The 57,671-nt window shown below is 40.3% G+C and carries 42 protein-coding genes and 1 pseudogene (1 of these 43 running past the window's edge); 22 read left to right on the top strand and 21 right to left on the bottom strand.

From position 1 onward, the window contains the following. The 4 genes from BV375_RS32480 to lepB form a co-directional block, all read right to left on the bottom strand. A protein-coding gene (locus tag BV375_RS32480) for a GGDEF domain-containing response regulator (protein WP_086768225.1) crosses the window boundary here: on the bottom strand, positions 1–1,240 show its 5' portion. Its footprint begins 596 nt before the window's first position; the window shows 1,240 of its 1,836 coding nt (coding positions 1–1,240); it begins with the start codon at positions 1,238–1,240; its stop codon lies beyond the left edge, outside the window. Continuing rightward, entirely contained in the window at positions 1,237–4,473 is a 3,237-nt protein-coding gene (locus BV375_RS32475; protein WP_086768223.1) for a hybrid sensor histidine kinase/response regulator, read from the bottom strand. Before BV375_RS32475 ends, BV375_RS32480 begins: the two co-directional genes overlap by 4 nt. Before the next feature lie 558 nt (positions 4,474–5,031). Next, the gene (locus tag BV375_RS32470) at positions 5,032–5,817 is read right to left on the bottom strand and encodes an MOSC N-terminal beta barrel domain-containing protein (RefSeq protein ID WP_086768221.1); all 786 of its coding nucleotides are present in this window, start codon (positions 5,815–5,817) and stop codon (positions 5,032–5,034) included. A gap of 166 nt (positions 5,818–5,983) precedes the next feature. Continuing rightward, entirely contained in the window at positions 5,984–6,625 is a 642-nt protein-coding gene (gene lepB / locus BV375_RS32465) for a signal peptidase I (protein WP_086768219.1), read from the bottom strand. A 245-nt stretch (positions 6,626–6,870) separates the two neighbouring features. On the opposite strand from lepB, the gene BV375_RS32460 reads away from it, so the two are divergent. Next, a complete protein-coding gene (locus tag BV375_RS32460) occupies positions 6,871–8,190 on the top strand; it encodes a dihydroorotase (RefSeq protein WP_086768217.1) in 1,320 nt (439 codons plus the stop codon). A gap of 293 nt (positions 8,191–8,483) precedes the next feature. Beyond that, entirely contained in the window at positions 8,484–9,665 is a 1,182-nt protein-coding gene (locus BV375_RS32455) for a patatin-like phospholipase family protein (protein WP_086768215.1), read from the top strand. A 1,358-nt stretch (positions 9,666–11,023) separates the two neighbouring features. On the opposite strand, the gene tsaE is transcribed toward BV375_RS32455, so the two are convergent. Together tsaE and yvcK are read right to left on the bottom strand one after the other, a co-directional pair. After that, a complete protein-coding gene (tsaE, locus tag BV375_RS32450) occupies positions 11,024–11,476 on the bottom strand; it encodes a tRNA (adenosine(37)-N6)-threonylcarbamoyltransferase complex ATPase subunit type 1 TsaE (RefSeq protein WP_086768383.1) in 453 nt (150 codons plus the stop codon). A gap of 40 nt (positions 11,477–11,516) precedes the next feature. Continuing rightward, positions 11,517–12,887, bottom strand: coding sequence for a gluconeogenesis factor YvcK family protein (gene yvcK, locus BV375_RS32445; RefSeq protein WP_086768213.1), 1,371 nt, complete (start codon positions 12,885–12,887; stop codon positions 11,517–11,519). A gap of 171 nt (positions 12,888–13,058) precedes the next feature. Here yvcK and ruvC point away from each other — a divergent pair, with 171 nt between their 5' ends. The 7 genes from ruvC to BV375_RS32410 all read left to right on the top strand — a co-directional run bounded on the left by ruvC (position 13,059) and on the right by BV375_RS32410 (position 23,836). Continuing rightward, on the top strand, positions 13,059–13,550 hold the full coding sequence (gene ruvC, locus BV375_RS32440; RefSeq protein ID WP_086768211.1) for a crossover junction endodeoxyribonuclease RuvC: 492 nt from the start codon (positions 13,059–13,061) through the stop codon (positions 13,548–13,550). A 460-nt stretch (positions 13,551–14,010) separates the two neighbouring features. Beyond that, positions 14,011–15,474: a DUF3131 domain-containing protein gene (locus tag BV375_RS32435; protein WP_208099223.1), complete on the top strand. Its 1,464-nt coding sequence runs from the start codon at positions 14,011–14,013 to the stop codon at positions 15,472–15,474. Positions 15,475–15,677: 203 nt separating this feature from the next. Next, positions 15,678–18,491, top strand: a complete 2,814-nt coding sequence (locus tag BV375_RS32430; RefSeq protein ID WP_243714121.1) for a DUF3131 domain-containing protein — start codon at positions 15,678–15,680, stop codon at positions 18,489–18,491. A 344-nt stretch (positions 18,492–18,835) separates the two neighbouring features. Further along, positions 18,836–20,248 carry a DUF3131 domain-containing protein gene (locus BV375_RS32425; protein ID WP_208099222.1) on the top strand — a complete coding sequence of 471 codons (1,413 nt, stop codon included), beginning with the start codon at positions 18,836–18,838 and terminating at the stop codon, positions 20,246–20,248. 20 nt (positions 20,249–20,268) lie between these two features. Then, complete coding sequence (locus BV375_RS32420) at positions 20,269–22,284, top strand: glycosyltransferase (RefSeq protein ID WP_086768204.1); 2,016 nt, start codon at positions 20,269–20,271, stop codon at positions 22,282–22,284. Between the two features lie 399 nt (positions 22,285–22,683). Beyond that, the gene (locus tag BV375_RS32415; protein ID WP_086768202.1) at positions 22,684–23,391 is read left to right on the top strand and encodes a PIG-L deacetylase family protein; all 708 of its coding nucleotides are present in this window, start codon (positions 22,684–22,686) and stop codon (positions 23,389–23,391) included. A 112-nt stretch (positions 23,392–23,503) separates the two neighbouring features. After that, the gene (locus BV375_RS32410; RefSeq protein ID WP_086768380.1) at positions 23,504–23,836 is read left to right on the top strand and encodes an STAS domain-containing protein; all 333 of its coding nucleotides are present in this window, start codon (positions 23,504–23,506) and stop codon (positions 23,834–23,836) included. Positions 23,837–23,879: 43 nt separating this feature from the next. Here the strand turns inward: BV375_RS32410 and BV375_RS32405 are convergent, their stop codons facing one another. Beyond that, positions 23,880–25,070, bottom strand: a complete 1,191-nt coding sequence (locus BV375_RS32405; RefSeq protein ID WP_086768199.1) for a SpoIIE family protein phosphatase — start codon at positions 25,068–25,070, stop codon at positions 23,880–23,882. A 149-nt stretch (positions 25,071–25,219) separates the two neighbouring features. Here BV375_RS32405 and BV375_RS32400 point away from each other — a divergent pair, with 149 nt between their 5' ends. Then, a complete protein-coding gene (locus tag BV375_RS32400) occupies positions 25,220–25,636 on the top strand; it encodes an anti-sigma regulatory factor (RefSeq protein WP_086768197.1) in 417 nt (138 codons plus the stop codon). Here BV375_RS32400 and BV375_RS32395 read toward each other — a convergent pair. Further along, the gene (locus BV375_RS32395) at positions 25,630–30,252 is read right to left on the bottom strand and encodes a GAF domain-containing protein (protein ID WP_086768195.1); all 4,623 of its coding nucleotides are present in this window, start codon (positions 30,250–30,252) and stop codon (positions 25,630–25,632) included. The genes BV375_RS32400 and BV375_RS32395 overlap by 7 nt on opposite strands. Positions 30,253–30,739: 487 nt before the next feature. On the opposite strand from BV375_RS32395, the gene BV375_RS32390 reads away from it, so the two are divergent. From BV375_RS32390 to BV375_RS32375, 4 genes are all read left to right on the top strand, one after another. After that, the gene (locus tag BV375_RS32390) at positions 30,740–31,339 is read left to right on the top strand and encodes a cytochrome b/b6 domain-containing protein (protein WP_086768193.1); all 600 of its coding nucleotides are present in this window, start codon (positions 30,740–30,742) and stop codon (positions 31,337–31,339) included. Positions 31,340–31,380: 41 nt separating this feature from the next. Beyond that, entirely contained in the window at positions 31,381–32,103 is a 723-nt protein-coding gene (locus BV375_RS32385; protein ID WP_086768191.1) for a molybdopterin-dependent oxidoreductase, read from the top strand. Between the two features lie 52 nt (positions 32,104–32,155). Continuing rightward, positions 32,156–33,589 carry a bifunctional orotidine-5'-phosphate decarboxylase/orotate phosphoribosyltransferase gene (locus BV375_RS32380; protein ID WP_086768189.1) on the top strand — a complete coding sequence of 478 codons (1,434 nt, stop codon included), beginning with the start codon at positions 32,156–32,158 and terminating at the stop codon, positions 33,587–33,589. A 164-nt stretch (positions 33,590–33,753) separates the two neighbouring features. Next, positions 33,754–34,854, top strand: a complete 1,101-nt coding sequence (locus BV375_RS32375) for an AI-2E family transporter (protein WP_086768187.1) — start codon at positions 33,754–33,756, stop codon at positions 34,852–34,854. Here BV375_RS32375 and BV375_RS32370 read toward each other — a convergent pair. The 11 genes from BV375_RS32370 to BV375_RS32320 form a co-directional block, all read right to left on the bottom strand. Beyond that, a complete protein-coding gene (locus tag BV375_RS32370) occupies positions 34,843–35,532 on the bottom strand; it encodes an SAM-dependent methyltransferase (protein WP_086768185.1) in 690 nt (229 codons plus the stop codon). The two genes, BV375_RS32375 and BV375_RS32370, sit on opposite strands and share 12 nt — an antisense overlap. Before the next feature lie 162 nt (positions 35,533–35,694). After that, positions 35,695–36,252, bottom strand: a complete 558-nt coding sequence (locus BV375_RS32365) for a dual specificity protein phosphatase family protein (protein WP_086768183.1) — start codon at positions 36,250–36,252, stop codon at positions 35,695–35,697. 48 nt (positions 36,253–36,300) lie between these two features. Continuing rightward, positions 36,301–38,940: an EAL domain-containing protein gene (locus tag BV375_RS32360; RefSeq protein ID WP_086768181.1), complete on the bottom strand. Its 2,640-nt coding sequence runs from the start codon at positions 38,938–38,940 to the stop codon at positions 36,301–36,303. A gap of 1,437 nt (positions 38,941–40,377) precedes the next feature. Further along, on the bottom strand, positions 40,378–41,325 hold the full coding sequence (locus tag BV375_RS32355; protein WP_086768179.1) for a manganese catalase family protein: 948 nt from the start codon (positions 41,323–41,325) through the stop codon (positions 40,378–40,380). Positions 41,326–41,659: 334 nt separating this feature from the next. Beyond that, complete coding sequence (locus BV375_RS32350) at positions 41,660–42,001, bottom strand: cupin domain-containing protein (RefSeq protein WP_086768177.1); 342 nt, start codon at positions 41,999–42,001, stop codon at positions 41,660–41,662. 15 nt (positions 42,002–42,016) lie between these two features. After that, a complete protein-coding gene (locus tag BV375_RS32345; RefSeq protein ID WP_086688810.1) occupies positions 42,017–43,186 on the bottom strand; it encodes a zinc-dependent alcohol dehydrogenase in 1,170 nt (389 codons plus the stop codon). Between the two features lie 176 nt (positions 43,187–43,362). Continuing rightward, on the bottom strand, positions 43,363–43,929 hold the full coding sequence (locus BV375_RS32340) for a hypothetical protein (protein WP_086768175.1): 567 nt from the start codon (positions 43,927–43,929) through the stop codon (positions 43,363–43,365). Between the two features lie 53 nt (positions 43,930–43,982). Next, entirely contained in the window at positions 43,983–45,152 is a 1,170-nt protein-coding gene (locus BV375_RS32335; RefSeq protein WP_086768378.1) for a zinc-dependent alcohol dehydrogenase, read from the bottom strand. 122 nt (positions 45,153–45,274) lie between these two features. Then, positions 45,275–45,973, bottom strand: coding sequence for an SRPBCC family protein (locus BV375_RS32330; protein ID WP_086768174.1), 699 nt, complete (start codon positions 45,971–45,973; stop codon positions 45,275–45,277). A 137-nt stretch (positions 45,974–46,110) separates the two neighbouring features. Continuing rightward, positions 46,111–47,208 carry a DJ-1/PfpI/YhbO family deglycase/protease gene (locus BV375_RS32325; RefSeq protein ID WP_086768172.1) on the bottom strand — a complete coding sequence of 366 codons (1,098 nt, stop codon included), beginning with the start codon at positions 47,206–47,208 and terminating at the stop codon, positions 46,111–46,113. Between the two features lie 100 nt (positions 47,209–47,308). Then, a complete protein-coding gene (locus BV375_RS32320; protein WP_086768170.1) occupies positions 47,309–47,710 on the bottom strand; it encodes a DUF2267 domain-containing protein in 402 nt (133 codons plus the stop codon). Between the two features lie 355 nt (positions 47,711–48,065). Between BV375_RS32320 and BV375_RS32315 the strand changes: the two genes are divergently transcribed. The 3 genes from BV375_RS32315 (at position 48,066) to BV375_RS32305 (ending at position 49,681) form a co-directional block, all read left to right on the top strand. Continuing rightward, the gene (locus BV375_RS32315) at positions 48,066–48,479 is read left to right on the top strand and encodes a DUF6335 family protein (protein ID WP_086768168.1); all 414 of its coding nucleotides are present in this window, start codon (positions 48,066–48,068) and stop codon (positions 48,477–48,479) included. A gap of 167 nt (positions 48,480–48,646) precedes the next feature. Then, positions 48,647–49,324 carry a DUF1345 domain-containing protein gene (locus BV375_RS32310; RefSeq protein WP_243714120.1) on the top strand — a complete coding sequence of 226 codons (678 nt, stop codon included), beginning with the start codon at positions 48,647–48,649 and terminating at the stop codon, positions 49,322–49,324. A gap of 111 nt (positions 49,325–49,435) precedes the next feature. Further along, positions 49,436–49,681 carry a ChaB family protein gene (locus BV375_RS32305; RefSeq protein ID WP_086768166.1) on the top strand — a complete coding sequence of 82 codons (246 nt, stop codon included), beginning with the start codon at positions 49,436–49,438 and terminating at the stop codon, positions 49,679–49,681. A 236-nt stretch (positions 49,682–49,917) separates the two neighbouring features. Here the strand turns inward: BV375_RS32305 and BV375_RS32300 are convergent, their stop codons facing one another. Both BV375_RS32300 and BV375_RS32295 read right to left on the bottom strand, forming a co-directional pair. Beyond that, positions 49,918–50,310 carry a response regulator gene (locus BV375_RS32300; RefSeq protein ID WP_086768165.1) on the bottom strand — a complete coding sequence of 131 codons (393 nt, stop codon included), beginning with the start codon at positions 50,308–50,310 and terminating at the stop codon, positions 49,918–49,920. Positions 50,311–50,662: 352 nt separating this feature from the next. Next, complete coding sequence (locus tag BV375_RS32295; protein WP_086768163.1) at positions 50,663–52,381, bottom strand: GAF domain-containing sensor histidine kinase; 1,719 nt, start codon at positions 52,379–52,381, stop codon at positions 50,663–50,665. A 452-nt stretch (positions 52,382–52,833) separates the two neighbouring features. On the opposite strand from BV375_RS32295, the gene BV375_RS32290 reads away from it, so the two are divergent. The 5 genes and pseudogenes from BV375_RS32290 to BV375_RS32270 all read left to right on the top strand — a co-directional run. After that, complete coding sequence (locus BV375_RS32290) at positions 52,834–54,027, top strand: NAD(P)/FAD-dependent oxidoreductase (RefSeq protein WP_086768162.1); 1,194 nt, start codon at positions 52,834–52,836, stop codon at positions 54,025–54,027. A gap of 83 nt (positions 54,028–54,110) precedes the next feature. Next, on the top strand, positions 54,111–54,785 hold the full coding sequence (locus BV375_RS32285; protein ID WP_086768160.1) for an HAD family hydrolase: 675 nt from the start codon (positions 54,111–54,113) through the stop codon (positions 54,783–54,785). 225 nt (positions 54,786–55,010) lie between these two features. Further along, positions 55,011–55,787, top strand: a complete 777-nt coding sequence (locus BV375_RS32280; protein WP_243714119.1) for an alpha/beta hydrolase — start codon at positions 55,011–55,013, stop codon at positions 55,785–55,787. An 8-nt stretch (positions 55,788–55,795) separates the two neighbouring features. Next, entirely contained in the window at positions 55,796–56,401 is a 606-nt protein-coding gene (locus BV375_RS32275) for a TetR/AcrR family transcriptional regulator (RefSeq protein ID WP_086768158.1), read from the top strand. 496 nt (positions 56,402–56,897) lie between these two features. Then, positions 56,898–57,671 (top strand): annotated as a pseudogene (locus BV375_RS32270) (endonuclease); the annotation flags it as partial.

Below are 57,671 nucleotides of genomic sequence, written 5' to 3'. Positions count from 1 at the left end.
CTGTTTCTTCGGCTACAGGAATAAATTCTGCTGGTAAAATTAAACCACGAATTGGATGTTGCCAGCGCACTAGCGCTTCAAAACCGGCTATTTTACCTGTAAGTAGAGAAACAATTGGCTGATAGTAAACAAGAAATTCTTGCCGAGCTACAGCTCTTCGCAGATCGTTTTCTAGCTCTAAAAGCTGGATTGCTTCTTGATACATTATCGGATCAAAAACGTGGTACCTAGCTCTTCCTAAAGCTTTAGCACGATACATTGCTGTGTCAGCATCGCGGAGCAAATACTCTGGCCGCTCGTAGTCTCTATTGCCCCAAGAAATGCCGATACTGGCATTCATAAATACTTCATACCGAGTTAGTTTAAAGGGCAGTGATAGTTGCTGGAGAATACGTTCAGCAACCTCAATTACCATATTGATATCCGTTGGGTTTTCTAGCAAAATTCCAAATTCATCGCCGCCTAATCTTGCTATAGTATCCATCGGCATTAAAGATGTTTGTAGGCGATGAGAGATGGCTAATAGTAATTCATCTCCTACCAAATGCCCCAAAGAATCATTCACAACTTTAAAGCGATCGCAGTCTAAATAAAGTAGGGCAAATTGATAATTAAATTGTTGTTTAGCACGATTGAGGGCCTTTTCTATCCGCCTGATAAACAAAACTCTATTTGGTAAACCAGTTAGTGAATCATGCAATGCTATATCTAACAATTTACTTTGCAGTTGTTGACGAGATGTGATTTCTCCCTGGAGTTTTTGCAGAGCTTTTTCTAGTTCCCAAGTTCGCTGTTTCACTCTTTGTTCGAGTTCGACGTTGAGCTTGATAACTTCTAATTGTGCTGCTCTCAGCGCCAATTGATTTTGCACCCGTACTAATACTTCTTGCAATTCAAAAGGTTTGCTAATGTAATCTACACCCCCGACCTTAAAAGCTTTTATCTTGTCAAAAACATCATCTAAGGCGCTAATAAAAATTACTGGAATATTAGCAGTCAGATCCCAAGCCTTAAAACGCTGACAAACCTCATAGCCATCAACCTCCGGCATCATAATGTCAAGTAAAATCAAATCTGGTAATACTGTTTGACAAGCAGTCAAAGCCATTTGCCAGTTTAAAGCTTTGCGAACGTTATATCCTTCTCTGGTCAAGAGTGAGGATAAAACTCGCAGGTTATCTGCCATATCATCAATAAGCAAAATATCTTTTTTATCAGGATCTAACCGCTCGTAGTTCATTCTGCGTTTGTTCTAGTCAATTCCATAATTTTTTCAAACTGATAGTTGTTTGCTAAATCCCGAAAAAGCCGTAAAAGTTGACTTCTTTCTGGAGGAATTTGCTCAAGCAACTCTAAAATCATGTCATCGCTACAGCTAGCTGCGGCATGACGTATATTCCTTAACCACTGTAGAGGCATCTGGGACAAATGCCACATGAGTTCAGCTTCGCTAGGAAATATCTCTGTTTCTTGACTAGCTGCTGTGTTTACAGTCTCTACTGGGCTGATATATTTTACACCCAGATGTTCGCTGACTTTTTCTAGTAATACTTCTTTAGTAAATGGCTTGCGAATAAAATCGTCGCAACCTATTGACAAAATTTTCTGTCGTTCTTCTTCAAAAGCACTGGCAGTTAAGGCAATAATAATCGGAACGTGCCTAGTTTCCCTACTGGTACATACTGGGACTGTTAACTGTTGACTAGCAAGGTGCATGGAGGAGTTTGCCAATCTACGTGTTGGAAGATGATGTGGTAGGATTTCTTCTCTATACCCCATTTGTTTTTTAATCACTCTTGTAGCTTCGTAGCCGTCCATAACTGGCATACGCATATCCATAAAAATCAGGTGTGGTTGCCATTCCAGACATTGGGCGATCGCTTCTTGACCATTACTAGCTTCCTGCACAGTAAAGCCGATAGATGTCAGCATTTTAACTAACACCAGCCGACTATCTCTGATATCGTCAACGACTAAGATACGGTATTCGCCTTGATCGGGTGCTAAGCCAATGACTTGGTGTTTATATTGCTGAATCCGAATTTCGCTGGCTGAAGCCAGGCTAATTTGAATATCGAAGGTAAATTTACTTCCTTCACCCAGACTACTAGTAACAGTAATATCTCCACCCATCATTTGTACGTATTTGCGGCTAATGGTTAAGCCTAGTCCTGTTCCCTGTTGCGATTTTCTACCAGTTTCGGTTTGCCCAAAAGCTTCAAACAAAAGGTCAATTTCTTGAGGAGCAATACCAGGCCCAGTATCTTGTATTTCAAAAAAGATCCGGAGATCATCTTGCTCTCCTGCTTCCCAGCGCACCCGCAGTACCACGGTACCTTTATTAGTAAACTTGATAGCATTGCCTAAAAGATTCAGCAAAACTTGGCGCAGCTTGCTTTCATCAGTTTGCACATATCGAGGCAGATCGGGTGCATATAAAAAGACTAGTTGTAAATCTTTAGAAGCAGCACGGAGGCAAAACATCTCTTCTAAGCTTGTCAACAGGCGAATTAAGTCGAAACTGTTGACATTGAAGGTAGTTTTGCCTGCCTCGATTTTAGACATCTCCAGAATGTCATTGATTAAATTGAGGAGATGCTCACCAGCGCGATTGATAATTGCCAAATTCTCTTTATGTTCAGAAGATAAAGAATTGTCATGGCTCATAACCTGGGTAAAACCGAGAATGGCATTCAGTGGCGTACGCAATTCATGGCTCATATTGGCCAGAAATTTGCTCTTGGCACGGTTTGCCCGCTCGGCAGCTAATCTTCCTCTAGCTGCAATTTTTTGAGATTGAATCAGTTGTTTTTGGGTAGTTTGTAGTTGCTGGATAACTTTTAAGAGTTCTTGAGTACGTTTTTTTACTTGTAATTCTAAAAGGCGATTGTATTGTGTTAATAATTTGTCTGCTTGTTGAGGTTGACTAACGTCAGAAAAGTTAGGGAGCGCAGCAGCAATATTGCCCAATTCGTCATATATTGGCATTCCCAAAGTTTCCATAGGAACCATTTTTTCAGGATGGCGTTCTAGCTCTTTAACTCTGAAGCATTGCCCTGGCAAGGCTTTTAATACAGGCAGGCGATATCTGACCACAAGCTGCTTTCCACCTACGCTCGTACCGCTTATCGGTATAGATGTTACGAATTTATTCGGCTGATTCTGACTTGCAGATAAGACTTTAGTTAGGACTGAATGTTTTGCTTTTAAATCAGCAACAGGCTTTTGAAAGTGTTTTTCAATATTATTGGCTGGCTGAGCTTCTGCTGTCTGTTCCCAATTACCTGTAGCGATTTTCTTAGCTGATTTATAGAATTGCATAATTAGTTTAATTAACCAATGAGCAGTCAGAATACCAAATTGTGCAACTATTAAAAAGGCGACTAGACATAAAAAGCTAGTATTGTTGTTAGGTTGAATTTGTTTCATAAAGTCGGCTTCGGAAATCACCACCACAATCAACAAGTCAAGACCAAACTCGTCCTGCCAATTTTTTACCTTCACAAAATAACGCGTTCCTTTGGCGGTAAAGCTAATCTGTTGTTGGCCAACTAGGAACCCCAAGCTGCCAAACCGTTGGCGCAAATATTGAGTTGTGAGTTTAATCAAGGAATCTTGACTTTCTGGTGTCAGTAAATGTTTTTCCTGCCTCCGAATGACAGTGTTTGGTAGTTGGCGTGTGGAGGAAGCTACGATTAGTCCAGAACGATCTAAAATAAAGGTCCTGCCACCGTGACCGACGTTTAATTTAGCTAAAAAATGACTAATTTTTGATAAGAGCAGATTGATATTAATTACTCCCACTAGTTTGTGAGTGCGATCGTAAAGTGGGTAGCTGGAAGATAAGGATATAATTTCTGGTTTATTCTCCCATTGATAAATTTGACTGCTGACGGGCTTGCCAAGATTAACTGCATTTATATACCAAGCCTCTAAGCGGGGATCGTAATTTTTAACTTCCTTAAGATAGCTGCGATTCCCTTGTTTATCTGTAGTGTAAAGATAAAGTTTACCAATACCCTTCTTTTGAGAAACCTCTTTCATCAATAAGGTGCCGTCATTTTGACGTTCAATACCGATAAATTCACCTTTGGGGTTGGCAAATTTACTGTAGCCAATATCTAAAACCCGCATTTGTTTCCAAAGGTAGTATCCGGTTGTTTCCAAGCTAGAAAAATTGAGCAAACCTAGCTGCATCACATCCCCGTTAACTTGATTAATTTGCTGAGGAGTCGTTAAGTATTTATCGAGGTGTTGTTCGATGCGATCGCAGATTTCGCTTGTTAACTGAGTTGCCAGTTCTGTTACCGCTTTTTGTCCGTTTTGAAATGCAAGATAGCCTACAAGTCCCACCGCTCCACAAAATTGCAACACAATCGGCACAATCAAAGCAGATCTGAAGGGCATTATATTGATAGAAGCTTTCTCAACTAAGCGGTTGAGAGGTTGGACTGTCTGAAGTTTAGATAACATTGTTGTTTGATGTTGTCCCCATTGCTGCGCTAGGGGATTCCTTGCTATATAAGCTACAAGTATTATCAGGATTACTACTACTTTTTTTAGAAAAATGCCATGATGCACTTTGCCTAAGTCTGTATAAAAAATAGCAGTAATGGATTTAATATAATTGATTGGCTAACTTAGTTCCTCCCATCTTCAATCTTCAATTTGTGTGATTACAGCTTAATTTGCTGAGTTTTTTCTGGTAATGCATTAGCATATTTTCTCTGATGAAGTGCAAAATTATGTTTACACCCGTTCGTATTCGCATCTATATTGGTTGAAATTTAACCAATTAACTACAGTATGCAGTTCTAGATTGGCTGTCACAATTGACACCAGGCTCTAAAGGGATTTGGAATTGTTTACCTCTTAAGTACCAAGTCTCTAAAACTCTGGTTTTTGGCAAACAATCATACATATTCAATTACAAAACTGTGAAAATTACTAGATAATATAGACCATTAAAAAGTAAAGAAATTTTGGATATTTTTACTTTTTAATTTTCTCTTTTAAGAAAAATTAATTATATTAAGAAAATATTGCGATTTCGTCACCAATTTGTAACATTCTTTCAGATGACGAGGTAGATAACCTTGTATTGACACTCAATCTGTAAAAATGATTAAACCGGGATGAAGCTACCCAATCAGGTAAAGTTACTTGCCGCTGTTTGACAAATATTTTTTGAAAGTTGGCGTCAGCTTTTCCCGAGTCAGGATCGCGTGTTGGCACTATGCACCGCTGACAAGGCTGAATCCCAGAAAAGCAGACCTTTCCTATGCGAAAGGAGACTGTAGTATCGCTTTGTGTACTAAATAGCCGATCTTCCCAAAACGCTGGGACCCCGCCGATTTCAATATTGGCACGCATCCGTCGGCGCATTTGTTCAACACTCATATCGGGAAACCAGGAAGCCACTTCTGTCAAAGTTGCTGTACTAATTACTGTCGGTCCCAGACAGTTGCGATCGTCGGGGAAGCCAGAGAGTGAATTTTGCTGTAATGTCACAGCAAACCCAAAAAAATCACTCAAAGTTGCTTCTAACGTCTGCCGTTCCCCATCCAGATGAAAGACTTGTGGTAAGTTACTGCCTGGGATTTGCAGAGATATGGTTCTATTTAAGAGTGCAAATTTTGCTCGCAATAAATGAATTTTGACATGGCCTTTGCCATTGACAACGTCACCGCGTTCATCAAAAATGGCAAATTCACGGTCATATTCTAGTACACCACTAGGGAGAACTTTTGCGTTCTCAACTTCTACGCCATCAAACGACTTAATCGGATAGAGTAAAATTTTGGCTAAGTACGGCATTAAAAAAGATGAATTTGGGGTTAGCTAATCGAGGGATTGGGATTTTAGCCGCAAATATCAACACTAAAACCCCAATTAAGAACTTTGCTGTTACTTAATCTAATTTAGCAAGATTATTCAATTGCCCATCAAAAGCCAAGCTTCTCGATCAATAGATCATCGTTAATTATGGATATAACGGTGACTTATCGATGCCGCCAACATGATTGAGAGGCCAGAAACGCAGCACAGCACGACCAATAATATTCTGCTGCGGGACAACACCCCAGCAACGGCTGTCATAGCTACTATTACGGTTATCACCCAGGACTAAGTATGAGTGTGCGGGTATGGTCTGAGGTTTTGCTAAGAAGGGCGGCTGCTGCCCAGATGTACAAACGTCAATTAATGTGCGTTGTTGGGTGCTGAGGTACTTGTCTTCTGGGAGAGGTTTGTTGTTGATATAGACTTTGCCATTTCTGAGTTCTACTTTTTCTCCGGGTAAGCCAATTACACGTTTAATGAAGGCATCCTGGTATTGTTCTTTTTTTAGCTCATCTGTGGGCGAAAAGACCACAATGTCTCCCCGTTGCGGTTCCGAAAACTTGTACTTCAATTTATCTACAATTATCTTGTCTGCCTCCCACTGGTTTGGAGTCCCATGCAAAGTGGGTTCCATTGAGCCAGAAGGAATCCAGCGAGCTTCGGCAACAAAAGTACGAATTCCTAGGGCTAGAACTATGCTTAATATAACTGTTCTACCTAGCTCTGCAATCCAAGAATGATCAGGTTGTTGACTAGAATTATTATCAGACACTTGATTTTGCATGAAATTACTGAAGTAATGAAAAGATGCTGTGATTAACTCGCCAAGGGGAAATACATCTGTTGAGACTTAAATAGGAGAACTATGATTTTATAGTTATGTTGCCATTTTTACAGGAATATACATAGATAAAAATAAACTTTTTTCTAACCTGCGACAAAAATTGACTACTAAGAGTGCAACCAAGTTTAACCTAAAAAGATAGTTCTCTGTAATGCATAGTCCTCTACCTGAATATTGTTAACTCCATGTCATCTTCAAAAAGTTTACTGATTCGTCGCGCCCGTATAATTCTACCTAATGGTGAATTCATGGTTGGGGATGTGCTGACGCGCGATCGCCAAATAGTCGAAGTTGCACCAGAAGTCTCAACACAAACGCCTACGACAGAAATTGACGCAGCTGGGTTAACTTTGTTGCCGGGAGTAATCGATCCGCAGGTGCATTTCCGCGAACCTGGACTAGAACACAAGGAAGATTTGTTCACTGCCAGTTGTGCTTGCGCCAAAGGAGGAGTAACTTCCTTTCTAGAGATGCCCAACACGCGTCCTTTGACCACTAACCAACAAACTTTAGACGATAAGTTACAACGTGCCTCCACTAAGTGCTTAGTTAATTATGGCTTTTTTATCGGTGCAACAGCAGAGAATCTGCCAGATTTACTGACTGTTAAGCCGACACCAGGAATTAAAATTTTTATGGGGTCAATGCATGGTCAGTTATTAGTTGACCAAGAAGCGGCCCTAGAGGCGATATTTGCTCAAGGAAATCGCTTAATTGCCGTTCATGCTGAAGATCAAGCTAGAATTAACCAACGTCGCCAAAAATTTGCTAGCATACACGATCCGGCAATTCACTCCCAGATTCAAGATAATCAAGCGGCACTATTGGCAACAAAGCTGGCATTAAAGCTATCTAAAAAATACCAGCGTCGGCTGCATATTCTGCATATGTCAACCGCCGAAGAAGCGGATTTGCTGCGTCAAGATAAACCCAGTTGGGTCACCGCAGAGGTAACACCACAGCATCTATTATTAAATACCAGTGCTTATGAAAAGATTGGCACCTTAGCACAGATGAATCCACCTTTGCGATCGCCGCATGATAATCAAGTCCTGTGGCAAGCTTTGCGAGATGGTGTAATTGACTTTATCGCTACAGACCACGCACCCCATACCTTAGCAGAAAAAGCTCAAGAATATCCTAATAGTCCCTCTGGGATGCCTGGGGTGGAAACTTCTCTGGCTTTGATGTTAACCGCAGCTATAGAAGGGCAGTGTACTATTGCCCAAGTTGCGCATTGGATGTCCAAAGCTGTGGCTGTAGCTTATGGTATTCCTAACAAGGGTGCGATCGCTCCTGGTTATGATGCTGATTTAGTGCTTGTAGATTTAAATACTTACCGTCCAGTCCGGCGTGAAGAACTGTTAACTAAATCTGGTTGGAGTCCTTTTGAAGGTTGGAACCTTACTGGATGGGCTGTCACAACTATTGTCGGTGGTGAAATTGTCTATGACAAAGGCAAGTTAAATACCCAAGTCCGCGGTCAAGTTTTAACTTTCTTGTAGCCAATTCTTATTTAAAACTTACGTACTGTACAACTGTAAATCATTACACATCAAGGTTATGGTATGACTGGCAAGGTTTAGATGTGCCAGAGCCATTGCTAGATATTATTTGAGCGTATAAACTTGTCGCTTGAAGATAATTTATCATTTGCAGCCCTAAATTATTGGGTTTTCAACTGATAAATAAATTCTGGTAGCGGCAAATTTTCTGATGCTCAAATTTTTTAGCGATCATCAATTGCCTAAAGCACTATATTCAAAAATCACTATATAGAAAAATAAGGAGAATAAATATGTCTTTCAAAATCCTGAGTTTAGATGGTGGCGGTATGCGTGGTGTCATCTCAGCACGCATACTCCAAGAAGTTGAGCAACAAGTTAGAAAGCAGAAAGGTCAGAATTTAAATGAATACTTCGACCTAATTACTGGTACTTCTACTGGGTCAATTCTAGCAGCCGGCATTGCTTTAGGTAAGACGAGTGCAGAACTGATCGATCTATATATCAACGAGGGTAGGCGGATATTTCCACTTAAACAAAAAAACCGCTACCAAAAGTTTCCAAATTTTGTAAAACCCATTCTCGAAGCATTGTCACCAACCAAATATTCTCATGAAGGGCTGATTAAAGTCTTAATTGATAAGTTGGGATACACCAGAATTCAAGATATAGATAGCCCCATTATTTTGATTCTGGCTTACGATACCCTTTATCGCAACACAACATTTTTTACAAATTGTCATCCAGATCTAGGATACCGTTGGTACGATGAATGCTATTTATGGGAGTTATGTGTCGCCTCTGCATCAGCTCCTTCGTTTTTTCCACCATATAAATTAGAGCCAGTCAATCAACAGAAATTTGGTAACTGGGTGTTCCCTCATATCGATGGTGGAGTATCGGCGAATAATCCTGCTTTAGCAGCACTGAGTTTGGTGATGAGGATCAGTCAATCTTCAGATCGGCTTGTCCCTCCAGAAACAAAGCGTAAATATAAACTAGAAAATCTCCAAATGAAGGATATCGCCATCCTTTCTATTGGGACGGGACAAACTGGTGAACCATATCAATTTAATCAAGTACACAAATGGAAGCCCTTGGACTGGGCACAACATATTACTGATATCTTTATGGAACCTACATCTGAGATTAATAGCACCATTTGTCGGCAACTTATGGGTGGATATGAATCTCAACGTTATTTACGGCTTCAGTTTGATTTAAATGAGAGATTTAAGGTGCACCCAGGAGAGACATACAAGGATACTCGCATTGTATTGCGACCGGAAGAGCGAAAAAACAAGTATACAGGTAAAAAAGTCAGCGAAGAAATAGATGACGCTAGCCAAGAGGTTATTCAAGAATTGATAGACGCTACATCTGCATTTATTCATGAAGGACATACTTACTATACAAGAGATGATTTAGGTCCAAATGTCAAAGAAGCGATCGCCTCTTTTATTGCTATTAACTAGTGTATCCACTTAGAAATATATTGATATATCTAAACAACGTGTTTAACCTGAGAAAAATCTCGGTCTTTCCGAGATTTTCGCGTATTTATACGAGGCAAAACAATTAGTTTAATTGTTATTACAGTAATGATTCTATATTATTTTTATTAGCACTAAATTGTAATAAAAAACAATCAATAGATTAATCTAAAATATTAATAAACTAATATTTTATTTTCTGTATAAATATTGAATGCTTGTGTAAAAAATAAACATAAATCTACGTTAGACTGCTTAAAAAAAATTGATATATTTTCTCATTTTTCACTTATGTTCGGTATTTAAGTATATTAATCCTCTTTTAAAAAAATAAACAGAAATTATCTAGATAAAATAATTTGAATTTATTCTGTAAAAACTCTGTTCTCAAAAAATCATCTGTCTATATATGCTTAAATAACACAGTATTAAACTCTGTGTTTAGCAAAACATACTATTGCTTGTATCTGGCTATTTTTGTCAGATAGATTATTACTATTTGGCAAATGACAGCAGAGACTCTCTAACAATCATTGCAACAAAATCAAACATTCAAATTATTAAGGTAATCTCAAAATGAAAAGCATAATGCCAGCAGATTAAAAACTTTTAGGCTTATTTTGAGCCATGAGATAAATCCTTAACTAAGTTTTTTCTTGAGTGCAAGCGTTGATTACTTGTAGACACACAGTTTCTTGATATAGGGTGGCTACAAGTAATTACTTCAGCCAAAACATAGTAGATGCCAATAAGGCGTCAATTTTCTGTTGTTTACTTGTTCTATTAATTTTGAGAGAAATTAAGACAACTATGTTAATTAATTCTTCTGATGAGCGTGGTAGTGGCAGATAACACAAGCATAGATTATCCCTTGACTATTTGCCAAAATTTAATTAGATAAAGATTTCGCAGTTGTGATACCTATACTTTCTTACAAACAAAAATAGTAGTTGAGGTAGAGAACAAAATGGTTCAGTTAACCATAGTCTTCACCCATTTAAGAGTATGGCTAATTGAAATCTATTACCAGTTTAATACCAAATTTAGATGAAGATGCGCCTATAAATTGACGCTTTCAAGCTACACTACGTCTTGTTTGTAAAACAAAGTTTAGCACAGCCTGATCAAGAAACGGTATAACGCGAAATACCTCAGACTTCTTTTGTGGGATGAGTTAACCGTTTGTCTTTTACATAGCTTGTCTATTAAGACAATACTTTCTCCAAGACAATGGCAGAAGGGACAATTAACAATTATCCCTTTTGTCTAATTTACAAAAAATTACGAGATTGTAAAATGCCAAAATTCACTATCACTTAAAATAGGAGTAATAGTGGCGATTACTTCAGTAATAAATTAGTAATAGGGTAGTTGTAGGAAGTTATTTGAGCTTGGCGATCGCCTTCATTGCCATAAGTTAAATAGACAATAATATAATTATCTGGCTTGTAGGGCATTCTTTCTGCCCATTCGATTGCCACAATTCCTGGTGTCACTTCAAACCCCTCCCAGTATGTCTCTAAGTTTAAAGCAGCAACCTCTTGTGATTCTAAGCGATATAAATCCAAGTGGTAAAGAGGAATTCGTCCTTCTGTGTACTCATTAATAATCGTAAAAGTAGGACTTACAATTGATTCAGATATCTCCAAACCTTTGCCAATGCCTTGGACTAAAGTAGTTTTGCCAGCACCTAAATCACCTTCAAGCAAAATTACACAGCCAGCATTTAGGGATTGACCAAAACTGATACCCAAATTGAGGGTGGCTTCTGCATCTGCAAGCACAATCTTCATAGCTGAGTCAAGATGAGACAGTTCTCCTGCTATTTTGAATTTATCTGCCATGATGAGCTCCACTGTACCACCGGAATAACACTCTTGCTAGTTTTTGGGGATTGTGACGAACGTAACCTGTTTCATCTTCATACAAAATATTAGCTGGGACAATTCTACGCCCTAAACGAGTTACATCCTCTCGATCGAGGAAGACGGGGTGGGAATTTTGTTGAGCATAGCGAATTAGTGACTTAGCAGAGGGAGATTTTTTGTGTACCAGTACAGCATCAAATAGCCGCCTATTCCCAGTAGCCGCATCAATTGCTCTGATATGGTCGGCAACAGTATATCCTTCAGTTTCCCCAGGTTGAGTCATAATATTGCAGACATAAATGCGGAGAGCGTCTGTTTGAGCGATCGCGTCAGCAATTTCTGGTACTAATAAATTGGGAATCAAGCTAGTATAAAGGCTACCGGGTCCAATGATAATGTAATCAGCTTCTTTAATTGCCTTGAGAGCTGCGGGTAAGGCTGGGGGATTAGCAGGAATGCAACCAATTTTGACAATTCTACCACCAGCCTTGGGAATGCTAGATTCCCCTTCAATCCGGCGACCATCGGCTAATTCTGCCCAGAGACGAACATCACTGAGGGTAGCTGGTAAAACTTGCCCTCTGACTGCTAGCACTTTGGAACTAGCAGCAACAGCTCGTTCCAAATCCCCAGTAATATCACTCATTGCCGTTAAAAATAAATTGCCAAAGCTATGGCCACTTAAACCATCTCCAGCCCGAAAGCGGTATTGAAACAATTCTGTGAGTAACTTTTCTTCATCTGCTAGTGCTGCCAAACAATTGCGAATATCTCCTGGTGGTAGCACTCCAAATTCTTGGCGCAAACGCCCAGAAGATCCACCATCATCAGCTACGGTGACAATGGCACTAATATTGGCGCTGTAGGTTTTCAATCCCCGCAGCAAAGTAGAAAGACCTGTACCACCACCAATAACCACTATTTTTGGTCCTCGGTATAATCGGTGATGTGCCAACAGGACATCAATAAGTTCTTCTTCGCCTTCTGGCCTTAGTACTTTAGTAATTGAGCCTACAGTACGAGTTTGCCCCCAAAGTAGCAATAATAAGCCGCACAGCAGTACCAAAGGTCCACTGATATAGTTGGGTAAGATGTCAGTAATGAATCCCAGAAACCCCCTAAGCAGTTCTATTGCCCAAAAAATTGGGGTCAGCTTAATCCAAATAGCTAACCCCAAACTCGCCAGCAGTACACCCCCAACACTGATTAGTAACCAACGTTTGACTGATAACCCAGGGGATAACCACTTGAACCACTGGTTCACCCGATGGGAAGTGCGGCTACGCGACTGCTGTTGCAGGGCGTGGAGGGCTTGTCTGAGAAAACCGATTGACATACCTGATTCGGAGCAGTGGGACAAATAATAATTAACAGAAAATGTACACTACCTGGTTGAAACACCAAGCATAGACTTATTACAATTTTTTATTCCAATAGACTTTGAGTAACTAGCCAAAGTTGCCAGCATTCTCAGTCAAAAAAACCTTGTGTGGTAAAAGTAAATTGAATGGAAAAACGCATTTTAGGATTAGATCCAGGGCTGGCGATTTTAGGCTTCGGATTAATTACCTGCAAACAAAATCAAACTCAGACCCAAGACACAACCGTTAAGATGCTAGATTTTGGCGTCATCACTACGCCTGCGGATGCAGAAATGGGACAACGATTATGTACCCTATTTGACGATTTGCACACCCTGATGGAAGAGTTGCAACCTAACTTGGTTGCGATTGAGAAGTTATTCTTCTATCGTATGTCAAGTACTATTCTGGTTGCACAAGCTCGGGGTGTACTCATGTTGGTGTTAGCACAGCGTCGTCTCCCTTATGTGGAGTTTACTCCTGCCCAAATCAAACAAGCGTTAACGGGATATGGTAATGCCGAAAAGTACGAAGTGCAAGAGGCTGTGGCCCGGGAGTTAGATTTAGATGATATCCCCAAGCCAGATGATGCTGCGGATGCTTTGGCTGTAGCTTTAACGGCATGGTTTCAAGTTTAATTTTGTTAAATGAGAATAATTAATTGAACTAGAAAATAGTTAACTGAACTGAAGAATAATTAAGTGAACTGAGAAGTCAGCGTTCATTATATCTATCTTTTGTATATAGTTAGGGCGATCGCCCCAAGCGTTCAACTTTGCTTGAAGGTTAATTTGTCAGCTACAGGGATAGCCTTACTGTTACACCCAGCACGACTAACAGTAGAGATGCAAGTCATGCGATCTCCCCTTTGAGTAACTGAAAAACTCGATGTTCTGCTAACCATCTGTGTGCAATAATGGCACGTTTAAAGTCCTCTTGAGTTGGACGCGATCGCAACTGCGGCGAATAGGCTTTTGTCTTGGGGTAGTTACAGTAGAAGTTTTAGCTGTTAATCTGTATTAATTTCTCTAAGAACCTAAGAAAAATTTCTTATCTTAGCAAAACAGTAATAATTAACACGTAAAGGTTATTCACAGAATGACATCTGATTTTAACCCTCCGCCTAAAAGCTTATCTATATTAGCTTCCGTAGGAGGGGTAGTTACAGCTATAATCGCTATCGCTGGTCTCAATTATTGGTCTAAGCAGCTTTATAGTACTGGTACTGTGCTAAAAACGGAAATCTCAACATCTCACTCTGATACACCTGGCAATGCGGTACAGGCAATTGCCACACTTGACGCCCAATCGTTGGTTTTACCTGGTACGCCTATTACTCCTAGTCAGGCGATAATCAGTAAAACTCCTTATATCGCTCCTGGAGTAGGAACATTAACTCCAGAAGAAACTGCGATCGCTCATCAGGCTTGGTTATACTTCCGGCGTAACTGGAACGACAGCACAGGTTTGGTGAACTCGGTTGATGGATTTACTTCTGTGACAATGTGGGATCAAGCAGCTGCGATCGCTGCTTTGGTCAGTGCTAGAGAACTCAATATTGTATCTGCATCTGAATTTGAAGCCAAAATGGGCAAAATGTTGCAGACTCTAGCATCTATGCCTTTGTACAAAAGGGAACTACCCAACAAAGTCTATAATTCTCAAACTCTAGTACCCTTAAATTACGGTCAACTAGAGAAAAAAGAAGAAATTGGCTGGTCAGCTATTGATTTGGGACGGATGGCAATCTGGCTCAAGATTGTTGGGGCAAAATATCCGCAGTTCCAATCCAAAATAGAAGCTGTCTGGCAGCATTGGCAAGTTCAACGTCTCACAAAAAACGGACAAATGTATGGTACTGCTGTCATCAACGGCAAAGAACAGTATAACCAAGAAGGACGTTTAGGCTATGAGAATTATGCCGCTTATGGTCTAAAAATTTGGGGATTGAATGTCAAGCAAGCATTAAATTATCAGTCCCATGTTGCCTTTGCTAATCTCTACGGCAAGGGTGTCCCTTACGACCAACGAAACTACGAAAATTCAGGAGCTAATAACTACGTTCTCAGCGAACCTTATATTCTCGATGGTATTGAAACCGGATTTCAAGCTTTACCTAAAGCTTATGCAGACCGAATATTAGCGGCTCAAGAAGCTCGTTATCTAACAACAAAACAGTTAACAGCCGTTACAGAAGACAACTTAGATCGTCCTCCCTACTTTGTTTACAGCAGCTTGTTGGTCAACGGCGAAGCTTGGGCAACTATTACAGACACTCAAAAAAAATACAATAATTTGCGGTTCCTCAGTGCCAAAGCAGCTATCGGTTGGCATGTACTTTATAACACTGCTTACACTCGTCAGTTATTTAATTTTGTCCACACAAATCTCAAGTCTGATAAGGGATGGTATAACGGATTTTACGAGTCTTTGAAGCAGCCGAATCAAGCCTTGACTGCTAATAATAACGGTGTAATTCTTGAGAGTCTGCTTTATAAACAGGTTGGACAACCCCTTACTGTTTGGGCTGGTGTAAAATCAGCCACTTCTTCTGCCAAATAGTCTCCTTAATTTAGCAGACAGAAGGCAATTATAATGAAAAAATTTCATCGCCTGAAAATGAGCATTGAGGCATCTACATTGACATGGGTCGAAGTAGCATTTTCATGGCAAAAGGGAAAATCATTTGATTGAGAAAGTTCTAAAAATATGCATTTTCCCTTAAATTACTTCTACATAAATTATTACTGAACTAATATTAAAATTTGAATATTAAAAATATGCAGCAACGCCGTCGAAAAAAGCTGTTGAGATGGATTGCCTTGTTTCTATGTGGAGCATTTTTGCAATTTTTATTTTATTTACCAATCATAGCTTTAGCTGAAAATTCTCATAGTGAGAACAATTCTAATAGTTGTAGCAATATCACTAACCCACTCACACCAGAAGAACAAAATTACGCTCGGATTGCTTGGGAGTATTTTGTTAACAATTATCAACCAGCAACAGGATTTACAAATTCCACTGGCGGGTATCCTTCAGGTACTCTCTGGGATATCGGGAATTATCTGATGGCATTAAATGCGGCGCGGTGGGTAAATTTAATTAACCAATCTGACTTTGACTCGCGACTCAACAAGTTTCTCTCTACTATCAGCAACCTCAAGCTATTTGAAGGAGCCTTACCTAATAAGGTTTACCATGCAGCCACTGGACAGATGGTAGATTACGGCAATAACCCTCTAGAACAGGGTATTGGCTGGTCAGCGTTAGACGTTGGTCGCTTACTCGCGGCATTTCACGTTATCCGTACCTGTCATCCTCAATATAATGATTGGCTAAAGGGGATTGTGTCGAAGTGGCAGGTAGGGCGATCGCTTAAAGATGGTCAACTATTTGGAGCTACAGTTTTACCTAATAAAAATACTTTGTTGGTGCAAGAAGGTCGCCTTGGCTATGAAGAGTATGCTGTTAGGGGTTATGAACTTTGGGGGTTTAAAGCACCCAAGGCTCTAGCTTTAGAACCATACAAAATGGTTGAAATTAACGGAGTTCAAATTCCAGTTGATACCCGTGATTTTCAAAGCACCAATGCTAATAATTATGTAGTCAGCGAATCTTATATTTTAGATGGCATTGAATTTGGTTTAGAGGGGTATTTACAAGATTTCGCTACCAGAGTTTTAGAAGTACAAAAGCGGCGCTTCGATTCAACTGGACAGCTAACGGCTGTTTCGGAAGATAACATCGATCAAGCACCTTATTTTCTTTATAATACTGTCTACTCTAATGGTGTTAATTGGGCAACTATTACAGATGAAAATAAGCCCTATCCACAGTTACGCAGCATCAGCACTAAGGCGGCATTTGGCTGGCGCTATCTTTTTCCCAATAATACTTATGCGCAGAAAGTTTTTGATGCGGTGAAGGATTTGCATAGCCCTCAGGGTGGTTTTTATGCTGGGCTGTATGAGGAATCAAAACAACCAAATAAAGCTCTGACAGGCAACACCAATGGGCTAATTATGGAGATTTTATATTATAAAGCCAGAGGTAATCGCCCACTTATTGGAGCTAGTGGGGCAAGTATTGCAGCGTCAGCTTCGCAACCACAACCATCAGATCCAATTGCCAAAACGCCCCCTTCAACAGTTACAAATAACCCAGTTAATCCACTCTCAACTCCAGCCGCAGTGGTAGTTGCACCCATCCCAGCAGTAGGCAATCCTCAGCCATCCTCCTGTCCAGTACCAGTTAAACCGTTAACGGTGATCCAAAAGCGCTATGCTGAGGCAGCTTGGGCTTATTTCCAAGCCAACTTACAATCCAGCACGGGATTGGTGAGCGATCGCTCTGATGTCAAAGGCGCAACTTTTTGGGGATTGGGAGATTATCTAGCCGCACTACATGCAGCTAGGACACTTGATATGATCTCGTTAAAAGAATTTGATCGGCGCACCCGTCAACTTTTAGCAGCGATCGCGCAGATGCCTCTGTTTGCTGGGGAATTACCCAACCGAGGTTATGATATCAAAACGCTGCAACCTGTAGATTATGGTGCTAACCCAGTTCCCGAAGGTACTGGCTGGTCGGCTTTAGATGTGGGGCGGATGATGGCAGCACTTTATAATTTGAAAACCTGTCATCCAGAATATACAGCAGCAGTCGATCAAATTGTTCTAGATTGGTCTTATTTGCGGGTAGTGCGGAATGGTGTGATTGCTAGTGCCACCGCGAGCAAAGATAAAAATGGGCGATCGCTCCCTCGCGTTAAACCAGAAATCCGCTTAGGTTATGAAGAATACGCAGCACGTGCTTTTCAATTGTGGGGGTTTGACGTCGATGGCTCTGCGGTTGGTGGTAAATATAAAACTGCTACAGTAGAAGGTTTTCAAGTCCCTATTGAACGTACTCGCACAGATACCAACTCCAAAGTTAATCAATACACAGTTAGCAATCCTTTCCTACTGTATGCCCTAGAGTTTGGTCTAGATCCCCAAATGCGATCGCTATTTACACCAATTTTCCAAGCTCAAGCCGAACGTTACCATAGCACTGGAAAACTCACTGCCTCAGCAACTACTTTGATTGAGCGTCAGCCTTACGTTGTCCACAGCACAATTATTGCTCATGAGCAACCTTGGATGGCTTTAGGAGATGACGGTAAACCTATAGAGGACGGGCGATTGGTAAGTACAGCAGTAGCATTCGCATATCATGCGCTGCTGCCAGAAGATAATTATGCCCAAGAGTTAGTCAGGGCGACGACTGATTTATATAACCCACTGCTGGGATTTTATGAGGGTTTTTCCGAAAAAACTGGCAAATTTACCCTCGGTTTTAGCGGCAGTACCAATAGTATGATTCTGCAATCCTTGCTATATATGGCAACCAAGCAACCTCTGATTCGTCCAACTACCGCTATGAATTCTCCTTGGTGGCGAGCAGTGAGTAGCGGCTATTCCGATCGCGGTTTACCTACTACTGCTAAACAGAAATCGCGCTTTGTTTCTAAGACTTCAGGTAATTACTGGATTTCTAACAGTAGTGATAGTCACTCAGTAACTCAAAACAGATAAGAGAATTTACTAGTTATCTCGTAGATTGTAACGGTACGGCACCCATAACTTTTGGTCTCTACAGTAATCTTATCGATGCCGTGCCCTACAGCGTATTATATTCCAAGCTAACTGAACTGTATTGCGATATAACACCCAATTACAAATCACTATATTTGCAGCAATCTTCAGTATTAACCCTTTTTCCATCTCCATGATTTCCAGGGTGTACATTAGATTTTTTTCTGTATAAATTTATAAAAAGGATATGAATCCCGATTTTCAATCTTGAGTACTAAAGTATACTTGGCACAAGTCAAGTAAGCTTTAAGCAAAAGATAACTGATTTAGTAAGGATAAACAGGGTGATTCTGCAATCAGTATTGTATGTAACAACTAATCAGCAACCGTCAGTTTGTGCTACAGACATATGGCAATGTCCGCCCTCTATAATCATTGCTGGCCCTAATAATTTTTATCCTGAGCCGCAGGTTTCAGAACCTGCTACACCTGTAGAAAATGTACCGCCATCGCCAAATCCTGCAATCAGCCCACCATTAGCTCCGTTAAAGCCTAAAGTCGCTCCACAGCCACCTATTATCCCTTCTAGGCATCTCTCTCAACCGCGATTGACTAAAGAAGCAGATATAATTGCTGCCCAACGTGCTTGGAAGTATTTTGAACGCAACTGGAATCTGCAAACCGGTTTAGTAAATTCGGTAGACAACTTACCGTGGACAACTTGGTGGGATCAAGGTAGTGCTTTATTAGGAATTCATGCAGCGCAGCAATTAGGTTTGTTGCCGACTGATTTATTTCGACAACGTATGAACGCCTTGCTTAGGACTTTAGAAACCCTACCGCTACCAGCTACAGGGTTGCCGAATAAAGCCTATAGCACTCATACTGCACAAATGCGAAAACTTAATGACAGTCCCGATCCTCAGGGTAAGAGTGGTTGGTCTGTTCTAGATTTAGCAAGATTTTTACTAGCCTTGCATATTTTGCGATCGCATTATCCAGAGTATAGCGATCGCATTAACCACATTGTCGCTCGCTGGAATTTAGCAAAACTGGTCAAAGATGGTTGGTTGAATGGCGCTATTCCCGAATCTGGAGGGAAATTTCGCGAAGTGCAAGAAGGGCGCTTAGGCTACGAACAATATGCCGCTTATAGCTTAAAACTGTGGAATATTTACGCCGCAAAAGCTCTTGATCATCCACCAGTAGAAACAGTGCAGGTAGATGGTGTCACCTTACTAATAGATAGACGCAATCTCAAAAATTCTGGGGCTACCAACTACCTAACAAATGATCCTTATCTGCTTTGGGGCTTGGAAATGGGTTGGACAGATACGGTCAAACCTCAAGTTCAAAATCTCTTGAAAGTCCAAGCACAAAGGTTTAAACGTACTGGTATTTTAACGGCTGTCAATGAAGATTCTTTAGATCGTCCCCCTTATTTTTTGTATTACAGTGTCTACGCCAATGGTCAACCTTGGCAAGCTACTAGTGTTAGGGAAAAAACTTATCCCCATCTGCGATTTATTAGTACTAAAGCTGCGTTTTCTTGGTATGCACTGATGCCAGATGATCCTTACAGTAAAAAGCTGCGAGACTTTGTTCAGAATTTAACTAGCAAAAATAACGGCTACTTTTCTGGGCAATATGAAAATCAGCAGCTTGGGATTAATAGTTCGCTAGATGTTAATACTAATGCAGCTATTTTAGAAAGCCTACTGTACCAAGCTAGAAACAAACGTCCGCTAATTTTTTAATTTTATTTTTGGTAGTTAAGATGACTTCAATATCCGTAGTTGACAATACATCAAACTTTTCTGGAAACAGTCGTTCGAGTCTCAAAAAAAGAACGCTACTCTTTCGCTATTTAGCAGAAATAAATTTAATTTTTGGGGCTTGGTATTTACATTGGCGTATTACTCATTCCATCAACTTTGATGTGCTTTGGCTTTCGATTCCGTTGCTAATAGCAGAAATTTATAGCTATGTCGGCGGGATGATGTTTGTGATTGGATTGTGGCGACCCTTAGTGCGGCAGATTAAGTCACTCGATCAAATGTCGCCTCCTTTTCCCACATCCAATTGGCCAACAGTTGATATATTTATCGCTTGTTACAACGAGCCACCAGAAATTGTAGAACAAACTGCCAGAGCCGCTTTACGCATAGATTATCCTCCCAATAAACTCCGAGTTTATATATTAGATGATGGCAATTCTCCCGAGATGCGAGCTATGTCAGAAAAGCTAGGCATAGAGGATTTACAATCACCGCTATTACAACAGGAAGCTAGGCGAATTGAGGCTGAAATTTCTGCATTGATGAAGCGATCGCACGAATTAGAAAACCTCAAACCGACTTTGCTAGATGTTGAAGAATTTCTAGAGAAATTACCTCCAGATAAATTCAAAAATAGCGAAGATACTAGCACGAAGTTTTTACAAAGTCTAAGACAATTTATTCTTTGGTTAAATCTCAATCCGCAAAATATTGATCGTGCTTCTGGAGACAGCATTCATCAAAGTCTCATTGCTGAGAATAAATTGTTAGAGGAAGCTATTCACCAAAAATCATTAGAATTGGTAGAACTTGCTCGTTTGCGTTACATTGCGCGTCCGAAAAAACCTGGTGTCGCCCATCATGCTAAAGCAGGTAATCTCAATTACGCAATTTTTTCTGGGGAAACTTCTGGAGAGTTTATTCTAACTTTAGATGCAGATCATATTCCTAAACCACGCTTTCTCAAGCGAGTATTACCGTATTTTTATAACTACAATTTATTTATCGGAAAATACGAGCAGAACCAAATTGCCTTTGTGCAGACACCCCAAGATTTTTATAATATTCCTCCAGGCGATCCTTTTGGACATCGAGCTAATTTATTTTACGGGCCGCTACAACAAGGTAAAGATGGCATGAATGCGGCTTTCTATACAGGAACCAATGCAGTATTAAGAAGAGAGGCTTTGATTAGTGTTGGATTACAATATTTTTCCGATGAGTATACCAAAGATGAAAAACGGTTAGATGAATTTCAATTAATTGGTGGCGTTTCTAGCAATAGTATTACAGAAGATATGAATACAGCTATGCGGTTGCATAGCGCCGGGTGGAAATCTGTTTATCACCATGAACTGTTAGCAGAAGGTTTGGCTCCAGATGATTTGAGTTCTACGCTCAAACAACGTTTACGCTGGGCACAAGGGACTATTCAAGTACTAGTCAGAGAAAATCCCTTAACTAAATCAGGGCTAAGTTTTTGGCAACGTCTGCAATATTTTAAGACAATGTATAGCTATTTTTCTGGGTTTGCTACTATTATTTTTATCTGTTGTCCAATTATCTACTTTTTTACAGGAATCATTCCAGTTAAAACCTATGGCAATGATTTTGCCTTACACTTCTTTCCGGCGTTTATTATTAATAGATTGACCTTTATTACTGCTGGTTGGGGTATTCCAGCCAGGGAAATATGGCGTTCTGAACAATTTGCGATCGCGCTATTTCCTTTGCTAATCCAAGCAGTATGGAGTGTATTTTCAGGTAGACAGATTAAGTTTCAAGTTACACCCAAGCAACGGCAATCAGGTATTTATATCCAGCTAGTTTGGCCACAACTACTAATTTTTACCTTAACTATTTTAGGCATCATCTGGACTCTATACCGCTTTGCAATTGGTAGTTTGAACGAGCCTTGGGTACACTTGCTAAATGGCGCTTGGGCTATCTATAACTTACTACTCCTCTGGTCTATTATCCGCGCTGCTTTCTGGCAACCACCACAAGATATTTAATTCAGACTATATAAGTAGGTCGGCGTGAATATTTATCGTTGGAATGAGGCAGGAGGCAGAAGGTGAGCCAGCGCAGTCTTGGGGGTTTCCCCCATGAGCGACTGGCGAACCCGAAGGGCAGGAGGGAAGAGGGTTTAAGCCTATTTGATTTTTCTTAACATAGTTTTGTTTTTCCACACCGTTCTACTTAGCAATCCTAAATCTTTATCTTTCGGCGTTGCTAAAATATAGGATGATTTCGCCTAATTTGGAACAAATGTACAATAGTTTAAACTGCCAATTTATCCCACATTTATCTAACGCTCAATCCTAAATCTTTCATAAAAAATCCATTGCCTATTGCCTGTCGTCAACAGTAAATTGAAAAATCAAATAGATCTAGTATTGCAGAAAGTATCTATGCAAATTTCTTCAGATTCTCATAATTATAATCAGCAAACTGTTTTAACAATTTATGCTCATGCTGATGATGAAGTACTACCAGCCGCTGGTACTCTCAATCTAATGTCTAAAGCGGGGTGGAACGTTCGTTGTTTAATTTTAACAGATGGTAGTCTTTCGAGTTCAGCCGTTAAAGGTACACGTCATCAGGAAGCAGAAGCAGCTGGTAAGATAATCGGTGCAAATTACGAGTTTTATGCTCTTGAGGAGTGTAATTTTTCAACACAAGCAGTAATCAAAGTTGCTGAAGAAGCTGTTAAGTATTGGCAACCAAATCTCATCATCACTCATGCACCACAACCTGAAAAATATGGGCATAGAGATCATGAAGTCTGTAGTATTGCAGTTTCCAATGTTGCTACCCGCAAAAATATTCCTTTATGGTATTCAGCACCACCAGTTTTCTTACGGGGATTTGAACCAAATTTTTTTGTAGATATTACCTCAGTTATTGAGGAAAAAATAGCTGCTATTGGTTGTTATGAGTCAGAAACATCAAAAGTATTTATGCAACTTGATGCCATACTTGTTTTGTCTAGATTTTGGGCGCGAGAATTAGGCCAAATGGAAGGCTATTTTGAGGCTTTTGAAATTTCTCGACAATGGGTAAATGCTAACTTCTTTAATGCTATGGCAAATATTAGCGCTCAAAAGATAAGCTCATAATAATATATCTGATTATATTTAAATATCTTGCTAGATGTATTGCAGTTTTCATTAGGTAGGTGCCAAAATAGCAATGTATATTCAATCATCACAGTTACAGGTAAATCGACCTATGAATATTAAATTATCAATAATAGAAATCTCTGGCATTCTAGATGCTAATAGAGGTAATCAGTTACGGCGTGAGGTTAGCGATATTGTAGAGAAACAAACAGAATTAGATGTGTTATTAATTGACCTTAAAGAAGTCAACTTTATGGATAGTTCTGGTTTAGGTGCTTTAGTGTCATCTTTGCAAATAGTCCGAAATGCTAATGCAAAACTCTTTGTCTGCTCTGCCAGTGCTCAAGTCAAAATGTTATTTGAACTGACTAAAGTAGATAGAATTATTCAAAACTTTGCTGACCGGGAGGAATTCAAACGCCAAGTGTTGTCAGTGCAATAAGCGATAACACAGTTGATTGTATAAATATGTAGATTGGGCTAGACTAACCAAAGTTAACCTTCAGCAAAGATAAGTCATCATCAAGATTTTCTTGGGAATTTAAAGTCAGAATCTGTGCTAATACTTGCTTAAGTGGGCTAGTATCGATATTGCTACAGTTGATTAACAAATCAATCAAAGCATTGAGACCCCAAAGTTGACCATTTGGCTGATGAATTTCATAAGCACCGTCACTAAAGATATATAAAGTGCTGTTGGCGGAGATTTCGATAATTGCATCTTCAAAGTGGACATCAGGCAAAAAGCCAATGGGCATATCTAAAGAACTTAGCTTTCTCACATCGATATCTGTTGGATCTTTACCAGAAACTAGTAAAGCTGGTGGATGTCCAGCATTAGCGTAAACAAGCTGACGTTGCGGGCGATGATAAACTCCATACCAGATGGTAAAGTACTTATCGCTGTGATAACTCATCTGAAAAGCTTGATTGAGAGCTTTGAGAACTTCACTTGGTTGACAAAAGTTAGTGTTGGGTAGAGACTGCGATCGCAAGAGATTAAGCACAGATACAGATAACAGCGCTGAACCAACTCCATGTCCTGAGACATCCAATAGATAAATTGCTAAATTATCCTGATCAAGCCAGTAATAGTCAAAGCAATCGCCTCCTAATTGTGCTGAAGGAATAAACAGTGCTTCTGTGGTAACTGTTCCTAGCAAAGGCGGCGGTAAAAGCGATCGCACATAATCAGCTGCTTCAGCTAATTCTGCTTCTAAAATTTGCTTTTGAGTTTGCAAATTCTGGTTAAGTTGCTCTAAAGCTTGTTTTTGACTTTGTAAAGCTTGATGAAGCTGGTGTAATCTTAACCCTGCTCTTACCCTTGCCTTTAATTCATTCATCTCTATTGGTTTGGAGACAAATTCATCCGCACCTGCATCTAATCCTTGAACTCTATCTTTTTCCTCTCCTGGAGCTGCACCTTTAGCAGTCAGCAGAATGAAAAAAGTAGTTGCCAATTCTGGATCTGCCTTGATCCGACGACAGACTTCTAATCCGTCTATCTTCGACATCATCCAGTCACAGATAATTAGAGCCGGACGTAAGCTGTTTGCTAATGTAATTCCTTCTTCACCATCGCTGGCTGTTGCAGTCTCATAACCCTGGTTTTGGAGTGTTCTTTTGAGTGCTGTACGCACGATCGGGTCATCATCAATAATTAATATTTTCAACATAAATTATATTTAATTAAATTCTGCAATAATTCCTTAATCTCATTTAAATTAACATTTTTTTGATTGGTGTAATATTAATAAATAGTCAAATATCCAAAAATATTATATATGCTTGATAAAAACAAATTCATTAAAGGTTTACTTAAAAAGTGATCAATAAAATTAATTTCAGAGTTAATACTGATTTGACTGTTGCTTCACAAGTTTTATCATGGTTTGATCGGATAAATCATCCACCTATTCCTGACACAAGAATCTGGTGGGAATGTCAAACCCTTTTAATGGAAGGCTTTGCTAACATTGTTGAACATGCACACAAAGATTTACCTATTGATACATCAATTGAGTTAGAAGCTGCACGCTTCAGCGAACGCATAGAAATTCGGATATGGTCGCAAGGTAAGGCCTTTGATTTAGATAAAAAATTAGCAGAACTATCTGAATTTGAAGATAATGAGCTAGACCGGGGACGTGGTTTAAAAATTATGTCGGTAATTGCCGATCAGTTAACTTATAAACAAGCAGCAGATAATCGTTACTGTTTATTTATTTGTAAATATTATTGAATACCATTATTTCTTAAGAAGACTTGAATCTGGTTGATAGATTCTGCTAAATCATCAATTAACTTAGTAGTACCTCTACGCTCTTGATGATGAGCTAATTGTTCTAATTGCTCTGCTGCTCTTTGCATAGCTGTGATTCCCACATTGGCACTAGCACCTTTGAGGTGATGAGCTTCTTGTGCAATTTGCTGAAAGTCATTACTGGCGATCGCGGCTTTAGTTGCTTCTAAATGAGCCTGGGTATCTTCAACGAAGATTTGCAATAGCTCAAATTCAAATTCTGTGTTGTTTTCCGAAAGCTGATGCAGGTGTTCCCAATTGATCGGTAGATTGAATGAATCGGCATCTATTGTTGTTCTCTCAGGTTCAACAATTGCGGCTTCTTGTGTCTTCAGGATTGCCCCCCAATGCTCTAGCCTCGCTGCCAATTTTTCTTTCATCACTGGCTTGCTCAGATAGTCATCCATGCCTGCATCTAAACACATTTGTTCATCTTCTTTCATTGCATTAGCAGTCATTGCAATCACCACAGGGCGACGATGACTAGCAAAGGCGCTCTCTTGCCAACGATGAATTTCTTTTGTGGTATCTAAACCATCAAGAATCGGCATTTGGCAATCCATGAGAATCAAATCATAGGGGATTTTTTCTAATAACTGTAATACTTCTCTACCATTGGCAGCAACATCGGCACTATAGCCCAAACTTTCGAGCTGTTTGAGAGCGACTTTCTGATTAACTAAATTATCTTCAGCTAAGAGAATTCTTAACTGGTATTTATGAGAATTATTCTCTACTATACGTGGACAATTTGATAGTTTTGTAACATCTGATGCATCAGAATCATCTGGTTTTGGCTCAGTTCCTAAGTTAGTCATAATAGTGTCGAGGAGGCGAGATGGTTTAACAGGTTTGACCAAATAAGCAGCAAATCCTATTGTGAGCGCTCGTTGGATTTCATCCCGTTGATTAGTAGAGGTAAGCATAATCAACGGTATATTAGCAATGGCAAAATTGGCTTTAATTTGTGTTCCCAAAGTCATGCCATCTATTTCGGGCATCTGCATATCAATCAAGACGACATCATAGGGCTGTTTTTGTTCATCAGCTGCTTGCATATTTCTCAAGGCTGTAGCCGCACAGTCAGCTGTGTCTACCTGCATTCCCCAACGGGTAGCTTGATGGTAAATAATTTTCCGATTAGTAGCATTGTCATCCACTACTAACAAACGGCGATTGTTTAGCAGTCCGCGATCGCTGATTATAGAAGCAGGCTGGAGTTGCTTAACAAAAGTTACTTCAAACCAAAATTTCGATCCTTCCCCGAGCTGGCTTTCTACACCAATTTCTCCTCCCATCAAAGTCACTAGTTGTTTGCAAATAGCTAATCCTAAACCTGTACCTCCATATTTGCGAGTAGTGGAAGCATCCACTTGAGTAAATGGTGTAAAGAGTTTGCCTTGGTCTTCCAAAGCAATACCTAGACCTGTATCTGTGACAGCAAACTGGATAGTAGCTGTAGTTAATGTTTCATCTCGCAATTCCACCTTGACTACGACCTCACCAACGCTAGTGAACTTGATAGCATTACTGAGCAGGTTCACCAAAATCTGTCGCAGACGGCTAGCATCTCCTTGCAGCTGGATGGGGACGTTGCGATAAATTAACGCTGCAATTTCCAATCCCTTATTATTGGCATGAGAAGCCAACAAGTCTAAGACTTCTTCAATACAGGTCGATAAGTCAAAGTCTAGAGTTTCGAGAACCAATTCCCCCGCCTCTAGTTTGGATAAATCCAAAATCTCGTTAATTAAGGATAAAAGAGCGTCTCCACTAATACGTATAGTTTCGATAAAATCTCGCTGTTCTGGGTTGAGAAATGTTTCTAACAACAAGCCAGTCATTCCCAAAACGGCATTCATAGGGGTGCGAATTTCATGACTCATGTTTGCCAAAAAAGCACTTTTGGCTTGAGATGCCAACTCAGCTTGGTGACGAGCTAATTCAAGTTCTTGTCGCTGAGTCGTTTCTGCTTCTAATAATTGGGCTTGGGCTAAAGCAATACCGATTTGGTCAGCTAATTCCTGCAAAAATTCAATTTCCCAACTAGTCCATTGGCGGGGATGGTTGCACTGATGGGCAATTAGTAATCCCCATAGTTGCTTTTTGAGTAAAATCGGGACAACTAGATTAGCTTTGACAGCAAATTGTTGGAGTAATTCAAGATGGCAAGGTTTAAGGTTAGCTTGCTCTATATCAGTAATGGCACTAATCCTTCCCTGACTATATTTCTGGATATAATCTTGTGAAAAACAAGGCTCAACGATGTTCTGTCCCATGACAATGGGCAATCCAGGTAGCACGGCCTCTTTTAGCGGTGTTAAATCGCCATTTGATTCCAACTGCAAAATGAGGACGCGATCTGCTTGTAGCAGCGTTTGCACTTCTGTCACGCTGGTTTGCAGAATGTCATCAATTTGTAAAGACTCACGAATTTTTAAAGTGACATCAGCTAACAATTGCGATCGCAAGTTCTGGCGTTGGAGTTCTTCTTTTGCTTGCTTGCGCTCGATAAACTGACCGACTTGGTTACCAATAGAGGTCATACTCATGAGCAAATCTAGATCAATTTGCTGCTTTTCCTGCTTAAAGAAAGTGATGACACCAAAGGTTTTATTGCGACTATGGATAGGAAACCCAAAAGCTGTATGTATTCCGGCTTGAGCAGCGATTTGGGTACGGACGAAGTTTGCATCTTCAACGACATTATCAATCCAAATAGGCTTGTTCTCATTCCATATCTGACCAGGTAATCCAACTCCCAGTGCAAACGTAGCTTGTCGGGTGGCGACCTCAAACTCTGGGACTTCCAAAGATGCTTTTTGCCACATATCGAGACAACGCAGCAGATTTTCTTGCGGATCTACTAGCCAAATTTCCCCCAAATCCCATCCTAAGCTTTCACAGATTCTTTGCAGGATCAGGGGAGTAGCTTCGCTAATTGTGTTAGCTGCTGTTAAGACACTGGTTGCGGCATATTGAGCGCTCAGGTGTTGTTCTGCCCGTTTGCGTTCACTAATATCAATCCCAGTACCGATAATATATTCAACATTACCCTCATCATCTTTCAAGATGGTGTTTGACCATGCAATCAACCGCCGACTACCATTCTTTGTTAACCAGTAGTTTTCGTAATTTTTTACACCTGTACCACCTTGTAGTTGTTGAAAAACTGCTTTGACTGGCTCGACTTCTTCAGGAATCAGAAGAATGTTCCAGAAATACCTACCTCTGACTTCATCAAATGAGTAACCAGTTGTTTGCTCGCAAGCTTGATTGAAGCGAACGATTTGCCCTTGGGCATCGAGCACTAGTACCAAAGCTCCAGCTGTATTCAGAACTGCTGAAATAAAGTTACGCTCTTTTTCTAATATTTCCTCTGTCCGCTTCCGCTCAGTTACTTCTCGGTAAATGAGGTTGTAGACAACAGCGAGAATGAGAAAACACAAGCAAATGGCGATCGCAAATGTCCAAATTGTATTCCATCCACTAGCTGTTACTGCTGCTCTGTGTTGTTGATGTAGCTTTTTTTCCTCGTTCTCCATCTCAGCAATCAACTTGCGGATATCATCCATCAGAATTTTGCCTCGATTTGTCAAAACTAGCTTTAAGCTGACATCAAACCCTTTATTTTGGCGGAATTCTATCGTTTCCTTCAACTCTGCTAGTTTCGCTGCAATCAATCTTTCAAGGGTAGTGAGTTGCTGCTGTTTTTTGGGTTGATTTGCTGTTAACTGTTTCAGCTTTTGAATTTCTGCATCAATATCGGCAATTGCTGCTTGATAAGGTTGTAAATAAAGTTCTTCTCCCGTAAGCAGATAACCACGTTGTCCAGTCTCAGCATCTTTTAGTAGAGATAGTAGTTTTTCTTGAGTGTAGATTTTCTCTTCAGTAATTTTTTCTTGGTTAGTAGTATTAATCAATAATTTAGTATTTTGATAGAAAACCATACCAGTCAAAATTAATAGCGTTGCTGCTAATCCAAATCCTGCTGCAATTTTTTTTAAAAATTTAATACGTGTTTTTTTAAGATATTTGCCTTTTTGATTTGTCAATACTAAACTTGCTAAATTGCGCCGCAATTCCATTTGCCTAATGACTTGGCGGCCTAAAATCCGTAATGCCTCCGTCTGTTCCGCTGTTAGGTTCCGTGGTACATGGTCAATTACGCAGAGTGTTCCTAACCCATAACCTTCAGCATTAATCAGAGGTACACCTGCATAAAAACGTACATGAGGCTCTGACGTAACTAGAGGATTAGCCGCAAATCGTTCGTCAGTTGTGGCATCGGGAACTACAAAAATGTCAGGTTGTAGGATAGCATGAGCGCAAAATGCAAGATCGCGGGGCGTTTCTAGGGCTGCCAAACCGACTTTTGACTTAAACCATTGACGATTGCTATCAATTAAGCTGACTAAAGCAATCGGTGTACCACAAATATATGATGCTAAATGAGTAAGTTCATCAAAGGCTTCTTCAGATACTGTATCGAGGATCTGATACTGCAAAAGTGCTTCAATTCTCTGTGCTTCGTTATCAGGGAATGGTGGTTTCATCCTTGAGCTTGGTTTAGAAATATTAATAGGGTGATTATTGCCTAAGTAATTTTTACTATAAAAAACAATTTAATAAGTATTTATTTGAACTAGTTATTATGAAATTGTTATATCAATAATGATACTTTTTAGCCGAAATAGTTATAGTAAGTTCACTGATATAGCAGTCCTATTTCATTTGTGAAAATTTGTAGAGCCTTCTTTCTTGTTCGCTGACTCAACGAGTAATTTTAAAACTCATATACAGATTGCTATATAAGAGAAACAGCCTGTCTGGTTTTGCACAGTGTGGAGATAATTGTTGCTTAATCGGTAAACTATGGCACATAAGACATGGGATCAAAGGTCGTATTTTTAGCTTTGTGGCTGCAACAGATTTGAACAACCGCAGAAAATTAGAGAAATAGTCAACAATAAAATCGCGATTGAATCGTAGGATGAAAAGGTAGAATAGGCTGTTTGTCTCAGACAAATAAACTAGATATCTATGACTTCAACCATTCCCTCTAAAGCACGGAAGTTACCAACTCAAGCAATAGGAGCTAAGATTTTCCACTCTGGTAATATCATTAGTTTGTTCCTCATGGTTACCAGTGGGCTGCAAATTTATAATGCCAATCCTGTTTTTGGTGGACGTGCAGGTTTACACATTTCGCCTTTATTTACATTAGGAGGTTGGCTAGCTGGGGGTAGACATTGGCATTTTTTCGCCATGTGGCTATTTTCCTTAAATTTATTGTGGTATGGAGTTTACATTTTAATTACCCGACGTTGGCGACATAGATTTGTGGGTGTCAACGATCTTAAAGCATTACAAAAAAGCCACAATTCCAAGCGGTTGATTTATGCTTGGCATCGCATTGTTTATACAGCTATTATTCCTATTTTGCTCTTAGCATTAATTACTGGCATAGGAATGTATAAACCTGCGCAATTTCCCTGGATTGTCAATATATTTGGGAGTTGGGAAGCATTGCGGATTGTTCACTTTTCCTCAGTCCCAACAGTAATTATATTTGCGATCGCTCATTCTCTACTAGGGCGTAAAGCTGGGGGTGAGGAACTTACAGAATCTATGTTTTGGTAAATTCGCTGCTCTTGCTACCAAAGAATTTGATATTTTTGAATATGGGTTTAATTCGCAATCATCGTCTTCAATTAACACGCCGTCAATTTTTCCAAATTTCTGGGTTATCTGGTGTCAGCTTTTTGCTAGCTGGCTGTGGTACACCGAGTTTTGAAGATTTAGTAGGTAAACTTTCCGAACCGCTAAATCAAAAAGTAGAAGCATTGATATTTAATCCCCAAAAGCCAGTACCAGAATTTCCAGCCAGTGAGATTCAACCAGAAGCATTAATAGTTAATACCTTTAGAGCTACTCCAATTATTGATCAACAAAAGTATCGTTTAATTGTTGATGGTGAAGTCAATAATCCTCTCAGCCTGAGCATGGCAGAAATACAAGCTTTACCTTTAACTTCCATGATTATTCGCCATGTTTGTGTAGAAGGCTGGGCTGCGATCGTGCAGTGGGGTGGTATACGTTTAAAGGAGATTATTACCCTTGCTCAACCTAAAGCTAATGTCAAGTATGCTTATTTTAAATCAGCCGATGGCTACTATGAAAGTTGGGATATAGCATCGGTGTTGCATCCCCAAACTTTATTAGCCTATCAAAAGAATGGTGAGCCTTTACCAATTGATAACGGTGCACCTCTGCGTTTGGCTTCGCCTATTAAACTGGGTTATAAGCAAAGTAAATGGGTGACTCAAATTACACTAGCTAGTTATTTATCGCCTTTTAAAGGCTATTGGGAAGACCAAGGTTACGAATGGTTTGCGGGACTTTAAAAAGTGCTTAATCTGGTTAAAACTTAGCAATATTACCTTTAAAAAAATGACTATGAAATTTTTCGATAAATTACATGACAATATTGCCCGCAATCAAAGCTTACTATTTGTAGGACTCGATCCAAATCCCGAAATGATGCCTGCTCGTTATGAATCTCAAGATATCATGACTGGCTTGTGGAATTGGTTACAATTTATTATTTCTGAAACTGCTGATTGTGTTTGTGCTTATAAACCAACACTGGGCTTTTATGAAGCTTTAGGTATTCCAGGTTTAGAACTGCTGTACAAAACTTTAACAGCTATCCCAGACCATATTCCAATTATTTTAGATGCTAAACACAGTGACTTAAATACCAGTACTATTTTTGCTCGTACTGTGTTTACACAATGGCGGGCAGATGCTATTACGCTCAGTCCCTACACCGGGCAAGATCATGTAGCACCATTTTTAGTTTATCCTGATAAAGCTGTATTTATTTTGTGTTGTACATCTAATCAAGGGGCGGAAACTTTACAGCAATATCCTACCAACGAATCGCCTTTATACTTGCAGGTGGTAAAAGAATCAAAAAATTGGGGCACTCCAGAACAATTAGGACTAGAGGTGGGAACTACAAATCCTGATGTTTTGGCATTAATTCGAGCAGTTGCACCCGAAAGAATTATTATGGCTCGTAGTATCTGGGCAGAGGGTAGCAATTTCAATCAAATTTTAGCAGCAGGCTTAAATAATAACGGTGATGGACTGCTAATTCCTGTACCTCAAGATATGTTAGGAACTCCACAATTAGCTACAGAAATTCACTCTTTAAGGGCAGAAATTAATCAAGCTAAAACTAATATTATTCAGAATAATTCTACCTGTTCTGTATGGTTACCCGATGTGTGTTTTTTAAATCAACACCCGCAGCAAGATTTAATTTTACAATTGTATGATATCGGCTGCATCATGTTTGGTAACTTTGTGCAAGCCTCGGGAGAAACGTTTCCATATTACATTGACTTACGTAAAATTATTTCTAATCCTCAAGTTTTTAATCAAGTTCTAAGTGCTTATGAGCAGATTTTGCAAAACCTAAATTTTGATAGGATAGCAGGTATTCCCTATGGTTCTTTACCCACAGCAACAGGTTTAGCTTTGCGCCTTCATTATCCGATGATTTTTCCTCGTAAGGAGGTCAAAGCACATGGAACTCGCAAGGTAATTGAGGGTAACTTCCATCCTGGTGAAACTGTGGTAGTTGTTGATGATATTCTCATCAGTGGCAAAAGTGTGATGGAAGGTGCAGAAAAATTGCAATCTGCGGGACTAAACGTTAATGATATTGTGGTATTTATCGACCATGAACAAGGGGTAAAAGATAGGTTGAGAAAAAATGGTTACCATAGCTATGCAGTTTTAACTATTTCCGAAATTACAGAAACGCTGTATCAAGCAGGACGCATAAATGAAGAGCAATTTTTAGCTTTTAAAGAAGGTTAGAACTGCTGCCCATAATTCAAAAATAAAAAGTTGTTTCTTCTAGGTTTGGTATTATCTTGAACATTATTAAATATATAATCCTAGAATAATTATGACAGCGAATTTACAATTATAGGAATATTTCTTGTGTCACATCGCAATAGTAATAGTTTATTGAATTGATTATGAATTTTTCTCTAAATCAACTTATCAAAATATTAATTTTGACACTGCTATTTCCTTTAGTTTTTCTCAATGGTTGGCTAGCATTTCAATTTTTTAAATACTTCCAACCAATAGTCACAATTTTAGTACTAGCAGGTTTGCTTGCTTTTATTTTAAACTATCCTGTTTCGATTCTTCAGCAACGTGGAGTTAAACGTAACTATGCAATAGGAATAGTTTTTATATCAGCTTTAATTATTTTTATTGGTTTAGCTGTTGTCTTATTCCCCATTGTATTAGAGCAATTTAATGAAATGGCTAAATTGCTGCCCCAATGGATCGATGCTAATGAAGCAAAACTCCAAAGTTTAAATAATTCAGATTTAAACCAAAAATTAAAGGTTAATATAAGTCAAATACTATCTCAAGTTTCTAATCACGTACCTGATGAATTAGAGTATTTATTTAATCACTTTCTAAGTATTATCAGAGATACCATTGATAGCCTTTCAGAGGCAATAGTAACAGTGGTATTAACTTTTTATTTATTAATAGATGGTAAACGAATTTGGGAGAGTATATTTAACAAAATACCTTGGGGCTTTGCGCAACAGGCTAGACAGTCTCTGCAATTAAATTTTCAAAATTACTTGATAGGTCAAGTAAGTTTAGCGCTACTGATGGGAGTTGCCGAAACCGTATTATTTTTAGTTTTCCAAGTCCAGTTTGCTTTACTCTTTGGTTTAGGTGTCGGGCTTTTAAGCTTAATTCCCTTTGGTGATGTCATCAGCCTGATTGTAATTATTTTAATTATCGCTTCACATAATGTTTGGCTAGCAGTAAAGATTTTTGCTGTAGCTATTATTATCGACCAGTTAATCGACCAGGCGATCGCACCCCGTCTTTTAGGGCGTTTTACAGGACTTAGACCGATATGGGTGATAATTTCCCTGCTAGTAGGAACTTATATAGGTGGTTTGTTGGGTTTGCTAATTGCCGTACCTGTAGCTGGTTTTATTAAAGATGCAGCAGATGGTTTTATGTCTGTATCTAATGATTCTAAGAATGTGATTGAGGGTGAAGAAATAGCGGAAATGTTAACAGAGAAATCAACTTCTTAATCGAGCAATCCTCAACATCCGATTTCCACCAAGCTGTAGTTCATATTCAACTTCTTTAATCTCTACATTGTAATCTTTAGCAGTGTAATGCTTCACTATTGCATCTAAATATGGAGAAGGTTCCAACATTAGTGTTATTAAAGGAAATATTCTAATTTCCTTAGCAATACGTAGCATCTCCTCAATGGAATTGAGGTGAAAATCATAAGCGAAATGATCTGAATATAAAAATAAAAAATGTGAACAAAGAGCTAGGTCAAATGCTTGGTTTGAATATGCTAACTTTGGCAATTCGCCAACTTCATACCTATGATTATTTTTACCAATCTCATAATCAGCAATAAATTTTTGAATAACTTCTACTCGATTGGAGCGTAAATCATCTGGAGATTTATGATAGCTCCATACCCAATCATTAGGTGTAGCTTTAACTTGGTTAATAATGTTATCAACTACTTGATTAAAGCGTTGCAATATTTTATCGCTAGAAAATTGGTAAAGTGGATCAACTGAAATTACACTTTTACCTTGACTTGTCATTTCGGCATTAAAGCTTGCTGGTCCATCGCCAATCCCAATAATTTTTTTATTTAAATCTGCGTCGGTTAAATTGAACATTTTTATATATTCATCCATTGACCTCCCAAAAGGAACGACGTTATCTAGAACCATTGCCATATCATTTACCTCATGAGTAGAGCGATCGCCCAGGATAATAGCAATATTCAGAATATTTTTCCTGACGATATCTTATCTTAAGAATTACACTTCACTAAACGCCAATCATATAGATTTACGGAGCTAAATACAACTGCGATCGCAGCCTGACATTTCTCCTAGCTATGTAAACTCATCTGCACGTATTGTGAGGCGGCAATTATTCAACAGTGAGTCTAGTTCTTTGACAACTTGAAAGGGATTTCTGCCGCTAAACACAGATGCTATCGCAGCTTCATAAGGATTTCTGCCTGTTTTCTTAACCGCAGTTATTGCAGTTGTATTTGATAATCCGCGAACAGTTACCAACCATGCGGCTAGTATATGGCCAGTACGTCCGTTACCACCAGAACAGTGTACAACTACCTTCTCGCCTTGTTTTTTGGCTGCTATTAAAAAAGGAAGTATTTTCGTTGTGAGTGTATCTAAATCACATAGATGGAAATCTTCAATTGGTGCCCAGCAAACTTGCTGATTACCACCAAATTCTTGTTCATATCTCTTGAGCAAATTAACAGAATAATTAACTAAATGCTTTTCGGGAAGAAGACAACAAACTCGCTTGATATCTTGCTGCTTCATGTACTCAATCCAATCATGCACTTTCTGGTTTACATATCCAGGGCGCGCCGCACCAAATACTATTGATTCATTCTCCCCTGCTGGAGCAAACTTGTACATTTTGAATAGTCTAGCATCTGATTATTCTGATTTTAGCTTTCAGTTGTACTAATGCTTTACTTGTTCTTTTTGCAGTATTTCTGTGATTTTCTGGGCACAAAGCGGTCGATAGAACAGATAACCCTGTACATCCTCACAATTGATAGATTTCAAAAACTCTAGTTCTTCTGGTTTTTCTACGCCTTCAGCAGTAAGCCGTAACCCTAAACTTTGCCCTAATACCACGATCGCTTTGACAATATGAGCTACTTTGTGATCCGTTGTCAACTCTTGAATAAAAGACTTATCGATTTTTAGATGGTGAAGCGGCAAAAGCTGTAGGCGCGAAAGGGAAGAATGACCTGTACCGAAGTCATCGATAGAAAGGTAAATACCCATCTGCTTTAAATTTTCCAACACATTTCTGGTGAACTCTAAATCCTCAATCGCGGTTGATTCTGTAATTTCTAACTCTAAAAATTTTGGATCTAGACCTGTCTCTTGTAAAATACTAGCCAAAATTTCCACTAAATTCGGTTGGCGGAACTGTTTCAGGGAGAGATTGACAGCGACAGTCAGCGAAGGTAATCCTGCTTGTTGCCAAGCTTTATTTTGCCTACAAGCTGTCCGTATTACCCACTCTCCAATGGGGACAATCAATCCACTTTCCTCAGCAAGGGGGATAAAGACATTAGGCGCTACTAGCCCCATTTCCGGGTGTTGCCAGCGTAGCAGAGCCTCCATGCCAGTAATATCTCCCGTTGCAATATTCACCCTAGGCTGGTAGTACAGCATAAATTCATTCCGTTCTAGGGCATAGCGCAAACTCTTCTCTAAAGTTAGGAGTTCAGGCGTCTTAGTACTTAGGGAAGTGGTGTATAACTGGTAATTATTCCTCCCAGCATCTTTTGCGTAATACAAAGCTGCATCCGCATGTTGGATTAGGGTTTCAGGATCAGGACTATGATCGTTAAGGAGAGCAATACCAAGACTGGCGCTCACATACAGTTCGTGCCCTTCTATTTCAAAGGGATTTTCTAAAGCTTGTAAGATTCTCTGAGCTACCTGTTTTACCTCTTCGAGGTAATTGACCTGGGGCAGTAAGATGGTAAATTCATCACCGCCCCAACGCGCAACGGTGTCCCCACTTCTCAAGCAATCTTTCAATCTTTGAGCTACGGATTTTAATAGAATGTCTCCTAGTGTATGCCCTAGAGTGTCATTGATCACCTTGAAACGATCGAGATCGAGAAACATTACAGCTAGACTTTCCCGACTTCTAGCCGCATTAGGTAAAGCTTTATCAAGCAACTCATTAAACAATAGGCGATTAGGTAACCCTGTGAGCAAATCGTGAAGAGCCTGGTAGCGAATCCTTTCTTCTACTTGCTGACGCTGCCAAGCTCCACTGACACTGGCAGCCATTGTCAACAGGGTTGACTCTTCGTGTCTTGACCATTGACGTTCCTTTGAACAGTCTGCCAAACCCAGGTAACCCCAGAACTTTTCCCCCAGACACAGAGGCACTAAATAGATAGATTGAATCCTATCTCTAGCCAGAATTTTTTGTTCAGCGATAGGAAATTCACGGGTGAGTCCAATAATAGATTGTCCTTGGGAAAGGGCAGTATACCAACGGGCTAATCCAGAAGAGTCATAGCGCTGATTCTGCCAGTGGTGGCGTGAAGGCTCAATATGCGAGCGTGTCCATTCAAATCGTAGACTTACCGCCATTTCCTCCGTAACCGGATGCAAATGGTTTTTGAAGAGATAGGCACGGTCTGCTTCAGCAGCTTCGCCCAGCATCGCCAGAGCTTTCTCAACACCAGTTTCGTAGTTCATTTCGACCAGTAGATAATTGGCAGCTTCCGCGACTGCCTGTAGTAGACGGTCTCGCTGGCGAAGTTCGGCTGCGGCTCGCTTTTGCTCTGTAATATCTCTAATGATGAAAGTTCTAATTAAATCGCTTTCGGGCAGGTAATGAACGGATTGTTCAAAAACTTCTGTACCAACTTCTACCTCGCGAACGAAAGAATTTGCCTCTCGATTTTGAATTGCGCTTAGTAGTCCTGCCAAGACTGGGTGCTGCTCCCCAGCTTCCCTCAGTTTGGGAAACTTGGAAGATGCAGCTGGATTGAGATAAATTACTGTTCCCTCTGTATCCATTTCGATAATTGGATTAGGGATGAGTTCTGGAAAAGATGCTAGGCGAGCTAGTACTGTTTCACTAGCTCCTTCAAAATTAGAATCAGGAGCGACTAAGGTTTCAAAAGGATTGACGGGATTGGCTTGCTCCGACAGAAAGCTAGATATGTCTTCAACTGTAAAAGATTCAGAAAAAGCTTTTTCTGATAGGTTGGAAATAGCATAGTACTTCGCACTAACTTGGTTATTACCAAATGCGATGACATCTCCATGTTGAAGGTTATGAGAGAAGCATTTAGTACCATTGACGAATACACCATTCGTACTTTTTTTTCCTTTGAAGTCACCATCAATAATCCGAAAACCATATTGATCGGTTTCTGGAATAGTTACCCTTAATAAAATGGCATGTTGTCTTGACACTGAGCGCGAACGGAGGACTATAGCATTTCGTGAATCCCGTCCAAGAGAATAAGTAGCCTCTTGAAGGGGAATAGTTCGTTGCCCTTGCAAGTCTTTGACTACCAAAATGTGACGTATTTTTTCCCGCTCATTTGCTGGCATCCCTTTTCCTCACATTCTCATATCTTGGGGTCTTCTTTGGAAAAATACTACTCCAATAAGTCCTAACTTTGAGCTTCTACTTCTTAGATAAAGCTGCTCAATCAATTTGATCGGTATTTATGAGAGGATTGCCTAGCCATAATCCCAGGATTTTGCTATCTGGATCTGTATGCCTAATTATTTAGCCATTGTTTCCCATAGGAATCCCAGGCGTTTTCTCAACTCACTAGAATGATTGGAAAATTTGGCCTTACGGTCACATCTCTCGACTTTTCGTATATTCACTTCCCAGAATAAATTCAAATACGTCTTAAGATATATCGTATATTTGCGGATTTTTTGAAGATTGACGAAAAGACCAACAACCAAGACTATCTACCAATAAGGTAACCAAAATCAAATCTTAATAATTTCTATGTATAATTGCTTAATTGCAGCAAGGTTTTTTATCTAGCTTAATTATGGCAGTTTGCAAGATGATGGGATATATGGTTTACACAAGCTTACTTGTGATGAACTAACAATTTATCACTGTTGTTTAACCTGAAATTTTTGCTAACTATTAATATCTGTTGCAACTATAAATACTATTAATAGGCTCGCTGGAGTAAGAATAGCAAATCATTAAGGCTGGCGATCGCTCCTCAAAGTTACTAGGTTAGGAATTACTTGCCTTGGGAGTTGGCTAGGGTAAATGTATATCTTGCGTCGGTTGCAATAACCCGATTTTTTATAGTTTATTGAGAATGTTATCAGCTCCCTGGTAAAGCGATCGCCAACGTCTCGAAATTGCCTATGGTCACGACCGAGGAATTATTTCATTAACGCATGACTACAAAAAGTAAAGTTTAATTGCGAGAAGACTTCACCTCAATCTAAGAGTGATAATTTATTAATTGAAGCTAACAAGCTTTCCTGGCAGATCCAACAGCCAAAGTCCAAAGTTAAATTAAGTTAAGAGGTAAAAACGCTGTTTCAATATCTGTCTCGTCAACTAACAGCAACACCCAAATCTAACACTTACATTTCCTCGAAGTAGTTCTTAAATGAGGGCGATGTGACTGATTCTTTAATGACACTGCAAGTGTGATTTCAATCAGTGCAACCCTAGATAGTAGTGAAGAAAAGAGAGGAAATAACTAAGCTAGTAGAAATTTGGGTGTTGTTGTTTTAAGTAGACAAATTTTTGCAACATTGTTTGGGCGATCGCATCACTAGCGCCACCGTGCAAAATTTAAAATATTTATATTATTAGCTTTTGGGTCATTTCAAATAGTTAGTTTATTTGCACTTTGTTGTACTAGTAACTCCAACAGCAGCTTTATTTTATTTGCAAAATTTTGTAGGGTGAGCATTGACCATATATTTGTGTTTCGGTGGGCGATGCCCACCCTACTTCTAACTATCGGTCTACATGGGGGCATACCGCTAGTTTAGTTAAACCTCTGGGTTTTTGATTGTGACAGACTCAACCAAAGGAGGTGCGTTAGAACCATCACCCTGTACTTTCTGTTGCTGTTGAGTTTTGGGCGTACCATGCAATTGTGTTGGAGGCTGTGGCGGTTCTGGTTCTGGTCCTAGTGGCTGAGGATGGGAAACATATTGGAATTCGCCTTTACCATCCATTGAGGGGCCTTTTGCCCAAAGACCTTCAGCACTTTCGGTACCTTCAGAGTGGTTCCAGAATTGATAGGCGAACTCGCGTTTTTCCAATTCTAGTGGGAAAGAACTAGGAACCGGAGTGGTTTCCAATCCAGAACTTTCGAGGTCTTCAATAGCCGCTAACCACTGGTTTTGATGCATGGTATCACGGGCAATCATAAAGCTTAAGGTGTCTTTCACACCGCGATCGTTTGTCATCTCGTACAGGCGCACAGCTTGCAAGCGTCCTTGAGATTCGGCGTGGAGATTCGATCGGAAATCTGCCAATAGGTTACCACTAGAAACGATAAAACGACCGTTCCAGGGATAGCCAACACTATCAGAGGGCGTAGCACCTAAACCAGAGACAATGGCGTGTTGGGGATTCATCGCCGCTGCAATTACATCATTAATTACATCGCCTGGTTTAGAACCACCCATAACTGCACCCACCACAGCATCTTTAGCACCTTCTTGTTGTAATCTCAGTGGTGCTTTATCTAAAAGATGAGCGATGGTTGTTGCCAACATTTCAATGTGGCCAATCTCCTCAGTTCCCGTATCTAAAAGCAAATCCCGATACTTGGCAGGTCCTCGGCAGTTCCAACCCTGAAACAGGTATTGCATCATTACGGTCATTTCTCCAAAGGTGCCACCGATGAGTTCTTGAATTTTCATCGCGTAGACTGCATCGGGTTTTTCTGGGGGCTTGAAGTACTGTAATTTCTTAGTGTGGTAAAACATGTTAATTCCTAATTGATGAGACTGATTGATCAGATATTGCTAGGGCAGACAATGTAATTTTTGTCTTGCCTTCTCCTTCTAGGAAACTAATTAAAACTTATGTCTCCATCAGCCTCCAGCCAGATAAAAATATTACAAAAATTCCGATTATTTAAAACCATAGATACACACAAAAAAATACCGATAAATCTAGTGAATTTATCGGTACGGAACTGTGTTGATTTGCTCTTGAAAGAGGTTGAAATTTTAACGAGAATTCAGTAATCAGGAGCCAGAATTCAAAAGAAAATTTTTCACAGGTTGAAATCCCCTAATATTGATTCTGAATTCTGCTTTAGTTCTCATCACGCCCATGCACTTGCGCAGGCGGGCTAGTGGCCTCAACTGCGGTAAACACTTCTAAAATTTTATATGTGTGGTTTGCTCCTTTAGGAACCACCCAAGAATCCCCAGGCTCTAACAAAATTGTTTGCCCTTCAATATGTAACTCGGCTCGGCCGTTAATTACATAACCGACCGTTTCATACTCGCGAGAGGTTGGGGGTTTATCTTCGCTCGGTTGTTCATTTTCCCAAAGACGCATTGCCACAGTCTTGCCAGATGCAAGATACTTCTGACCGAGTTTACCTTTAGGAGAATGGGTAGAGTCTACTTTCTTCACACTGGTGTCACTCATATTCCATTAATTTCCTTACGGTTTGAGTACAACTTTGATACAGTTATCTTTCTTGTGCTTGAAAATTTCGTAGCCGTGGGGTGCTTGTTCTAGAGGTAGGCGGTGGGTGATGATAAATGAGGGATCGATGTCACCCTTTTGAATATGGTCTAGCAATGGTTTTACATACCTGTGGACGTGAGTCTGTCCCATTTTGAAAGTTAGGCCCTTATTCATAGCAGCACCCATAGGTATTTTGTCCAAAAAGCCGCCGTAGACTCCGGGAATAGATAGGTGACCGCCTTTCCCACAAGCTACAATTGCTTGCCTTAATGCTGTCGGTCGGTCTGTTTCTAGGCGTACTGCTTGCTTTACCTTGTCGTACACCGCCATCGCATCCGTACCGTGTGCTTCCATCCCTACTGCATCAATACAAGCGTCAGGGCCACGACCTCCGGTCATTTCTTTGAGTGCTTCGCCAACATCCATTTCTTCGTAGTTGAGAACTTCGGCTTTGCCGTAGTCTTGAGCCATTTGTAAGCGTTCAGGGATGCGGTCAATAGCGATCACTCGTTCTGCGCCTAACATGTATGCGCTTCTAATCGCGAATTGTCCGACAGGGCCACAACCCCATACTGCAACGATATCACCGGGTTTAATATGGCAGTTCTCAGCTGCCATGTAACCTGTAGGAAATACATCAGTTAAAAATAGTACTTGTTCATCCGTTAAACCATCGGGAATTTTGAACAAGCCGACATCTGCAAAAGGTACTCTGGCGTATTCTGCTTGCCCACCAGCGTAACCACCCAATAAATGTGAGTAACCAAAAAGACCTGCTGGTGAATGACCCATTTGCTTTTCTGCTAGCCAAGCATTGGGATTAGAGTTATCGCATAAAGACCAGAGATCGCGTTGGCAGAAGAAACAAGAACCACAGGAAATAGTGAAGGGAACAATTACGCGATCGCCTACTTTTACATGTTTAACAGCAGTGCCAAGTTCAACGACTTCCCCCATAAATTCATGCCCAAGGATATCGCCTTTTTGCATTGTGGGAATGTAGCCATCGTAAAGATGCAAATCGGAACCACAAATTGCCGTAGAGGTAATTCTGATGATGGCATCACGCGGGTTTATCAGTTTGGGGTCAGGAACTGTGTCTACCCGCACATCATTGGCTCCATGCCAACAAACTGCTTTCATAATTATTAATCCTTAGGCTTTAAATTTTTTTTGTTTGTCAGAATTAATATCTTGATTAGTTTCAATTGAGAGACACGAATCATCGCGTCTCTACAATTAATTAAGAAATTGCTGACAATATCTTGATGTTCAACAGCTGAGTATTTTGGTGGGCAATGCCCACCCTACAAGCGTTCTTAGTTATTCTTAGAACCTGGATTGACAACTTCTCCTACTTTGCTTTTAACTGAATTCACAAAGTCTTTTGTAGCTCGCGGAGTGTCTTCATCTAAGTTTAACTTTTCGCGAATAGTATCAGCACCTTTTCTCAGTTTATTTTGGCTATTTTCAATCTGGTTACTATCGGGGGTGCCTTTGTAGTAAATACCTTCTGGTGTTTTTACCGTATCACCAATCGTGCCTTTATTGCCACCATTGTCATAGTATCCTCGATTGCCATAAGAGCCTCGATCTTCCCTAGAAAAGCGTCGATCATCATCAAAATTTCGTCTGGGATTATTGCCAGTATTTGGGTTTAGGGTATCTCTGGCTTTTTCTAATATATTCCTGTCACTGCTGGTATTGCCAACGTTATCGGGTGTTCCTTTGTAATAGATACCTTCTGGAGTTTTCACGTCGGCTTGTGCCAACATTCCATTACTGTAGCCAAAACTTTGCATTCCCAAAAACGCCAATCCCAAGAGCAAAACTACCATAATCCGGCGTAAAAGCACATTTTGTATCCAAGAAAATACACGTGTCATAGACATCCTCCGTTGCATTACAATTTGTTTATTGTTAATAGCTATGAGCTATTTCATGGTTTAAGAACAACTTTGATACAGTTGTCTTTTTTCTGTTGAAAAATGTGGTAACCGTGGGGTGCTTGTTCTAACGGTAATTTGTGGGTAACAACAAAAGATGGATCGAGTTTTCCGTCCAAAATGAGTTGTAGCAACAGATGCATATATTTCTGCCCATGCATTTGACCCATCCTAAAGGTTAGAGCCTTGTTGATAGCAGCACCGAAGGGCATTTTATCTACAAAGCCACCGTAAACACCCATAATGGAAAGAGTGCCACCTTTACGTGCAGCCACCATCATTTGCCGTAGTACATGGGGACGGTCAGTTTCTAATTTCAGCTTTTGTTTTGTCTGATCGTAGAAGTCTTCTAATCCAACACCATGTGCTTCTAAACCCACTGCATCAATGCAAGCATCGGGGCCACGGCCACCAGTCATCTCTTTCAACGCTTCGCCAGCATCAACTTCTTCGTAGTTGATTGTTTCTGCTTTGGCAAACTTTCTCGCCATTTCTAGACGTTCAGGAAAGCGATCGATCGCAATCACTCTCTCTGCACCCATCATGTAGGCGCTAATCATGGCAAACTGTCCGACAGCACCGCAACCCCAAACGGCTACGGTATCACCAGGTTGAATATCGCAGAATTCGGCTCCCATATAACCGGTGGGAATTGCATCTGAGATAAACAGCAGCATCTCGTCTGGTAAGTCGCGAGGAACCTTAACGACACCCACATCAGCAAAAGGTACGCGCACATATTCTGCTTGTGCGCCTGCATAACCACCCAATAGGTGAGAGTAGCCGTAAATTGCTGAGGTGATATTGCCGTATAACTTTTCTTCCATCCAACCTTTGGGATTGGAATTATCGCACAGCGACCACATATCACGCTGGCAATAATTGCAGTGACCACAGCCAATTGTTGAAGGAACAACGACGCGATCGCCTATTTTTAAATTATGGACTCCACTACCTACATCTACCACTTCCCCCATAAATTCGTGACCAATAATGTCACCTTGTTGCACTGTGGGAATATAGCCACCGTAGATATGTAGATCTGAGCCACATATTGCTGTGGAAGTAATTTTGATAATAGCGTCACGAGGGTTGAGAATTTTCGGATCTGGCACCGTCTCTACCCGCACATCGTTGGCTCCATGCCAGCAAACTGCTTTCATATTGATTAGTCCATAGTCATTGGTCATTAGTCATTGGTCATTGGTCATTAGTCATTAGCCGTTGGTCATTGGTTTTTCCTACAAATGACAAAGGACAAATGACTAATGACAAACCCTAATGACTACTGGCGTCCAGAGGGTTGACCTTCTGTGGTAGCGATTTCTCCAGCTTCCATGAGCATCTTGAAGCGACGCAAATCATCGCCAATTTGCTGTTCTGGTTCTTCACCGAAAAGTTTAGCGATCGCGGCACTTAACTGCCCACCAGGAATGTTATATTCTAGGACTACCTTGACCTCAGTTCCGCGATCGCCTGGTGCTTTTTGAAAGCGGATAAAACCAGAGTTATCAACATCTGCATTCGCTACTGAAGCCCAAGAGATAAATTGATTTTCCCGGTCTTCTAAAATGTCTGCATCCCATTCCACGCTGTTACCTAAAGGTGCATTGGCAATCCAATGAGAACGTGTCTCGTTATACACCTTCACAGATTTGAGATGCTTCATAAATGTCGGCAGATTTTCAAAGTTGTGCCAAAAGCGGTACAGTTCCTCTGCGGGTCTATTAATTGTTACCGTCTTTTCAACTTTGATTGGTTTGTTCATGCCTATCGCTTCCTGTGCTTGCTGAATCGTGCTTTGTTTGGTTACACCTTGATATATCAGGCCCCCGCCAGCCAAAGCTGTTAGTGCACCTCGTAAAGAGCCTTGTTTTAAACCCATCAGCACCATAGCTCCGCCACCGATTAAAGAAGCCCAACGTTCAGTTTCACTGGCTTCACCCTGACCTGTATTTGTTCTATCTCCTGGTGTCGCAGTCACTTTTTTATCTCCCGATTACAGTAAGATGACCACTGAAGACCCAAAGACTCTCTTCTATCTCTGGCTCTTTGCGCAATGGACACTTCTTTGGGAAAATCCCTACATGGAAGTGTCCTCTTCTGTGGTTCACTAACAAATTACATAGCTGTAGCTGCCCCTGTAGTAGGCTTGGGAGGTTTAACCTCCGCGCCTATACTTCCTCGATACAGCCCTACCAATCGTTGTTCGTATGTCAATAAATCTTGGTAAATTTGTTTGAAAATAGCGGTGGCAACTGGATCGGTAAACTGGGCACACAAATTACCAATATCGCCAATTCCTGTTTGCAAATCGCCCAAAGCGCAACGTATTTGATATACGTCATCGCTTCCTGTGAAGGCAGTTTTTACCTTGGCATATTGTTCGGCAATGTTTGTAGCTAAGGAGGGTTTTTCTTCTAGTCTATCGAGGTAAGATTCTAGTTTTTGGATATGGCGCTGTTTAGTAGCAATGAGTTCTTGAAAAGTGGATATTGCTTCGGTATTTGATTCTTTTTCGCGGTACTTCTCTAGTGCTTCTAAGGAATAACGCTCACCAGCCAGAGCAGTATTCAAGCCTTTAACGATATCTCCTTTAGTTGAGCCACCCCAAGCATCAGCCAGTTTCCACCACTCAGCAGATGTATCGGTTTCGTTTGGCAATGCAGCATCTTTACCACCGTAACCCAGCCGACTCAAAATCGCTGTGGTGAAAATCGCCAAATCCCCAGGTTCACGAGAAGTAATTAAATTAGCATCAACTACTAGCGGCTCATCTATGTAGTTTGCACCAGCATTGATGATGTCCTTGCGGATAGCACTAAAACCAGTAATTCTTTTACCTTTGAGCAAATCACCTTCAATCAAAAGTTGTGGGCCGTGGCAAACCGCAGCCACCCATTTTCCTTGTTGCACAGCCTCTTGTACGAAGCGTACTGTGTTAGGGTTACGTCGCATTTTGTCTGGAGCCATACCTCCAGGAATTACCACTGCATCATATTCCGCAGCTATGGCTTCTGTGGTAGTGGCATCAGGTTGGGTGCTAAGTTTACCTTGTTTACCTTTATATTTCTCATTCATGCGTGAACCGAGGATCACTACCTCCATTCCCGCTTGTTTTAAGCCATTATAAGGAACAGTAAATTCTGCATCCTCGACTCCATTTTCAATGAGGATAGCAACTTTTTTCTTGCCGGAATGATTGTTATGATTTACCATTTGATTTTCCCTGTACAACTATAGAATTCAACTACTTTGATAATTCGCTTCATGAACCTCGCTGCATTCTTTCTTTGCCATCATAAATTTGAGTTGTTTACTATGAAGGAACTTCGCTAGTTGGTGCGGTAGGAAAAAGTTCTTCATAATCATGAGAGAAATGTTTATGAAAAGCAGTAAATTTTTCTGGTTTAACTGCATTTTGTAGGACTGCAAAAACGGCCCGCACATGAATCGCGGCAGTTGTTGGTTCAATATCTTCTTTTTGACTGGCACGAGCAATAAACTCTTGCAAGTTAAATGATTGAGCAGATTCTCCCTGATTTCCGTCTAAATAGTTGCTCAGTTCATCAGGTAGCTGTGCAGCTAATTCTTTGGCTTTATCAGAGCCAATCCGTTCTTTAATTGTTTCCAATGTGGCACGGGTAGCACGTTCTGCCTCTGCACGAGAATTTGATTGGGCTAGGCTTTGTACATGGGTAATAAACTCGTTGTATTCCACTTTGTACCTCCGTTTTTCCCATAAATGCTACCTTTTAGCATTTAGGTAGCTGAGAGCAATAATCAAATTCAAAAAAAGATAAATTGAATATATCGTTAATTTTTTTGAATAAAAATTAGTTATGAGCAATAAACTATTAACCAAAACATTTTGTTTATTAACTTATTGCTCATAACTAATAACTTCAACTACACGGGTTTGACCATGAATTCATATTTACCAGAGTATTGTTCAAACAGTAAATTAACTTCGTTCCCAGGGGATAGATTGTTTTATTTCTAAAGTAATACATCGCTAGTAAGACAAGCTTCTGTTAGGAAAAGGTTATGCTAAACATGCAGAAATGGCTAGAATTATGGCAGAAAAAAATCGTAATGAAGAAATAAACTCTGATGATTTGCCTCAAGCAGTTACCGAATCTTACGGCACGGGTGTAAAAGACCTGCCAGGATACAATATCGGTGGGCGCTCCATGCAAGCAGAAAGACGCGAGTATACTGAAACCAGTCCTGAACTGACTGGTGGTGATGTTGATGCTTATTGGGAAGATGCAGATGCAGTCGGAGATGAAGCGGTTGGTGGAACTGTTGCTACTCCCGATCAAAACGTCACTGAGGAATTAGAAGCAGCTGTTGGGCTAGAAATGGACGATCGCGCTTTTCTCCGCACTAACGATATTTTAGAAGAGCGTGACGATCGCCGTTGGGAATTAGATCCGATGTCTTCTGAAGATTATCAACAAAGGCGATCTGATCCTGAGATAGAGTAAGTCTCTTATAATACTAATATTTTACACACCCCGCCCCGCCTTTAACTGTAGCTACGGTGGGGTGCTTTTATTCAAGGTAGTTCTCTAGTCTGGTAGTAGCCTGTCTAAGCTAAAATGTTGTATTAAAATCACTTACAATTAATTACTAAAATTGAAGATTTCTCGTAGTGCCTATTAGAATTAATTTGTTTAAAAATTTCGATCCGCGACCTAGGTTAATTATAGCTGTCTTTATTGCTACATTAGTTTCACTAATACTTCCCCATTGGCTACATTTACCTACCCGGATTCTCTGTGCTTGGAATTCAGGTTCTGACTTTTTTTTAGCCATAACTTGGTGGAAGATGAGCAAAGCTACTCCCGAAAAAACCCGTCGTTATGCTGAGAGTGAATACGAAGGTCGTTTGGCTATATTTATGCTGGTAATTGCTGCGGCTTGTGCTAGTGTGTTAGCGATCGGGTTTTTACTAACTGATAAAAAAGGCGCATCAGCAATTTTGCTGACCTTACACGTCATACTTTCCATTATGACAATTGTAGGTTCTTGGTTACTGGTGCATACAATGTTTGCTCTGCAATATGCACATAGCTATTATCAACATCAGCCTAATAGCAATAGTACTGAAGAAATAACTGGAGGATTAGATTTTCCTAATAATGATTATCCAGATTATTGGGAATTTCTCTATTATTCTTTTGTTATCGGTATGACTAGCCAAGTTTCTGATGTAGGAACAACATCTAGTGCTATGAGACGCTTAACTTTACTTCATAGCATATTATCTTTCTTTTTTAACACTACCATTCTAGCGATTACCATCAACATCATTGCCGGGCTGATTTAAAAATTGTTTTACTCAGCCAAAAGTATGGTGTTTGTATATCTCTACTTGCAGAGGAAATCTAATTTTGTATTTTTTACTATAAACCTAAGTTGAGATAATCGGAGTAGGTTTATGCCTTATAAGCAGATAGACGAATTACCTCAGGACATTAAAGATCAGCTTCCTGAACATGCCCAACAGCTTTTCTTTGCAGCATTCAATGCAGCTCAAGACAACGGTATGAATGAAGAAGCAGCTCGAGATGTAGCTTGGAATAGTGTTAGAAATGAATATGAGCCAGCTAATGGCGGTCAATGGCACAGAAAATCTGAAGATCCCCCAATTCACAATAAGGCTATCACTACTGGAGGCAATTAATTGCCTCTAAATAAATTTTAAATAAAAGGCGGTTGCTATTATTTACGAACCGCCTTTTGCTTATAAAAAACTTTAAACCTAAAATAAATAATAATCCTTACTCGTTTCTATAGCGATCTCAAATGATTTAAAATTACAGTCTAATAATCAATGGTATATAGGTAATCCACTCAACTAGGCACAGCCTAAAAAAGCTTTAACAAAAAAGGTTACAATTCTTGTAGGATTGTCACAGCTTATTCGCTAATAGCTGACAAACCAAGCACCTCTCGAGAAATTTTTAGAACATTTCTGGAACGAAAAGGCTTGGTCATATATAAATCTGCACCAGCCTCACAACCTTGTTGTTTATCAACCTCCTGTCCATTAGCAGTTAGCATAATAATATAAACATCTGGCATTTCTAGTTTATTTTTAACAGTATCACAAACTTCTATTCCGCTCATTTTCGGCATTATGACATCTAAAAACACCAGCTTTGGCTTTTCTGTTTGAATAATTTTCAATGCTTCTTCACCATTTTTAGCTATTAATATTTCTATTTTTTCCTCTTCTAAACTCTCAAGAGCTTCTTCTAGCAACAGACGAACACTAGTTTCATCATCGACAATTAATACTTTATTATTCATACAAATTTATAAGTCTCCTATTTATGTATTGATTATAAAAAAGTGTAAATAAATAGACTTTTTCTATGTTTACTGAAACTTGGAGTAACTTTCTGGAATTTAGGTTTCTTTAAACCTAAAACCTTTGTTTGTTAAATTGAACTAACTTATTAGTAATTGTTGTAGACATTATTGAATTCTGGATGTTGCAATAATATTGTATCTCTGTGTCTGTAATATGTCTGTCAGTATTTTTAAGGTTGAAGAGTTTTTATTGACTACTACAACCTTTGATCGGGTGATGCTAGCAAGAACTACCCTCATATTTACCATCTGTTATTTTTTGTGGATTGCCTTGCTTTAATTAGTTCAGTTAGTCGTTTGTAATAACCGTATTAGCAGATTTGAAGGCGCTTTGCATAACTGGAATTTCTATGCAGAAAGTAGTTCCTTCTCCAGGTTGAGATAAACAACGCAGCAATCCGCCATGCTTCTCAATAATTTGGTGGCTGATTGATAGTCCTAGCCCAGTACCTTTACCACTAGGCTTGGTGGTGAAAAACGGCTCAAATAATCGCTTTTGTAAGCTGTCTGGGATACCTGGACCATTGTCAGCAATTTGAATTTTCAGCCAAGAAGAGTCAACCATCGCAGTAGTAATGAGAATTTGGAATTGATCGGTGGTTTTTCCTGTGGTGACTGGCCATTGGCAGCTGATCATTGATTCCTCTAAAGCATCGATCGCATTAGCAATCAAGTTCATAAATACTTGGTTTAGTTGGTTGGCATAGCCTTCAACCAAAGGAATCTTGCCGTAATCTTTGATTACCTGAATGCCTAAATTCCTTTCTTTTGGCTTGAGTCGGCTTTGTAAAATCAGCAATGTGCTATCGATACCCTCATGAATGTCAACTGGCTTCATCTCCACCTGATCCAAACGGGAGAAGTTCCTTAAAGACAAGGCAAGTTGGCGCATCCGCCCAACTCCTAAAATCATCGACGATAGCATTTTGTTCAGATCTTCGATCAGAAACTCTAAATCAAGATTGTCAAGCACAGCTTGAATTTCTAAGGCTGGCTGCGAATAGTGCTGTTGATAAAGTTGCAACAAACCCAAAAGTTCTTGCGTAGATTGTTGAATATGGCTGAGGTTACCACTGACGTAGTTGATTGGATTGTTCATGTCATGGGCAACTTCTGCAACTAAATTACCCAATGAAGACATTTTTTCGCTTTGAATCAGCCTAGTCTGTGTATGCTGAAGTTCAAAAAGGGTACGCTGGAGTTGCTGTGCTTGTTCTTGGGCGACTTGTGCCGCTGTACAGCTTTGCTCGTAAAGTAGAGCTTTCTCGATCGCGCCTGCTGTTTGCAATGCCAAAATGCTAAGTAGTTTCCAGTCTTTAGTAGAGTATGTGGTTGGAGTCTCGCTGCACATAACAATTGCCCCAATCAGCTGTTTTTTAGACGTTAGGGGTACGCAAATGAGAGAACTTACTCTAGTTTGAAACTCCATAAATCTGGGATCGGCACAGACATGATTGATTATCTCACCGTTACCTGATTGAAGAATTGTCCCAACTATGCCATGACCTAACTTCAGGGGTTCTGTTATTGTACGAATCTGACCATATTCCCAAAGAATTTTCAGCCCACCAGTGTTGTCATCTAGCAACAAAATTGCACCGCTGGTAGAGTTAATTAAGTTTCTAGCTTCCTCAATTACCAATCGGGAAATTTCTTGAACATCTAGACTGGCTGTAACTTGTGTAGAAAGGTCTTGAAATAAATCTATTTCTTCATACTTTTCTAGCAATTCCCTAACAACTACTTTTTTGTCTTGTTGCTGTTGTGCTAGGTAAGAAACTAGAGCTGCAATGCCAGCACTTTTCTGATCCCCAATTACCCAACCAATAATTTCCTCTGAGAGGTTTACTGGATATCTATAGGATCTGACGTCACTATTAATACCAATTAGTGGTTTGCCATCTATATCTTCAATGCAGATAGCAGTGCCCATCTCCTTTTCCAAGTGGTTGAGGATGGCCAGGAATTCTTTTTGGGTAACTAGCTTTCTGAAATTGATTCGGGTCATCTAAGTTTAAGTTTGGCACTACCAATTCACAAGATTGTTGTTGTTAAACTAAGCTGGAAACATTACCAGGTAATATTTAGTTGATTAAGCAGCCGTAATCGACTTAACTTTATTGTTCCCATGCAAAGTACATAGAGTAACAAATGTACTCGTAAAACCTCATAACTGAATATCTAGGATGTATTTTTACTAGGATTAATCTTGGATGCGATCGCTAGTACCACTTACCATCGCAGAATTCGCTTTTCAGTAACTTTTATGTATAAAATTACTAACGTATTACAGAGATTTCTCAGCCGCTCAGATCTTGATTTCAGCTAGGGTGTAATATTACCCACCTAAGAACTGCATTAAGGGATATGCCTAGATTGTTGAATCATGGCATTAGACAGAAATAAATCATTACACTGAATGTTAGTTGCCCAGATGGGATTGACTGTCCCTAAGAAAAGATGACTCAACAAACTCATAGAATTGTAATCCTTGGTGGAGGCTTTGGTGGTCTCTATACTGCCTTGCGCTTGAGCCAGTTACCTTGGGAATCTACGCAAAAACCCGAAATTGTGCTAGTAGATCAAAGCGATCGCTTCCTCTTTTCTCCCTTACTATACGAATTACTTACTGGCGAACTGCAAACTTGGGAAATAGCTCCACCTTTCGCAGAAATTTTACAAGGCACAGGTGTACGTTTTTATCAAGCTGTTGTTGCGGGAATTGATATCGACCAGCAACGGGTACACTTACAAAATGGCCCAGAAATACCCTACGACCGATTAGTACTGGCCTTGGGTGGAGAAACCCCACTAGATTTGGTTGCTGGTGCGACCTCCTACGCCTACTCATTCCGCACAATTGCTGATGCCTATCGTTTGGAAGAACGCTTGCGGGTTTTGGAAGAATCAGATACTGATAAGATTCGGGTGGCAATTGTTGGGGCAGGTTACAGCGGTGTAGAGTTAGCCTGTAAGTTAGCAGACAGACTAGGAGAAAGAGGACGCTTCCGCCTCATAGAAATTACTGACCAAATTTTACGAACTTCCCCAGAATTTAACCGCGAAGCAGCGAAAAAAGCTTTGGAAACAAGGGGCGTATTTATCGATTTAGAAACCAATATAGATTCTATTGGGAAAGATACTATTTCTCTAGAATATAAAAATCAAGTAGACACAATTCCTGTAGATTTGGTGATTTGGACTGTAGGAACAAGGGTGAGTCCGGTAGTCAAATCGTTACCTCTCAAACACAATCAGCGCGGTCAAATCACTACTACAGCGACTTTGCAAGTTCTGGAACATACAGAAATCTTTGCTTTGGGAGATTTAGCCGACTGTGTTGATGCCCAAGGTCAGCAAATCCCAGCTACTGCTCAAGCTGCTTTTCAGCAAGCAGATTATACAGCTTGGAATATCTGGGCTTCCCTTACCAATCGCCCCTTACTGCCTTTCCAATATCAAAAATTAGGGGAAATGTTGTCATTGGGTGTAGATAATGCTACTCTCACTGGCTTAGGAATCAAACTAGACGGTCCGTTAGCATACGTAGCCCGTCGTCTTGCTTATTTGTATCGATTGCCAACTTTAGATCATCAGCTGAGAGTTGGTTTTAATTGGCTAGTCCGTCCTATTATAGAAACGCTTTCTCGGTAGCAAATAGTGCGTAAATATAACTATGCACTGAAGCTCTAATCAGGCACAATTCCAAATCCAGAATTCAAAAGCATAACATTTTGATGGAACGACCGAAAGTTATTTTTTTAGATGCTGTAGGCACACTCATCGGGGTTAAAGGTAGTGTAGGCGAGGTTTATCGTCAGATAGCCCAGGAATTTGATGTTGAGGTTTCCGCTGATACATTGAATAAAGCATTCATCGAAAGCTTTAAAACAGCACCACCACCGATATTTCCAGATACAGACTCACAAGATATTCCCCAACGTGAATTTGATTGGTGGCGGATAATTGCCCTCAATACTTTTGAAGGCGCAGGCGTTCTCAAGCAATTCTCTGACTTTTCGGCTTTTTTTAGCGAACTCTACATCCACTTTGGCACTGCTGAACCGTGGTTTGTCTATCCCGATGTTCTACCAGCTTTGGTAAATTGGCGACGAATGGGAATCGAGTTAGGGATAGTTTCTAATTTTGATTCCCGCATTTACTCAGTGTTGCAAAGTTTGGGATTGAGAGACTTTTTTACCTCCATCACCATTTCTACCCAAGCACGTGCAGCTAAACCCGATCCGCAAATTTTTGCTATTGCTTTGGAAAAACATGGCTGCTCACCTGAGGCCGCATGGCACATTGGTGACAGTGCAGACGAAGATTATCACGGAGCAAAAGCCGCTGGGTTGAGAGGTATTCTGATCAACCGTGAGCAAAAATTAGCACTCAGCAGTCAATCTTTGTAGTTGAGCTAGTCTGTCACTTACTGCTAACTCCGATCTCAATACTGTACTGTTCAGTTAGGTTATTTATCTATCAAATACTACCCCAACCCTCCTTCAACAGGAGGGCTATTTTTCTATAGTTTTTTATTGACTGTATGGTCAGTCATAAACTATATTGACGATAGTAGTAAGTACCATCAAAAGAAGATCGTTGACTACAGCATCTATCGTGACCGCCTAGGACTGGTGGTGAAAAGGAGGATGGATATGACAATGGATTTGCATTATGAAATTCAAGGTACTGGCGAAGCGATCGCCTTAATTCACAGTGGCGGCGCAGATTTACGCGACTGGCAATTTATCGCCCCACAGTTAGCGAAGAAATATCAGGTAATCACATTCGATGGACGCGGTGCTGGAAAGTCACCACCACCTTTGGAACCTGCTAATTACGTTGAAGATTTAACAAGACTCCTCGACCATATTGGCATTGACAAAGCTGCCCTTGTGGGGCATTCAATCGGCGGACAGATTGCTACTGATTTTGCCTTGTCCTATCCCCAGAGAGTATCTAAGCTGGTGCTAGTGGCTCCTGGACTTTCAGGCTATGAATTCTCAAAAGAAACGCAACAGTGGTATGCGCAAGTCATGGCGGCGGCTCCGGATGTAGAGAAAATGGTCAACCTGATGTTAGACGGGGCGATATATAGCACGGTGATGAATAGTCAACACAGCGAGCTGATGTATGAGATGACAAAGCACAATACACAGCGGTATTTTGATTGGAAGAGTTCCGAGCAAATATGGCCGCAACCGCCTGCGATCGCCAGATTACATGAGCTTCAAACAAAAACCCTTTTCATCATCGGCACAAAGGACAGTAAGGACCTCTTCCGCATCGCTGAGTTGTTCAAACAGGTTCCTGATATTCGCTTTGCCGAAATCGATGGGGCAGATCATATGCCGACCCTAACTCACTCAGGAGAAGTTTACACTCTGATCAGTCATTTTCTGAGCAAGTAAGAACAAAGATGCCACGCACACCAGAAGAGAACGAACGCATCCGTCGTGCTACCAAGGAGCAAATCCTCAAAGCCGCGATGGATCTTTTCTTCAGCAAAGGCTATCACGCCACCTCAATTGACGAGGTGGCCAAGACAGCAAATATCTCGAAGGGGCTTCTTTATCATTACTTCAAAGGCAAAGAGGATCTGTTTGCAGCTATGGTCGATGTCCGACTCAACGACCTGTTAATTGTCATGCAGGCGGCTGCGGTAAAAAAGACGCCTGCCGAGCAAATCCGCCATATTGCCGAGGGTGCGCTAGATGATGTCCGCCGACAACCTGAAGTTTTTCGTTTCTACCTCAACCTGTTTACCCAACCCAGACTCGATCCAGTCGTAGCTAAATATGGACAGAAGTTGATGGATGAGCAAGCAAAGCAGTTCGAGGTGCAGACTGAGATGTTTATAAAGCTAGGGGTTCCAAATCCTAGGAAGAGATCTATCTACTTTTCATCGACCTTACAGGGTATCATGCTGATGTTTTCGACCTATCCGCAGAGTTTTCCGTTGGATGAAGTCAAAGCGCAGCTAATCGAGGAGTTTTGCCCAAAAATGCCAAATTCTAGCCTCTAAGGAGCTTTCTTGCTATCAAAATTTCTTCGTTGTTTCATATCAAAAACATCCACTTATACCAAATCAAATAATGTTTGCGACACATCAATAAATATTCTAGAGGTCACGGCAGTGCCGTGCCCCTACAATCTGTCGCATTCTTTTTTCAAATTGGTATTAGTTGAGAGTGAATTTAATAAGTACAGGACTTACGCAAGCAAAATTTGTCATTGCGACCAGAACGTAGTGTAAGGAAGCAATCGCAGAGGTTGAGGCGATTTAGTATATCAAATTCGTTAATGAAATAGGGGCACAGCAATGCTCATGGTGTCAACTTAAGCTCTATCATTTATCCCACAAGCATTTTATCCCTCCCTTGTATCCCCTCCCCAAGCCTTCTTTCAAGGGTAGGGATTTAAGAAAGGGGCAATATAGCGAGTAAAATACAGAACTGAAGTCAGACCGCAAAAATAACTAAGGCAGATGCGGCGAAGAATGTCAGGGTGTGGGAGGGAAAATGCAGCTAGGAAAGAATGAGGAATTAAGACAATGGACGAGGACAGTCATAGAAAAGATGCCGCATCTGTCCAAGTCACAAGCAGTAGTACTAGCAATGTGGAGTTTTGGGATAGTCATGACCCAATCAAGCGGGCTGACAACAGTTTCGGTGTTTTTAGCAGAGCTATTGGGAAAAAAGGAAAATACAGTACGTCAGCAGTTACGGGAATGGTTAAGAGACGCAGAAGATAAAACAAAAACAAAAGATGGGCGGGCTTCATTGGAGGTAACATCTTGTTTTAGTCCGTTGTTGTCGTGGATTTTATGCCTATGGCCAGAATCAGAAAAACGGCTAGCATTGGCAGCAGATGCTTCCACATTGAGCGATAGATTCACCGTGTTAGCAATTAGTGTTGTCTACCGAGGTTGCGGAATTCCGATTGCCTGGAAAATAGTCGAAGCAACCAAACCCGGAAGTTGGAAGCCTCATTGGCAAGAATTATTTCGCTATATCAGTCAAACAGTTCCAGCAGATTGGTTTGTCATCGTTACCACAGACAGAGGACTTTATGCAGATTGGTTGTACCAACAAATCAAGAGTATTGGTTGGCATCCGTTCATGCGGATTAACCTTCAAGGACTGTTTCAAATTCAGGGTGAGAACTCTTGGCGACCAATAAATAGTCTTGTGCCAGAAGTTGGTCAGTCATTCCAAGCTTTGGTAACTTGTTTTAAAACCAACTCGATTGAGTGTACCTTGTTAGCTCGTCATGATGAGGGTTATGCCGACCCT

The organism is Nostoc sp. 106C (genome assembly GCF_002154725.1).
Classification (GTDB): Bacteria; Cyanobacteriota; Cyanobacteriia; order Cyanobacteriales; family Nostocaceae; genus Aulosira.
The sequence above is the reverse complement of the archived record's forward strand: the minus strand, read 5'-3'. Positions and strand labels throughout refer to the sequence as shown.

Coding starts and splice junctions, on each gene's coding strand:
- BV375_RS32475 (WP_086768223.1), bottom strand. CDS start 4,473: ATGTTATCTAAACTTCAGACAGTCCAACCTCTCAACCGCTTAGTTGAG.
- BV375_RS32470 (WP_086768221.1), bottom strand. CDS start 5,817: ATGCCGTACTTAGCCAAAATTTTACTCTATCCGATTAAGTCGTTTGAT.
- lepB (WP_086768219.1), bottom strand. CDS start 6,625: ATGCAAAATCAAGTGTCTGATAATAATTCTAGTCAACAACCTGATCAT.
- BV375_RS32460 (WP_086768217.1), top strand. CDS start 6,871: ATGTCATCTTCAAAAAGTTTACTGATTCGTCGCGCCCGTATAATTCTA.
- BV375_RS32455 (WP_086768215.1), top strand. CDS start 8,484: ATGTCTTTCAAAATCCTGAGTTTAGATGGTGGCGGTATGCGTGGTGTC.
- tsaE (WP_086768383.1), bottom strand. CDS start 11,476: ATGAAGATTGTGCTTGCAGATGCAGAAGCCACCCTCAATTTGGGTATC.
- yvcK (WP_086768213.1), bottom strand. CDS start 12,887: ATGTCAATCGGTTTTCTCAGACAAGCCCTCCACGCCCTGCAACAGCAG.
- ruvC (WP_086768211.1), top strand. CDS start 13,059: ATGGAAAAACGCATTTTAGGATTAGATCCAGGGCTGGCGATTTTAGGC.
- BV375_RS32435 (WP_208099223.1), top strand. CDS start 14,011: ATGACATCTGATTTTAACCCTCCGCCTAAAAGCTTATCTATATTAGCT.
- BV375_RS32420 (WP_086768204.1), top strand. CDS start 20,269: ATGACTTCAATATCCGTAGTTGACAATACATCAAACTTTTCTGGAAAC.
- BV375_RS32415 (WP_086768202.1), top strand. CDS start 22,684: ATGCAAATTTCTTCAGATTCTCATAATTATAATCAGCAAACTGTTTTA.
- BV375_RS32410 (WP_086768380.1), top strand. CDS start 23,504: ATGAATATTAAATTATCAATAATAGAAATCTCTGGCATTCTAGATGCT.
- BV375_RS32405 (WP_086768199.1), bottom strand. CDS start 25,070: ATGTTGAAAATATTAATTATTGATGATGACCCGATCGTGCGTACAGCA.
- BV375_RS32395 (WP_086768195.1), bottom strand. CDS start 30,252: ATGAAACCACCATTCCCTGATAACGAAGCACAGAGAATTGAAGCACTT.
- BV375_RS32390 (WP_086768193.1), top strand. CDS start 30,740: ATGACTTCAACCATTCCCTCTAAAGCACGGAAGTTACCAACTCAAGCA.
- BV375_RS32385 (WP_086768191.1), top strand. CDS start 31,381: ATGGGTTTAATTCGCAATCATCGTCTTCAATTAACACGCCGTCAATTT.
- BV375_RS32380 (WP_086768189.1), top strand. CDS start 32,156: ATGAAATTTTTCGATAAATTACATGACAATATTGCCCGCAATCAAAGC.
- BV375_RS32375 (WP_086768187.1), top strand. CDS start 33,754: ATGAATTTTTCTCTAAATCAACTTATCAAAATATTAATTTTGACACTG.
- BV375_RS32370 (WP_086768185.1), bottom strand. CDS start 35,532: ATGGCAATGGTTCTAGATAACGTCGTTCCTTTTGGGAGGTCAATGGAT.
- BV375_RS32365 (WP_086768183.1), bottom strand. CDS start 36,252: ATGTACAAGTTTGCTCCAGCAGGGGAGAATGAATCAATAGTATTTGGT.
- BV375_RS32360 (WP_086768181.1), bottom strand. CDS start 38,940: ATGCCAGCAAATGAGCGGGAAAAAATACGTCACATTTTGGTAGTCAAA.
- BV375_RS32355 (WP_086768179.1), bottom strand. CDS start 41,325: ATGTTTTACCACACTAAGAAATTACAGTACTTCAAGCCCCCAGAAAAA.
- BV375_RS32350 (WP_086768177.1), bottom strand. CDS start 42,001: ATGAGTGACACCAGTGTGAAGAAAGTAGACTCTACCCATTCTCCTAAA.
- BV375_RS32345 (WP_086688810.1), bottom strand. CDS start 43,186: ATGAAAGCAGTTTGTTGGCATGGAGCCAATGATGTGCGGGTAGACACA.
- BV375_RS32340 (WP_086768175.1), bottom strand. CDS start 43,929: ATGACACGTGTATTTTCTTGGATACAAAATGTGCTTTTACGCCGGATT.
- BV375_RS32335 (WP_086768378.1), bottom strand. CDS start 45,152: ATGAAAGCAGTTTGCTGGCATGGAGCCAACGATGTGCGGGTAGAGACG.
- BV375_RS32325 (WP_086768172.1), bottom strand. CDS start 47,208: ATGGTAAATCATAACAATCATTCCGGCAAGAAAAAAGTTGCTATCCTC.
- BV375_RS32315 (WP_086768168.1), top strand. CDS start 48,066: ATGGCAGAAAAAAATCGTAATGAAGAAATAAACTCTGATGATTTGCCT.
- BV375_RS32305 (WP_086768166.1), top strand. CDS start 49,436: ATGCCTTATAAGCAGATAGACGAATTACCTCAGGACATTAAAGATCAG.
- BV375_RS32300 (WP_086768165.1), bottom strand. CDS start 50,310: ATGAATAATAAAGTATTAATTGTCGATGATGAAACTAGTGTTCGTCTG.
- BV375_RS32295 (WP_086768163.1), bottom strand. CDS start 52,381: ATGACCCGAATCAATTTCAGAAAGCTAGTTACCCAAAAAGAATTCCTG.
- BV375_RS32290 (WP_086768162.1), top strand. CDS start 52,834: ATGACTCAACAAACTCATAGAATTGTAATCCTTGGTGGAGGCTTTGGT.
- BV375_RS32285 (WP_086768160.1), top strand. CDS start 54,111: ATGGAACGACCGAAAGTTATTTTTTTAGATGCTGTAGGCACACTCATC.
- BV375_RS32275 (WP_086768158.1), top strand. CDS start 55,796: ATGCCACGCACACCAGAAGAGAACGAACGCATCCGTCGTGCTACCAAG.